The sequence below is a fragment of the Paenibacillus sp. 1_12 genome, from assembly GCF_900114475.1.
Taxonomy (GTDB): Bacteria; Bacillota; Bacilli; order Paenibacillales; family NBRC-103111; genus Paenibacillus_S.
Map to the genome: position 1 here is coordinate 346,029 of NZ_FOTE01000003.1, position 57,671 is coordinate 403,699.

Here is a 57,671-nt window from a genome sequence, read left to right on the forward strand (position 1 = left end):
TTGCGATCCGGTAATTTCTAATGGTATATGCGGAACGATGGCATGCAGCTATAAACATGTTAAGGATTTGTTCATCAGTGTAGGTTTCGTTGTGCTCCCCTTGAGTTGTAACTACTGGTAAAACTGTTTGTGGGTGCATATGGTGCCTCCTTAATTATTCGAACAACGCAAATTGTACGAACCTAAGTTTAGCATGTAGAACTGAAAGGAGAAATGCAAAATCAAGATATAATTGTAAATTTAGGATATCTATTGATGGAAGTTCATTCTCTTGAGAAGAGCCTCTATTTTTAAAACGAAGGGAGGGAGCATCAATTGCGGGATCATTTTATGATGGAATTATTAACATATCTAAAGAAAAAGGATTTGGATACCTACGAGCACAGTATACGTGTGGGGAGAATGGCCGAAAGCATCGCTTTCTATTTTGGTTTTAATGAAGCCAAAACGAATCATCTCGTTAAAGGCTGCTATCTGCATGATATAGGAAAGATAGGGATACCCCAGAACATTTTGAGCAAATCGACAGGTCTTGATCCAGATGAATGGGAAACGATGAAGAAGCACCCCTCTCTGGGTGCGGAGATGCTGCAGGCTTATGCATCTGTAGATCAGGAAATTATTGATATCATTACTTATCATCATGAACGCTTAAACGGAGAAGGTTATCCATACGGACTTGTGGGTGAACAAATTCCGGAACTGGCAAGGTGGTGTTCTATTATCGATTCCTTTGATTGCATGCTCTCGGATCGTCCATATCGCAAGCGCTTGTCCTTGCAGGAGGCCCAAAATGAGCTTTTACTTCAAAGTGATAAACAATTCGACAAATATATGGTTAATATGCTGTTAAACCTGCCTGACATAGCATTAAATATGTACTGATAATCACTAGTGCTGATGTTGAGCTTGTTCCCCTTGAGCAGCTCGTTATGTGAACATCTTCGCACCCATGGGGGAAATCCATTTACCAAATGAAGGAAATAGGATGTTTTTATCCATCCGCCGATCCTTTTCTGTGGACTATGGACAGGTACTGCCTGACCAATCCATTTGTAAAGGTTTTTTTTGTGCGTCTGAGCTTTTAGTAGACAGATAATTATGAACTTTCAGAGAAAGTGAATGGATCGCTACTATTTGCAAAAATCAAAATAGAGGTGACTGAATATGAAATGGATTTATAATTTGAAAACATCGGTAAAATTGATCTCTTCTTTTTGTATCGTTTCAATCATATTAGCTTTTGTGGGCATATACGGAATGAATAATATGAGTAAGTTGAATGATAGTTTGTCGGAAATGTATAAAAATAATTTATTACCTGCTACTTTGCTGACTGACACACAAATTTTATATCAAAGGCTGAGGATCAACCTTCGTGACATTAACGATACGAATAATAGTACCGAAAGGAATCAACTTACGGAAAAAGGAAAAGATTTTCGAAAAGACATTGAAAAGAAAATGAATGCATATAGTAAAACTTCTTTAGCACCGGAAGAGATGGAGCGATTCATTAAATTTACTCCTACCTGGCAGGACTATCTTAAAGCGGTAGATCAGGGGCTTCTGATGATTGCTGCGGGAAATGACATCGATTTTACAACCTCGCTGAAAACGGGGGATCTAAGAAAAACAGGCGATGAATTAAACAATTTATTGCAGGATTTAATCGATGTTAATGTTACCTATGCGGAAAAGGCAAATAAAGACGGAGATAACCTTTATAAGTCATCTCGCTCGGTTACCACAACGATCATCATAATCTCGGTATTAATTAGCATCGGCTTCGGTTACTTCATTTCCCAAATTATTTCCCGTCCCTTGAACAGGATCGTTGGATTGGTGGCTAAAGTGGCTGAAGGTGATTTAAGGCAAATGTCGGATATTGACACAAAGGATGAAGTCGGGCAGTTAGGTAATTCGATCAACGAAATGATATTGAATTTGCGTAGGATCATCGGATCAGTCTTGTCCTCCGCAGAAAATGTCTCGGCGTCAGCTCAGCAAATATCCGCCACAACGGAGGAGATTGCCAGCGGCAGCGCAAGTCAAGCCGATGCTGCTCAAACCATGAACGAACTATTCAGGGAATTATCTACAGCTATCAGCTCGGTAGCCAGAAGTGCGGAGCAAGCTTCTGAATTAGCCAACAATACGATGCATACCGCTCGGGACGGCGGTACCGTAGTACAAGCCTCTATTAAGGGTATGAGTCAGGTTAACGATCAGATGACCCGTTTGGAAGAAGACTCCAATAAAATTGGTGAAATTATTGAAGTCATTGATGATATCGCCGATCAAACGAACCTACTTGCCTTAAATGCGGCGATAGAAGCAGCCAGAGCGGGGGACCAGGGCAGAGGATTCGCCGTTGTGGCGGATGAAGTGCGTAAGTTAGCTGAGCGAAGCAGTGAAGCAACCAAACAAATTACGGCGATTATTAAAGGCATGCAGCGGAATACTCAGCAAAGCGTAATATTTGTGAGTGAAGGAGTAATTTCATCGCAAAAAACAGGCGATTCCTTCAAAAATATTGTTGAGATGGTGAATCAAACGGCGAGCACTGTAGCGGAAATCGCAGCAGCGAGCGAGGAGCAAGCTGCTCAAACGACAGAAGTTTTGCTTTCCATTGAAAGTATCTCTGCAGCTACTGAAGAAGCGGCAGCGAGCAGCGAGGAAACAGCTTCTACAGCCCAGTCCCTTGCCCAGTTGGCAGAAGAGTTAAATAACAATGTTGCGATTTTTAAAATATAAGTAGGTGACTAGATGGAACTAGCCAAGCAGGAACAATACATTGAGGTTGGAATCGGAAAAGAAAAATATGCAGTACAAATTCAGGATATTCATGAAATCATTAAACTGCAAGATATTACAACGATCCCGAACAGCAAGACCTATGTCAAAGGGGTTATTAATTTAAGGGGCAAGATTGTGCCAGTGATCAGTTTGTGCAGTCGATTTGGTCTAATGGAGGAGTCTTATACGAAGTCAACCCGTATTATCGTCATCAACCATGTGGATGAGATGGTGGGTATGATCGTGGATCGAGTCAACCAGGTAACGACCATTTCGGACATTCAGCCTCCTTTGCTGAATGCTGGAGATACAGAAAGTGCAGGCATAATCGGTTTCGGACAGACGGAGAGCGGATTAGTCGGTATATTGAAACTGGAGCAGGTTCTCTAAAGGAATAGGGGCTGATGGACGATGGAATCATCGTATTTGGCTGAATTAACAGCCGTTTTTTTAGATGAAGCGGAAGAACAGCTCTTGATTATGGAGCAGGAAATATTAAAGCTGGAACAAATCGGTGGATCAGAGGATACAATCCAAACCCTGTTTCGAGCCGCCCATACGCTGAAAGGTTCTTCGGCTGCGATGGGATTAGAAGAAATAAAACAATTGACGCATGAAATGGAGCATATATTGGATCAGGTGCGCAATCTGCGTTTGCGTGTTACAAACGAAATGATTAATTTGTTGTTTCAATGCTTGGATCTTTTAAGAAGCTTAAAGGATGAGTTTATGGAAGGGAAAAGCAGCTTCACGGATATCACTTTGCTGCTCAACAAGGTGAAACAATTTACAGCAGAGCAGGAGAATTATTTAGTAAATGACTGTGAAGCAATCCCCGCCTCTAGTTGGCAGATCCTCGATCCTGAATTGCAATTGAAAGTGCAGGAAATGATGGCACGAGGCTTACATGTGCATGATGTTCTCATCGGTCTGGAGCAAGACAGCATCATGAAATCGGCGCGGGCCCTGATCATAATAAATCAGATTCAATCGGTTGGAGAGGTGTTGACATCTCAGTATTCTCTTCAAGATCTTGAAGGAGAAGACACCGATGCTATTTCAGAAATCCGATTATTATTGGCTACACCAAAGGAAAATACGGAGTTTGAATCAGAAATTCTCTCCATGATGGACGTTTCTTATGTAAAGCTCTCCCGGTTCACCCCGGATCATGAGGAGGAGGGCATGCCTGCCATGGCGACGGCAATTCCTATAGCATCGGAATGGGGCGGTACCAAGGAAGCCTTCGTGGCCACGGAAGGAAGGAAAAATAAACAAACGATTCGGGTTGATGTAGAGCGATTGGAGCATCTAATGAACTTGGTGGGGGAGCTCGTCATTGACCAAATGCGAATTTCCCAAGTTGGGAATATTTTAGATCACCGTTATTCTTCAGACGAGACCGTGGACGAGCTTGGACAAATTTCTGATCATGTATCCCGAGTGGTTGGAGAACTGCAGGAAAGTGTAATGAAGGCTCGTATGCTTCAGATCGACCAATTGTTTCAACGTTTTCCCAGAATGATTCGCGATCTTGCTTTAAGACTTAACAAAGAAGTAACTCTCATTATTGAAGGGAATGAAACCGAGCTGGATCGGACGGTCATCGAGGAAATTGCGGATCCTCTTATCCATTTGATCCGTAACGCAATTGACCACGGTTTAGAATCAACAGAGGTACGTAAGAGCAGTGGTAAATCTGCCCAGGGACGAATACGTCTCGCTGCTGCACATGAAGAGAACCAACTGGTTATCTCAGTTGAAGATGATGGCGATGGCATTGATCCAAACAAGATTCGTAATCAGGCTGTTCGTAAAGGGATCATCTCCCAAGAGGAAGCCAACAAGTTGACAGATTTCGAATCGGTTTATTTAATCTTCCGACCGGGCTTTTCCACTGCAAGCGAAGTGAGTGATGTCTCAGGACGTGGTGTCGGAATGGATATTGTCCGTAATCAAATCGAAAAATTGAATGGTGTTATTGACATTGAAACTCGATTAGGAGAAGGGACGCGTTTCAAGATCAAACTTCCTTTGACGTTGGCGATTATTACCGGTCTCTTAATTAAGTTGAACGGAACTACGTTTATTCTTCCCATGAACAGTGTGATAGAAATTGTTCGAATACCACTTGATTTCATCCATTCGATTACAGGGGAGCCGGTGGTCCTTATCCGAGAAAAGGTAATGCCGGTCGTTTGGATGCATGATTATTTCCAAATCCCCCGGATGGAACAAACAGGGAAACACCAGTCACTCATCGTTGTAGGAAGCGCAGACAAGAGAATTGCATTAGTGGTGGATGATTTACTGGGCAATCAGCAAATTGTAGTGAAGTCTCTTGGTATTTATGTCGGAAAAATCGATTGTATATCAGGAGCTACAATTCTAGGCGACGGCCGGGTGGCACTCATACTAGAAACAGCGGGCATTATTAGGCGGGTATCTTGATCTGCTGAACTACTTATTTATCTATTATTCAAATTTAGAGGAAATTTAATGAAACGCTAGTGACAAACAATATATAGATGACAACTTGGGAGAGTGACTTTACATGAAAATGACAGTCTCTAAAAAACTATATAGTGGTTTCTTTGCAGTTTTGCTTCTGTTGGTTGCAGTAGCTAGTATCAGCTATTATCAAATGAGCTCAATTGATAAATCCTATGGGGATTTAATCGATAATCGCGCAGCCAAGGTTAATTTAACCAAGGATTTGCTGCTTGCCGTAAGAGAAGAACAAGTCATGATCCGCACCTATCTATTGATCGGTGATGATAAGTATATTCAGAATTGGGAAACCGCTAAAGATCAGTACAAAAAGCACAGTGCTAAATTCAATAAAATTTTGGATACGCCCAAGGGCGCAGAGTATTTGTCACAGCTGGATCAGTTGGAAGCACAATACAACCAAATCAGCAGTCAGTCTATTCAGTTAAAGAAACAAAACAACATGGACGAAGTAATGAAAATATCCGAAACCCAAGCAGGGCCAGTTGTTGATAAAATAACCCAGGTTGGCAAAGATATGATTCAGCTTCAGCAGGATTTATTGGATAAAGGAAATGCTGATAACTCCGTAAGAGTGGCATCTACGCTATTGTGGCTGTTGATTCTAAGTATTGCAGCTGTTATCGGAGGGCTTATTATTGCATATTACATCAGTCGTCAAATTTCGCTGCCTATCATAGAAGTAGCTTTATCCGCTGAAAGGATTGCCAATGGTGATTTGACAGGGGATCTACTTTCGATTAAAAACCGTGATGAAATCGGTGATATGGCGATTGCCTTTAATAAAATGTCAGCAAGTATAAGTACAATTATTAGCACCGTATTAATATCCTCACAAAATCTTTCAGCAGCTGCACAGCAGATCTCGGCCAGCACTGAGGAAATTGCCAGCGGTAGTGCCAATCAGGCCAGTTCTGCACAAACAATCAATGAATTGTTCAGAGAGCTGTCTTACGCGATTACTTCTGTAGCTAATGGAGCTGAGCAAGCATCTGAATTATCAAATAATACGATGGAGCTTGCCAAGGAAGGCGGTAAAGTGCTTCGCTCTACCATCGATGGGATGAACTTGGCTAATGAGCAAATGTCGAGGTTAGAGGAAGATTCGAATAAAATAGGGGAAATCATCGAAGTCATCGACGACATTGCCGATCAGACGAATTTGCTGGCCTTGAATGCGGCGATTGAAGCGGCAAGAGCGGGAGATCAGGGTAGGGGCTTTGCCGTGGTGGCTGACGAGGTTCGCAAGCTTGCGGAGCGCAGCAGTGAAGCGACCAAGCAAATAACCACTATTATTAAAGGCATGCAAAAAAACACCTTGTTAAGCATCTCGGCAGTTAATCAAGGTGTAGTATCGTCACAAAAAACCGGAGAATCATTTGAAAGCATTGTGTACATGGTCAACGACTCAGCGAATAAAGTGTCGGAAATTGCCGCTGCAAGCGAGCAGCAGGCTGCTCAAACCTCTGAGGTTCTGCTTTCAATAGAAAGTATCTCCGCCGCTACTGAGGAAGCGGCAGCTAGCAGTGAGGAAACCGCCTCTGCAGCTCAATCATTGGCTATGCTGGCAGAGGAACTGAATATGGCAGTCGAAATGTTTAAAATTAAGTAGGTAAGAAGGTGAATATAATGATAACCACCCATCAGAATCAGTACATCGAGGTTGGAATTGGCAGTGAACAATATGCGCTAAGAATCGATGAGATTCATGAGATCATCAAGATGCAAGTTATTACTTGCATCCCTAATACGAGGTCTTATATCAAAGGTGTTATCAATTTGAGAGGCAAGATCATTTCGATTATCAGCTTGCGGGCTCGTTTCGATCTAATGGAGGAGGACTATAACAAGCAGACACGAATCGTTGTAGTCAATTTCATGGGTGAAATGGTTGGAATTATTGTAGACAGGGTCAATCAGGTAACGTCCTTCTCTAATATTCAAGAGCCTCCTGATCATTCAGGTAATAAGCAAAACGCTTATTTTTCCGGTGTCGGTCACACGGAAGTTGGGTTGGTGTTTATTTTAAATCTTACAAATATATTACAGGAGTAATTCCGCCAAGCCTATATAAGATGAATAAAAGAAACACACAGCCTGAGCGGAGAAAGCGGACCCTTCTGGAGAAACGAAGTGTTCGCCTTTGCAGACGGATTCTTACCCCTATGGGGCTAAGAATAAAAAGAATCTGGCTGCAACAACGATTGGAAGAGGGGTCTGCTTTCGCAGCGACTCTTTGCTGTCATGATGTTTAGTTCATCTTATATAGGTTCAAATTTCAGTGGTATTGGATAAGCCCGATCAGTATTTGATTAATCAAAAAAAAGCCCCGACACCTACCAAGATGGTGTCGAGACCCAAGTAAACTAAATATCGATCCCAGAAAGCACATGTGTACTGACTTGATCCAACTGTCTCAGCTCATCGACTGTTAGATTCACGTCAATAGCACGTGTGTTTTCTGCCAAATGCTTCTCATTTTGCGTACCGACAATGGCGGAAGTTAGTGCAGGTTGGTGCAGCAGCCAGCTAATGGCTATTTCCGACAAGGTAACCTGCTTAGCTTCGGCGATTTGTGTTAATAGATCAATCAAAGGCTGTTCCTTCTCTAGATGCTCTGGCAGAAACAATCTTCTATTATTACGGAAATCGTTTTCTTTGATTGTGGCCTTGCCATTATGAAATGCCCCGGTCAGGATGCCTTTAGCAATGGAGCTATAGCTCATGATGCCGATATTATTTTCCTGGCAATAAGGGATAATCTCGGGCTCAATCCCACGATGAAGTAGGCTGTACTCGGGCTGAATGACATCAATACGTGCATAGTTGCTTGCTTCTTTGAGCAGGTCAATGGAAAAATTGGACGCCCCAATGGCGCGAATCAGACCTTCATCTTTAAGTTTGTTCAATTCGGATAACGTATCTGCCAGCGGGATATCCTTATTAGGCCAATGGATATAATAAATATCAACATAATCGACACGTAAGCGCTTTAAGCTGGTTTCTGCTGAAGAGCGCACATCTGCAGGCTTTAGGTGACCTGGAGACACCTTGGTTGCGATAATGCAGTCTTTTCGTTTGCCCTCGAGTGCCTGTCCGACAATTTCCTCGGAATGTCCTTGTCCGTAGCCTTCGGCAGTATCAAACGTGTGGATGCCCAGATCAAAAGCTTTTTGTATCGCACTAATGTTGATTTCATCGCTTTGCTTATCCCATTGCCCACCACCCAGCTCCCAACAACCAAACGTAACTTCGGAAACTTGAATATCTGTATTTCCTAATTTTCTGTATTTCATGAGTAAGTAATTCCTCCTAAAAATTTTCGTGGAAAATTCACTTCGTAAGCGTGAACCTTAGAGTTTTCGTAGAAAACTAGCGTCGTAAGCTTTATTGCGCAGCAATGGCACGGATTTCGACCAAGGTAGCTTCATCTAGGGCAACATCTACCGCCGGCAGTACACTTAAGATATGGCTTGGCTTGCGTACCCCTACAATAGCGCTGGTAAGTGCCGGATGAGCCAATACATAAGCAATGGCCAATTGTGGAAGGGTAAGATCATAGCGGGATGCCACTACCTTCAATTTTTCAGCTCTGTCTACGTTCTTTCTCAGGTTTTCACCTGTATGGGCTGCATTGCGCGAGCGCCAGTCGTTCGCTTCGAATTTAGTATCATACGTATAATTGCCTGACAGAAGTCCTGAGGTCAACGAGCTGTATCCAACAACGCCAATACCCTTCTCCTGACAAAAAGGAAGCAGCTCCTGCTCGGCCTTTGGTCTTAGTATGGAATATGGCGGCTGCAGCGAATCCACGTGCCTGACAGCTAGCGATTGCTCCAGTAATGGCACATCATAGTTGCTTACTCCGGCATAGCGGACTTTACCGTCTTGAATTAGCTTGTCCATTGCCCGCATGGTTTCCTCAGCTGGAGCTTTCGTATCCGTGTCCGGCCAATGCATTTGATATAAGTCGATATAGTCAGTACCTAGTCTTTTAAGAGAGGCTTCGGCTTCCCGAATGACTGAATCGTAGGTGCCATTCTTGGAAACATTTCTTTGCTCATCCCATACAAGGCCGCATTTCGTTGCGAGTACGATCTTATCGCGATCACCCTTGAGGGCTTTACCAATGATCTCTTCGGAGTAACCAAGACCATATACAGCCGCTGTATCATAAAAGGTAATTCCTGCGTCAAGTGCCGCGCGTACGCTGTCGTAAGATAGCTGATCGTCTTGATCACCCCATCCGCTAGCCCAGCCTGCGCCTCCAATTGCCCAGGATCCGAAGCCGATAACGGATATTTCTGGACCATTTTTTCCAAGCTTACGATATTTCATAGTTGAATCTCTCCTTCGATTTGGCTTATGTTCATTATAATGAAAGCGACTCGATTTAGGAAGAACTGTGCTTGACATCAGCTAGTTACCTTTAGGTTATCTAGGTTACAAAGAATTTGGTACAAATTATCATATCGTAATCGGCTGAAATCTGATAAAATTATGGGTTGTATAAGGTTTTATGCATATCACATCATGAGAAGAGGAAAATTGAATTTTATGTCGAATCTTTACGAATTAGCTTGTTTGATCTTGAGAGGAGAAACGGAGAGCCCATGATCCAATTTCAAAATGTTTCCAAAGTGTATAACAATGGCACCGTCGGCTTGAATAACATTAATTTAACTATTCATCCAGGAGAATTCGTTGTTATCGTAGGCTTGTCAGGGGCGGGCAAGTCAACGCTTCTGCGTTCCGTGAATCGCCTTCATGAAATAACCGATGGTCAGATATTGATCGATGGAAATTCGATTACGGCAGCACGTGGTGTACAGCTTCGACGTATGCGTCGAAACATCGGAATGATCTTTCAAAGCTTTAATTTGGTGAAGCGTGTCTCCGTTTTACGGAATGTGCTATCAGGTCGTGTAGGTTATCATTCTACACTCCGCACTATGCTTGGGTTGTTTCCGCAAGCCGATATTGAGCTGTCTCTAAAGGCATTGGAACGTGTAAATATTCGGGAAAAAGCTTATGCACGTGCCGATGAGCTGTCTGGTGGTCAGCAGCAGCGTGTATCAATTGCCCGTGCTCTGGCGCAGGAGGCCAAGATTATTTTGGCAGATGAGCCAGTAGCTTCATTGGATCCTTTAACAACACGCCAAGTTATGGATGATCTAAAACGGATTAATCAGGATTTGGGGATTACTACGATAGTGAATCTTCACTTTATTGATCTTGCCAGGGAGTACGCGACTCGTATTATTGGCTTACGTGCAGGCTCTGTCGTTTTTGATGGACCGGTTGCCGAAGCAACGGACGAGCGTTTTTCCGAGATTTATGGACGAGAAATCAAAAAGGATGAGCTGCTGGGGGGAGAAGCCTGATGTCGCCATCCAAGGGGAAGCACGCTGCTCTACAGAAGCCATCGTCATTAAAAAGGAATCTCTCCATCATCATGATTCTTATTCTCCTGGCTGCCAGTGCGTATAAGACGAATGTTTCGATACCCGAGCTTATAGAAGGTATTCCGGAGATGGGCAAGCTTTTCGTCGAGATGTATCCTCCGAATTGGAGTTACTTTAGTACGAGTTGGGAACCCATGCTGGAAACGATTAGAATGGCGATTGTAGGTACAGTTGTAGGCTCACTGATTGCGATCCCAATTTCTTTTCTGGCGGCCCGCAATGTGACGCGTGTGCCTGTATTAAGCGCTGCTGCCCGTTTTATATTGAATTTTGTCCGTACGATTCCTGACCTGATGTATGCAGGCGTATTCGCCGCAATTGTCGGATACGGCGCATTGGCGGGAACGATAGCACTTGCCTTTTTCTCGTTTGGGCTTGTCTCCAAGCTTACTTATGAGTCTATCGAGTCTATTGATCCAGGGCCTCCAGAAGCGATGACAGCGGTCGGTGCGAATAAGCTGCAGTGGATTCGCTTCGGTGTATTGCCTCAGGTTACCGCTCAATTCGCTGGATTTGTGCTCTATACTTTTGAAGTCAACGTGCGTGCTGCTACCATTCTGGGTTTTGTAGGAGCCGGAGGCATTGGATTGCTGTTACAACGCGCCTTGGATCGTTTGAGATATGATCAGGCCTCTACGGTTATATTACTTATATTTGTGGTTGTGCTGATCATTGATTATGTGAGTACGAAGTTACGGGAGAAGCTGCTATGAAGCCAGAGACGATGAAAGTAAGTGTTGGCCGTCGCATTCGCTACTGGGCGATTTGGTTAGTTACGATTATATTAATCGTGTGGGGATTTTCCGGGCTTGAGTTCAGCGGAATTAAAGCGACAGCAAGCCAGGTATCGATGGCCATTCTGCGCGGTTTGCTGCATCCGGATTGGAATTTTGTTTATTTGCCTGAGGGCGAGGATTTGCTGCGCGGGCTGTTGGAAACCGCTGCGATAGCTGTTCTGGGGACAGTGATTTCAGCAGTTCTATGTATACCGTTTGCTTTCTGGGCTGCTAGTGCGAAGGGGAAGGCAAAATGGGCTACGAGCAGCGGGAAGTTTATGCTGAGTGCGATCCGTACATTTCCAGAGGTCGTGATGGCGATTATATTTATTAAAGCCGTTGGACCTGGTTCTTATGCGGGGTCATTAGCATTGGGTGTACATTCCATCGGTATGCTCGGTAAGCTGTACGCCGAAGCGATTGAAAATTTGGATCATGGCCCTACAGAGGCGTTAACAGCTTGTGGTGCTAACAAGATGCAAACGTTATGGTTTGCTGTTATTCCTCAGGTGATGCCCGATTTTCTATCGTTTGCCTTATATCGTTTTGAAATCAACATCCGTTCTGCAGCGATCCTCGGCGTGATTGGGGCTGGGGGAATCGGGACTCCGCTTATATTTGCGCTGGAAGCTCGTAGTTGGTCTCGTGTCGGCATTATTCTACTCGGTGTTATTGTGATGGTTACGGTCATTGATTTGATATCGGGTTACATTCGTAAACGTATTATTTAATGGAGGAAGCGCAGTAATCATTTCTTACTGCGCTGTCTCTTGGCTCATGTACTTAATAAATGGTCAACAAAAAACCGTATCGCGCAGGAAAGTCCTGTGGATACGGTTTTTTTGTTGTGATTACTTGCCGCCCATTTGCTTGTTAGCATCACGAACAACATTGAACTTGCTGTCATCAGATGTTGTGTAGCCGCGGTGGGAGTATACTTCATAAATGATTTCTTGACCTTTTGGATCTTGACCGATAGCAATGAAAGCATCGGAAATTTTCTTGCGCCATTCATCGCTCATGTCAGTACGAACAGCGATCGTATCATTAGGAATCGGAGCGGTGAAGAACAGAACGCGTGTTTTGGAGAATACATCTGGAATATCCTTAACAACGTTCAAGCGAGCATCTTGGAACACTGCCGCTGCATCAACTTCATCATTTAATACGGCTAACACGCCTTTATCGTGACCTTTAACGACGATGCCTTTAACGTCTTTATCAGGATCAATGTTTTTCTTTTTCAGTTCAAGACCTGGATAGATGTAACCGGCGGAGGATGTTACATCCTGCCAAGCTATTTTCTTACCCTTTAGATCTTCAATCGTCTTGATTGGGGAATCTTTTTTGACGATAATCATCGATTTGTAGGAATCAACAAGCTTTGTTTTATCTTCTTGTCCGGTTTCATCATTAACGCCATAACGTTGAGCTTGAAGCAATAAATCAACTGCTTTTTTATCGTCATGAGCCAATACATAGCCTGTTGGAGGCAAGAAACCGATATCTACTTTTTTGGAAGCCATAGCTTCAATGATCGTGTTATAGTTAGTGGAGATCGTTACTTTGACTGGAATACCAAGCTTATCGCCAAGCAGCTTTTCAAGTGGCTTTGCTTTGGCTTCCAAGGTTTCAGCGCTTTGGGAAGGTACGAATTGTACATTTAATTCTTTAGGTGCATACCCTTTTGCGGCTGGTGCTGGAGTTGGAGCAGGTGTTGCTGCTGGTGCTGGTGTCGGTGCTGCTGTCTGCCCACAAGCTGCTGCGATTCCCGCGGTAAGAACCAGCGTCAGGCTTAAGGATGCAAATTTTTTAAACATGTCTTTTTGACCTCCTGTTAATTGTAAAATACAAGCTGCCTCTACTATAGCATAATATATCCAAGAGGGCAGTAAATAATTTATGAATTTATGATTAACACGTTATATTTGCGTTAGTTATTCCATGAACTGAATATTTTATATATTACATATGATGATAGGGAAATCGGAGACAATAAAATGAAGAGCTGCCTTACCTTGAAGCATCTTGGAATTGTTTGTTATAGTATGTAGAAAGATTATTTCTTACAATATCCCATAATCGACAGGAGCCATCCATTTAATGAATACATCCGTACAGAAGACTTTAACCATCCTGCAAACAAGTGACCTGCACGGCTTTATGCTGCCCATTCAATATGCAAATAATGAGTCTGCCGAAATTGGATTTGCCCGAATCGCAACTTTAATTGAAAAAGAAAAGGCCAATCAGGAGGCAGTCCTTGTAATCGATAACGGGGATTTGATCCAAGGTACGCCTCTTGCTTATCATCATGCCCGACTGGATGCAGAAGCTTCTAATCCAATGATCAGTTGTCTAAACAAGCTGCATTATGACGCTGCTGTCATTGGCAATCATGAGTTCAATTACGGGCTACCCCTATTGAATAAAGCAGTAAAGGAATCGGCATTCCCGTGGCTTTGTGCGAATATTGTTGATAACGAGAGCGGAGAGCCATACTTTGGACAGCCCTACATACTCACAACCTTCGACAACAGCCTAACTGTTGCCGTTCTTGGATTAACGACCCCTTATATTCCGAATTGGGAAAAAGCTGAGCATATCGCGGGCCTGCGATTCGACAATGCTGTCGAGTCCGCGCAGAAGTGGGTTGCTTATTTACGAAACGAGAAGAAGGCGGATGTCGTTGTCGTGTCCTATCATGGCGGATTTGAGCGTGATCTGGATACAGGAGAACCGACGGAGCCGTTAACAGGAGAAAATCAAGGATATATGCTGTGTCAGGAGGTGAAGGGTATTGATGTGCTGCTTACCGGCCATCAGCACCGGTCGATTGCAGGCAAAAGCCTCAATGGAGTCACGATCATGCAACCAGGAAGTCAGGGAGCATTTCTTGGGAAGGTGCAGCTTCATATGGAGCATACAGAGAACGGTTGGCGTGTTCTGGAGTCCACCTCCGAGCTGTTATCTCCTGCTGGCGTTCAGCCGAAAGCAGAGATTGTAGACCTTCTGCAGCCGCATGAAGCCCTAACGCAAAAGTGGCTGGATCAGCCGATCGGCAAGCTGCTGGGCGATATGCGGGTTACTGACCCCATGGCACTGCGGTTAAAGGAGCATCCATTGATCGAGTTTATTAACAGGGTACAGATGGAGCTTTCAGGGGCACCGATATCCAATACAGCTTTGTTCGATAACATCTCTCCAGGGTTCCCAACTGATATTACAATGAGAGATATTGTATCGAACTATATATATCCGAATACTTTGCAGGTGCTGAGAGTGAGCGGACAGGACATTAAGGATGCGCTGGAGCATTCTGCATCCTATTTTGCCCAATACGAGGGTGGTCCCGTCCAAGTAAGTACAGCCTTTAGCGAGCCTAAGCCGCAGCATTACAATTATGATATGTGGGAAGGGATAACTTACAAGCTTAACATATCGCGGCCGGAAGGCGAGCGTGTGCTCGATTTGGGCTACCAGGGGCATCCCTTGGATATGAACAGTCATTATGACGTGGTGATGAACAATTACAGGGCTGGCGGGGGCGGAAACTATACGATGTTTCATGGCAAGCCCATTGTTAAGGATATTCCGACGGACATGGCTGAGCTGCTGGCATCCTACATTATGGAAAAAGGCACTATCGAAGCAGCCTTAAACAGCAATTGGGAAGTGGTTTGGGATTAATTTGGAGTATAGGCAAGTTATAGCAGGGAACTTGTGGGATTTACTCGAATAAGTATGGATACTGAGTACCTTAAAGGGAGATAAACCATGCCTGCATATACGAGAAAAGCAAGACGGATTTCGAGGAGCGCTTCTTCATTCGGACAACCGCAGCAGCAGCTTGAGGAGCGGCGGCAGCACAACGGTTCCATGACTTCTATGCATGAGCCCGTATCTCCGGCGGAGGTTATGCAGCTCCAACAAACGATAGGCAATAAGGCTGTTGCCCAGTTGATGCGTTCGAGAGCTGCAATTCAACGCAGAATGGAACCTCTGGAAAAAGAGGCCGACAAGGAAAAGCACGGAATGCCGAGCCAGTTAAAGGAAGGTGTAGAAAGCTTATCTGGAATGGGAATGGACGATGTGAAAGTTCATTACAATTCCTCGAAGCCGCAAGAGCTTAATGCATTGGCCTATGCGCAGGGCGCTGACATTCATTTGGGTCCGGGTCAGGAAAAACATCTGCCGCATGAAGCCTGGCATGTTGTTCAACAAAAGCAGGGGCGGGTTAACCCGACGATGCAGGCGAAGAGCGGAGTCTCCATTAATGACGATGCTGCTTTGGAATCAGAAGCTGACCGGATGGGCCAGCAAGCGGTCCAGATGAAAACTGAAGGTGGTGTCATTCAGCTTCAGCAGACCGAAATTTACGTAAAAAATATTACCGGATCATATACAGACACTGGTGGCGTCGTGCACGAGTTTCAGTATGATGGTGAGGAGCATGTGGCTACGACCAAATCTCACCCCAGAGGCAGGGTTGACTATGATACGCAGGTCAAAAAGCTGTTGAAGAAAAACAATATTGTACCCAGAACGATTGCCGATGCCCATATTACAGTTTCTTATGAAAGCTTCGGACGAAAGCTATAGAGCATCTCTTGTGGTGCGTGCTAATAGTAAAAGGAGTCTCCACTGGTGGAGGCTCTTTTTAAGTTGCCGTTAAGATATTAAATTACTGTAAAAAATACTTTACTATAGTAACGCATTAATGTATTATCTAAGTGTAGTGATAAAGCATGAGGAGCTGGTCATATGTCAGACAGAACACAGGTTGAGCCGCGTCAAGCGCTGCAAAGCATCAAGCCTTATACCCCAGGTAAACCGATTTGGGAGGTTCAGCGGGAGCTGGGATTAACGAAGGTGGTGAAGCTTGCTTCCAACGAAAATCCATTGGGGGCTTCACCCAAAGGCATACAGGCTGTACAGCAATTTTTGGCTGAAATTCATCGTTATCCGGACGCCGATGCCAAAGATGTGAATGCTGCTATTGCCGCAAAATTAAATTTGCAATCAGGGCAAATTATTGTCACTAATGGTGGGGATGAGTTAATTTCGTTGATTTCGGAAGCTTTTTTGGAGCCAGAGGATGAGATCATCGTACCGAGCCCATCATTTACTGAATACGAGTTTGGCGCACGTTTGATGAATGCAGGTGTTGTAGCTGTACCGCTTGATCAGAACTACGACTATGACATCGATTTGATGCTGTCGGCAGTAACGGAGCGTACGAAGATTCTCTACATATGTACCCCAAACAATCCGACAGGCACCTATTTATCGAAGCAGGATATGGACAAGCTGCTTTCAGCCCTGCCCCCAAGAATACTAGTCGTGATCGATGCAGCGTACAGCCACTTTGCAACAGCAGATGACTATGCAGACGGCTTGGATTATGTGCGTAAAGGTTATCCAGTGGTTGTCCTGCAATCCTTTTCGAAAATTTACGGTTTGGCAGGTCTTCGTATCGGCTTTGGCGCTGCACCGGAGTCCATCATAAGTCATATTCTCAAGGTGAAGGAACCCTTCAACGTCAATGCTTTGGCACAAGCAGCCGCTTCTGCTGCGATTACGGATGATTTACATGTGCAGGCATCGCAGCAGGTCAATAGCGCCGGACGTGAGCAGCTCTACGAAGCTTTCTCAGCAATGGGGCTGCCATTTATCAAGAGCATGAGCAATTTCGTGCTTGTAGAGCTCGGTTCGGAGAGCAAACGATATTATGAGCTGCTTTTAACCAAGGGCGTGGTTGTGCGCTATGGAGTGATATGGGGCCTTCCGCAGCATGTGAGGATCACTGTTGGGACGAAGGAGGACAATGAGTTTTTGATTAAGGCGCTGCAGGAGACGATTTTGCAAATAAGTAAAAAGTAGTGTAAACGTTCTCCATACTATAGTATGATCGAAGCGTAGCTTGATCATGGGATCACATGAGATTGGAACCGTTTTTCAGTGCAGCTGAATCGTTCCGCAGCATCAAGAAGTCCCAACCTTAAAACGCTTATAAGTCTATAAGAGGTTGTTCAAAAAGTAGCCTTTTTGAATACACACAATTAGGGAGGATATGTAAATGAGTCTTTTGCTTTGGCCGATGGGTACACCGAATGCATTGGGTAAGGAGTCGGAAGATACGCCGACGCTTGTGCCTTACTTGGTGGAGGGGGGAGTACCAACGGCTGCTGTCGTCGTATGTCCTGGCGGCGGTTATGCCCGCAGAGCGGATCATGAGGGAGAACCGATTGCCTTGTGGTTGAATTCATTAGGTATTTCCGCATTTGTTGTCCATTATCGAGTAGCTCCTTACCAGCATCCGAACCCGCTTTCAGATGCACAACGCGCAATTCGAATCGTTCGCAGCAAGGCGAAGGAATGGAATATTGATCCCACTCGCGTCGGTATTCTCGGATTTTCGGCGGGTGGGCATCTGGCTTCTGCCAGCGGAACGCATTATGACAGTGGACGCCCCAATGCTGAAGACCCTATTGAACGGGAAGGCTGCCGTCCAGATCTGCTCGTATTGTGCTATCCAGTCATCAGCTTTACCTCCTTCGTACATATGGGCTCCCGCACAAATCTATTAGGTGATCCAGCAGATCCACAGCTGGTGGATCTGCTGTCGAGCGAAAATCAGGTGACAGCACAGACGCCCCCAACCTTCTTATGGCATACGGCTGATGACGCAGCTGTTCCTGTAGAAAACAGTCTGATGTTTGCCTCGGCGCTTAGTCACCACAAAGTGCCGTTTGAGCTGCATGTTTATGAGAGTGGGCGTCATGGGTTAGGCTTGGCAGAAGAGCAGGTGGGTGTACGTGCTTGGACGGATGCTTGCGCGATCTGGTTGGCTAAGCAAGGGTTTTAACTGCAGTTGTGCTACTGGTCAATTAGGAACAAATAGTTATAATTGTTCTTTAACTTGAGCAAAACATGATGATATGAGTTAATAGATATTGTAGCGGGCCCGCTAACGTACCAAGGAAAGGAGTGATCATGAACAATGATTCTACAACCTGAGGTGATCTCTGCGTAAGCAGGGATTCCATAATGGCGGGGAGGCTTTAGAGCCTCCCTTTATATGTTTCCGATCGATACGGTAGTGGACATTTCAACCGTACATAATGTATAATTTTGTTTGTATTAGGTTGTTATTACATGCGAATAAACGTTTCATGAAACCAAGACGAAGGGAGTGGCATTCAATGTTTGAGGGCACAGCATTTAAAGGGGTTTGGCTGAACTGAATAAGCATTTTTTCCACCACCGTTACCTGACGTCGTTGACATGGAACATGACATAGTTGGACTCTCAGGCACGATACGGCGATCGTGTTTTTTTTTTCTAATTTTAGGAGGTGTGAAGATGAAAATGCTTATCTCTTTCTCGGCGGCGCTTGCAATGAAAGCACGGAAGGAGGATTTCATCTATGGGTTACAAGAACGGAAGGGATTTTCTTCCCCCTAGTCTGCTGAAGCAGCTTCAGGACTATATTCAGGGCGAGATTATCTACATTCCAAAAAAAGAACAGACACGCGCTGGCTGGGGTGAGAATAACGGCACCCGCCAAACGATTCAGCGGCGCAATCATGAGATATATAGATTGTATGAGAACGGATCGACTGTTCTGGAGCTCATTCAAACTTACCACTTATCCGAAGATAGCATACGTAAAATTATCGTCAAAACGCGCTGTGCCACTGCCCGTCAGCACTAGCATAATAGCAGGCTGATGCGGCTGCTTCACAGCCGGTCTGGATATAAGCAATTGAAAAGACTACTATGAAAAAAGCCGGAGGGCTTTTTTTCATTTTACAAACAATCGCTGCATCTCTCGGTTAAGGAAACTGCGTACAAGAAAGGAAGAGTTGAATGCTAAGTGTGGATTTGAACTGTGATATGGGGGAAAGCTTTGGCTCTTACCAAGTGGATTGCGATGAATTGATGATGAAGCATATTACATCGGCCAATATTGCCTGCGGCTTTCATGCCGGTGATCCTGCGATTATGCAGCGGACGGTACGGATGTGTCTCAAGCATGGAGTTGCGATTGGCGCACATCCTGGACTTCCAGATCTTATTGGCTTTGGAAGGCGTAAGCTGCAGATTACAGCAGACGAAGCCTATGAGATGGTGATTTACCAAGTCGGAGCCTTATTGGGATTTGTACTCGCGGAGGGTGCTGTTCTGCAGCATGTGAAGCCTCATGGCGCCTTGTACAACATGGCGGCCGTAGACACGGAATTGGCCACAGCCATTGCCGAAGCGGTTTATCGTATCGATTCCAGCTTGATTTTATTTGGTCTTGCAGGCAGTGAGCTAATCCGTGCAGGCAGGCAGAGGGGGTTGCATGTTGCAGAGGAAGTTTTTGCCGATCGAACGTACCGAGCTGATGGAACACTGACGCCTCGCTCTGAGCCGAACGCAGTGCTGATAGAGGCAGAGCAAGCGGTTACTCAGGCGATTGGTATGATTAAGGAAGGTAAAGTCGTGACTGACACGGGCAGTATATGCGTAAGGGCAGATACCATCTGTATACATGGGGATACACCAAATGCCCCGATGTTTGCGGAGCTGATTTCGGGTCGCTTGGTGCAGGAGGGTGTTACACTTCAAGCCGCTGCTGGAATGCGCGGATAAGTGCAACAGCTCTTGCATGAATGAGGTTGAAGCCATGTTTCCAGCTTAACTCCTTCTAGATTGAGGACGCCAGTCCTCCCGTTCCGATTTTTTGATAATCTCGGTCATTCGCAATATGACGGAGTTAGCTTCTTCTTCACCATAAAGTTCCTTTAACTGTTCGAAGGTAAGGTTGTCATGAAGAAGCTTGCGTGATACACTGGAGTCTTTATACCATGCCTCGGTTATGGCGAAGAGTCCTTCCTTTTTTAACCAAACTTCATGGTAATAATGCTCCATTTCATTTATCGTTTTCATAGACATATAATAGGCTGAAATGGGGATACGGGGATCTGATAAACGTTGGCTCATTACTGAGCCTGATGAGACAGGTTGGCCAAATGTGATACAGGTAGATACTTTTTTAATAACGTAGTTAATATTATCCATATGCTCAACTCCTCTAGATAGTTCAAACGATCTAACTAAATTATTTTAATAATGATTAACATCAATATTCTAATATTAACATAGTTCTTAAGGCGTAAAAATAAGCACTATTACCTATAAATTTATAGTATAAAAATTTTACATATAAATGTAAAACAATGCTATAATACAGCTTATTATAAGTGAATTTAAACTTAGATAGGGAGAATCAAGTTAATGTCCAATTATAACATTTTATTAGCCGATGATGAAATGTCACTGCGCTTTTTATTAACTGAAACTCTCGCGGACGAAGGTTATCATATTACAGAAGCAGCGGATGGTAAAGAAGCCTTGGACCATATAAAAAGCAACAAATATGATTTAATCATTCTCGATTATATGATGCCGGAGCTGACGGGTGTAGAGGTTTGTGAGTGGCTTCGCAACAATGAAAATCCCAATCAGCATTCACCGGTTATTTTATTAACTGCTAAGGCGCTGGACAAGGACCGTGATCGGGCTCGTACTGCTGGGGTGAGCACTTATATCGTGAAGCCTTTCAGCCCACTGCAGCTGGTAGATACGGTACAACAATTAATAGAAAGCTAATTCAAGAATAATAAAGTGACTGGATGTGAAAGGTCTTGCGGCAAACGACACCTGAGGAACGTATTCGTAGAGAAGAAAAGCTGATGAAGGAAGGCCGGAAAAAATATATAGGAGAACTACGCAAGCAGCTGGTTCAACTCAGTGAACTGAGTATGATACAGGAAGCGGATATGAACCTGGATATTGCTCTTAGGCTTTATCGGCTTGTCCATACGCTTAAGGGAAGTGCACCGATGTTTGGCTTTATTCGCATTGGGTCAATTGCCGAAAAGCTCGTGCGTCGTTGGGAGTGGGCCCAGGACTTGGAACGTTCAGTCAATCAGGAAGGTTTAATTAAGAATGAGTTTCAAACATCGCTTGCTGGGAGTACAGACTTGATGCAGCAGTTGTCGATGGAGCTTGATATTTATGAGCAGGAGCTAGACTTGGATGAGCAGCAGGAGCAGATGAGCAAACGCGTACCTATGATGGCTTTGGGAAGCAGATTGCTTGTCATCGATGATGACGATGTGCTGTGCTCCTATTTGGTTCGCCGCTTTAAGCTGGAAGGTTATGAGGTTGACGAGGCCAGAGATGTAGCTGAAGCTCAAAAATTACTTAGGGAATTTACCTATGATCTGATTTTACTGGATTTGATGATGCACCCGCAATCTGGTTATGAGCTATTCGAATTTGTAAAAGAAGATCCTACACTAAAATGGATTTCGCTTGTCGTTCTTTCAGGGCGTAATCATATTCATGATAAAGTTCGCTGCTTCTATTTAGGTGCGGATGATTTTATAACAAAACCGTTTCAATATGAGGAATTAAGTGCCCGTGTGTACAGCTTGCTGAAGCGAACCAAGGACTTTGAACAGATGGCTTTTCGTGATCCATTGACAGGTGTATATAACCGGCGTTATTTTGACCATCAGGTACAAGTTGAGCTTCAGCGCATTGAACGTTATCCATCACCGATGTCTCTTGTATTTATCGATATTGATCGCTTCAAGTCAATCAATGATACCTATGGGCATCATATTGGCGATCTCGTTCTACAAGGCTTGGCACATTTATTGCAAAACCACTTAAGGTCTACCGATGTATTGGCGAGGTTCGGAGGAGAAGAGTTCGTCATTGTTTTACCGGGGATGTCAGGGGAACATGCGTTAAAAGCAATTGAATCCATATTGGAGCATGCCAGGAGTGGACCAGTAGCCCAGAATGAAGGGCAAGGCTTTCACATTACCTTTTCAGCAGGTGTTTGCGAATGGTCAAATGGGATGACGGTAGAAGAATGGATCAAAAATTCCGATGATGCGATGTATACAGCTAAGCAAAATGGGCGGAACGGAGTCCTGCTTTATGCAAATGGGATGTCTGCTGCTGCGGGTGTGGGAGAGGCTCCTCTGAAGGAACGCAAAAAGAAGATATTAATTGCCGACGACGATCGGATTCTCCGTTCCATACTTGTATCCAAGCTGCAGCATCTTCCTGTTGATTTTATGGAGGCGGTCGATGGAGAAGAGGCCTATTTGATTTTGAAAAGTCAGCCGGTTGACTTGTGTATACTGGATGGCTTGATGCCAAGGCTGGACGGCTTTGAGATGTTGGAAAGAATGAAGGAAGAATCAAGCAAAAAGGATGATTTGCGGATATTGATGCTATCCGGACGCAGCCGCGAGGAGGACTTGACCAGAGGGCTTCAGCTGGGCGTTGACACGTATATGCATAAGCCATTTTCCATGGTTGAGCTGGAAGTCAAAGTTAAGCAGCTGCTGGAGCTTGTGTAGAGAGCAGTGGAATCCAAAACCAGCAGACTTGACTTGATTAACCAACAAAATATTCGAGATAGTAACAAGCCGCGTTCACTATGCTTCAAGTGATAAATCGGGGCTTGTTGCTTTTTGGTAATATGGGGAAAGATTCTTGGGATAAATGCTGCGAACTCCGTTAGACCTACACTCATACAAATAAGACCCATGTCAGCCATCGTCGGCCGCACGGGTCTTATTTGTATGCTGTCCTGCATAGAACTGAATACAGCAGGCCTTATAGATCATCCCAGTTCAAGCTGGAGGATTTGCTGTAGTTGGTTACTTTTTGTTCGAAGAAGTCGGTCTTCATGCTGTTCATATTGCTGAAGTTTTCGACCCATTTCATCGGATGCTCAACGACCTCAGGGTAGAGGATTTCCAGACCGAGCATCTTCAGGCGCTCGTTGGATAAATATTTGATATATTGATCGATGATCTCATTGCTCAGACCGTTCATCATATCATTCGTAATATATTGGCCCCATTCGATTTCGTGCTCAACGGCGGTTTTCATCATTTGGCGCAAATCCTCGATGAGCTCGTTCGTAAAGATTTCGGGATTTTCCTTACGAATTTCCCGGAAAATGTTCTGGAACAATGCCAAATGGGTTAGCTCGTCACGTTGAATATATTTGATTTCGGATACGGTACCCAGCATTTTACCTTGACGGCCGAGCGAATAGAAGAAGCTAAAGCCGCTGTAAAAGTAAATGCCCTCCAAAATATAGTTGGCCATGATCGCACGCAGCAAGTTAACTGTTGAAGAATCGTCGATAAATTTCTCATACAGGTCGGTGATGAAGCGATTGCGGCGCAGCAGATGTTTATCTTCCCGCCATTGATTGTAAATATCGTCACGAACTTCTGCTGAGCATACACTGTCCAAGATGTAGGAATAGCTCTGGCTATGTACAGCCTCTTGAAAGGTTTGGACGGTCAGGCACAAATTAACTTCAGGCGCGGTGATGTACTCATTGATGTTAGGTAAATTGGACGTTTGCAGGGAGTCCAGGAAAATCAGGAAGCTGATAATCTTATCATACCCTTGGCGCTCATGCGGTGAAAGAAATTTATAGTCCTTAGCGTCCTGTGCCAAAGGAATTTCCTCGGGAATCCAAAAGTTATTCATCATGTTGCGGTACATTTTCGTGGCCCAATCGTATTTAACATTATTGAGCTCAATCAGGTTCGTGGTATTGCCGCCAATCATTCGGCGTTTGCCCCAATCACGGTCACCGTGTTCGTTGAACAGTTTCTTTTTTTTGAGATCCAAAGTGGATGCCTACCCCCTAAATCCCCCTGAGAGGGGGACCCCAAGGGGCGCTGCCCCCTGGACCCCCTCTGACGGGAGAGTTGCTATGTGTGTTGGTACTCGCGTTCGTGACCCGCAGTTGGGACTTGGACTCTGTCTGACGCCAGAGTCCAAATCCCAACTGCGGGCCACACGCTTAACTGTAGTGCTGTGATGGTTGGAGCGGTAAGGTTGGTGGTATCCTCGCTTTCGTACCCCTACGGGGATACACGCTCAACGGTTGGTGCAGGTCAAGAGAGTGTAGTTCAAGTGACTAAGGTCAAGAGCGGAGCAGTACGCTACGCTGCTGCAAGACCCAGACCCAGTGCAAGAACCAGACAAGAACTAGAGGCAGAACCACAGTCAAGATAAGAGCGGAGCAGTACGCTACGCTGCTGCAAGACCCAGTTCAGGATCAAGTGCTAGAACTGCCTGGAGTTATTGGTTCCCAATTGTTGCTTTTACTATTATTCTTAAGCGGAGCAGCTCACGCAATCTTCGACTTCCAAGCTTTTGTTGCGGACATAGTAGACGGTTTTCAGGCCGTTTTCCCAGGCAGCCATATACAGCTCCAGGAATTCCTTTGCGGACAGCTCAGGTGTGATATAAAGATTGAACGATTGAGCCTGATCGATATGGCGTTGACGAACGCCTGCGGCTTTGATGCTCCACAGCTGATCGATCAAGTGGGCTTCTTTATAGTACCACATCGTTTCAGCATTAAGATTAGGTGCTGTTTGCGGGATAACGGCGTTTTTCTTCTCTTCGACGAAAAATTTGTTGAAGATAGGATCGATGCCTGCTGTGGAGCCGGCAATCAATGATGTAGACGCTGTTGGTGCGATAGCAAACATCCAGCCGTTACGGACGCCGTATTTAGCGACCTGTTCCTTCAGCTCCAGCCATTCAGGGCTGTTGTAGCCGCGGGACTCGAAGTAAGCGCCGGTTTGCCATTCGCTGCCCTCGAATGCACGGAAGGCGCCTTTTTCCTTGGCGATTTCCATGGAGGCTTTAACGGCGTAATAGTTCATCCATTCATAAACCTCGTCAGCTTTGGCGACGTGATCATCGGTCTCCCACAGGATTTTGAGCTGTGCAAGCATTTGGTGATAGCCGCTTGAGCCGAGACCGACAGCACGGTATTTTTTGTTCGTAATTTCAGCTTGCGGGACTGGATAGTAATTCAAGTCGATTACGTTGTCCATCATCCGCATTTGGGTGGTTACGACACGCTCGATATCTTCCTTTGTGTACGCGCGGCCCAGGTTAAGTGAAGACAGGTTGCAGACGACGAAATCGCCGCTTTTGACTTGATTGGTAATGATGCCGTCCTCGTGCTGGGTTTGCAGCAGCTCGGTTGGGCTCATGTTCTGGCAAATTTCGGTGCATAGGTTGGAGCAGTAAATCATGCCGGCATGTTTGTTTGGGTTGGCACGGTTAACCGTATCACGGAAGAACAGGAACGGTGTGCCGGTTTCGAATGCGCTGGTCATAATACGCTTCATGATATCAATTGCCGGAATTTCGTCTTTGGAAATTTTGTCATCGTTGACGCACTCCAGGTAACGACGTTCCCATTCTTCACCCCAGCTGTCTTCAATGGAATAACCCTTGACCTTGCGAACCTCGTGTGGATCGAGCAAGTACCAACTGCCACGTTCCTGAACGGTTTTCATGAACAGATCGGGAATGCAAATGCCCGGGAAAATATCATGAGCCTTCATCCGATCGTCGCCGTTATTTGTTTTCAGGTTCAGGAAGTCAAGTACGTCCTTATGCCAAACGTCGAGATAAACCGCGACAGCACCGGAGCGGACACCTAATTGGTCAACCGCAATAGCGGTGTTATTGTAGTTTTTGATCCAAGGAATAACGCCGCCTGCGACGCCTTTGTAGCCGCGGATATTGGAGCCTTTGCTGCGTACTTTACCCACATAGATACCCATACCGCCGCCATGCTTGGAAACCTGCGCGAAGCTTTGATCCACATTGTATATGCCCCACAGATTGTCCGGAACGGTGTCAATAAAGCAGCTGGACAGCTGATGCAGCGGTTTGCGCGCATTAGCCAATGTTGGCGTAGCCACGGTCATTTCCAAATTGCTCAACACATCGTAGAACTGCTTCGCCCATTTGAGCTTGTCCGTTTCCTTCATGGCCAAATGCATGGCAACACCCATGAATAGCTCTTGAGGCAGCTCAAGTACTTCCTTGTCAAGGCCGCGAATGAGGTAGCGGTCTGCCAATGTCTTGAGTCCAATGTAATTTAATAAATAATCACGTTCAGGCTTGATGTAAGTACCGAGCTCCTGAATTTCCTCGCGGGAATAATGCTCAACAATATATTTCCCGTATAAGCCCATATCGGTTAAATATGTAATCAGCGAGTACAAATCGCCATAGCCGAAATGTCCATATTTGCGGTTCAGGCGAGCTTCTTTATATAAATCATACGCAAGCAGCTTGGCAGCAACATATTGCCAGGTGGGCTGCTCCACGCTTGTTTTTTCCACAGCAACTTGTATGAGCAGTCGTTGAATTTCTTGGGTGGTAATTCCATTGCGAAATAAAGGCAGCAAGGCGGTTTCCAGTTCAAGCGGATCGCATTCCGGATAGGTTTCACTGGCGAAATCGATAACCTTTTTCATTTTGGAAAATACTAGCTCTTCTTTAGTGCCATCTCTTTTGACAATAATCATCGTGCTATCTACTCCTTCATTGAACAAAAATAAGATGAATTTTGGTACGGTGTCTGTTCCCAGACAAGGAAAAAGCATGTTGTCCTGTTAACGAAACAGGAACATGCCAGTCATCAGCTGCATGCATGGAGTTAAAAAGTTTGTGCAAAACACATTGACAAAACAAATGACATATGATAGTGATTCACACAAGATCTAGTTGCTTTTGAAGCTGTAAAATGAATTTACCTCAATATATGGTGTCGTGTCAATGTCTTAATTTTCCCTTGAAATAGTCCTGAAATTGTTTACTTTATAATAAATGGCTGTATTTCGTCATAATCGGTCATTTACGGATAAAAAAGCGATATGTTGTAAATACACCCGAAAATCGACTAAATAAAAAATAGTCGGTTAGACCTACTGCATAGGATCATTCAATAGATTTAATTCCCTGGCTTGCGAGACAGCTTTCGTTCTTTTGTTTACGTCCAGCTTACCATATATATTTTGGATGTGGTTTTTGACGGTCCCAATAACTACACCCAATTGGTCACCTATTTCCAGGTTGGACATTCCTTTAGCAACTAAATTTAATACTTCCAACTCCCTTGCCGTCAGTGGTTCAACAAGAGAGGCACGTATTTTAGGTGAAGTGGTCGCTATTGGAATCGTAGTTTTTCCAAATGATTGCAGCAAAGTAAACACGAAATAAACTTGAAATGAGAGCATTTGTAATACATCGATCCTATCCGCCGTAAATGCATGAGTCGTTAGATTATTTTCCAGATACAGAATCAAGGTGGGATGGCCCGGCTTGACAATGGGAAGACATAGGATTGATCTGGGCTGCTGCTTGACGATATAGATATCATCCGAGAATTGAACATCCATGCGTGCATCATCTAGGGTAATGACTTGTAAAGTTTGGTTTACGTAGCTTATTACAGCTGTTGGCAAATACTCACAACGATCCAAGGGAGTTGATTCCAAAGACGTGTGGAAGCTGTCTCCTGCCTGTACGTAAACCTTGGTGAGCAGGGAGGTTCCTTCTGAGACGAGTAGACAACCTCTTTGTGCCCCGGCATTTTCGATAAGTATACCCATCAGCTTAAATAGCAGCTGCTCCAGATCGATTTCATTGGAAAAGGATTGAGCAGCCTTTAAGATGCTGGCTAAATCGATAGAGTCGGAGGATTCTTTGGTTTCAAGTGTCATATTCATCACAAACTCAGGTTGAATCGTCTCCTTCGCAGACACAAGGTCCGGATATTTGCTTAATAAATCACGGGCTTTTACCAGTGCGCCCCAATTGATATAGCCTTCATACGCATCGGTCATGTAAACCCGGGCTACTTTAACGATTCCTTTAGCCAAATACAGCTTTGCAAAAAGCTCATTTGCTATAGCTTCGTTCTGGATATAGCCGCCATCACGGGCCGCCACGATCGATTCATGATACATCGTTATCGATGTTGATTCATCTCCGGATAGTCGTGCCATCTCGGCAGTAATTAGCTTATACTTATGCATGTAGTAGGAAGGATTAACTTCTGCCCATTGTTTCATTTTTGATTGGTAATGCTCAAGCTTGATCCAATGCTGCTGCTTCTCCACAGTCGTAAACGTGTCCCAAGCCGCGCTTATAGCCAGAGAATAATAATAATGATGCTCTGGCAGATGCGCGAGGAACGAGGCATATTCGATGAAAGCAACAGCACATTCAGCTGCTTGAACAGCTTGTGAGTAGTTTCCGAGTAAATAATGGATTTGAGTTTTATACGTGTAGTTTCTGAATGATTGAAGCGCTGTAAATTCCGTTCCACCAGACTCATTAATAACGGAGCTATGCTCATTCAATTGGTTAATATCCAAAGTGATCATGTCGTTGGTTAGACCTTGAAGATCGGAAATCAGCTGCAAGTAATTATAAAAGGTGACAATGCGTAAAAGATTCCCCGTTTGGGCGATCGTTGATAAGTAGGACTGAACAAGATCGTACAGCTCACCCAGCTTCTTGCGTGTATACGTATAATTCACATGGTCGGCCATTGCCAGGCGGGCATATATAAAATCTCCATAGTTCATACTCAATTGGATCGCTTGCATCCAATAAGCTTGGTTATGTCCTTCATTGTCTTCCCATTGGTTAAGCACCTTGCCTACCATAAAATGAATTTTACCTTGGTAAGATGGGATCTGATATTTCTCTGAAAGCCGATAGGCCGCTTTAGCTAGCTGTAGTCCGGTATTACATTTTCCCAGAACAAAGCTTGTATGAATCCCATATGACCCATAGGCCAAAGGAGCAGCGGGGCAGCTGCCATGCTCAAAGGAAAGTTCCATATATTTGGAAATAAGCAGGGTGTATACATCCTTGTCGGAAACCAATGTAGGGAGTACTAAGGTGAGCATCAAATTCATTGCAGCCAAAATGTCCGGTTGGGTCACCTCTGGCAAATCGGATAGCATGTGGATATTTTGGTCGATCAGCTCTTGGGCAGCCTCTCTTTCCTGAATAACGGCTTCAGTACTTGGATAGCGAGGAATAACTATTCCATACTCCTGCAAGCTTTCCAAACCAATAGTGATTGCATTGGCGTTTCTCCCAATATTGACGTAATGCGTAAGCTGGATGAGACGAACCTGGGTGCGTTCACTTCGGCAGCGGGCCCTCTCCAGCATTGCCTCAACAAGCAGTTCCGCAGCGGCAGAGCTGCCGCCGAGATAAAGACACTCGAGGTGCTCCAAAAAAATCTCAAAACAAAATTCGAACTTAATACTCCAGGCGTCCTCCTGAATGAAGTGAACGGCCATTTGAAAATAACGGGAAGCTGCTTCAAAGGCAGATGAAGCCTTTGCTTTACGTCCTGCAAGGATATTAAGTTCAAGAAGGAGCTCACGAGGCGGCACATAAACGACACTATGGATGGTTTGATTATAATGATTGGCTATTTCTAACGAACTTGTGTCACTGTCCATAAAATCAGCATGCTCACGCATGTAGGTGCCTGCTTTGAGATGAGCCTGCATTCTCTGCTCCTCATCCATAATCGAATAAGCTGCTTGCTGAATCCGATCATGCATAAATTGATACATCAAGGGTTGGTCTAGAAAATACCCGGATGCCTTCATCCCGATAGAGCTTTCTAATAAGCGGCTTGCTGGTTCACTGAGAGGTAGAATCAGTCCTTCCATGACAGCAGACTTCAAGTCTGCGGCAGCCTGGAAGTAGTCTTGTTCATTCATGGCAGCGACTATGTTTAAATCAAACTGGTTGCCCAAGCAGGCTGCAAGACTCAACACGATTTGGGTGCTGCTCGGCAGTCTGCCAATTTTGTCTATGATAAATTCCAGCATTTCATCGGAATGCTCGATAGTTTCTATGCGTTCCATATTCCATTTCCATAGATGATCGCAAGCGTCAAAGGTTAGAAATTGCTCCTTATAAGTAGATTCGAACAGCAACTTGAAGAAGAACGGATTCCCGGAGGATTTGCGAAACAGGGCGGCTGCCAGGTCCCACGATTCCTGAACTTCGCAATACAGTGTATCTGCAACCATCCTGTTCAGCTCAGCCAAGGGTACTGGACTCAATTGAATGGTATGAACGGACAAACCGGACTTTAGCAGCTTGTCCATTTGTATGGCGGTCGGATGGGAATTACTAACCTCATGATCCCGATAGGCGCCAATAAAAAACAAATATTCAATTTGCGGGTCCGTCATGATAACTTCCAGCAGTTGTAAAGACGCTGGATCAGCCCATTGGATATCATCTAGAAAAATAACAAGCGGATGTTCTTTGCTTGCAACAACTTGAACAAATTGGCGAAATGCAAGCTGTAAACGATTTTGCGATTCGATAGGCAGCAAAACTTCTGCTGGAGGTATCATTCCGATAATTTGTCTAAGCTCCGGAATAACGTCGGCAATGACAGCTCCATTCGTTCCCAGTGCTTGAATAAGCTGCTCTTTCCAAAGAACAAGCTTGTCGCTATGCTCTGACAAAATCCCTCCAATTAAGCCGCGGAAAGCTTGGATGATCGGTTCATACGGAATGTTCCGATTCAATTGAACGAATTTCCCGGAAATGAAATACCCTTTTTGTTCAACGATCGGTTTATATATTTCTTTGATTAACGATGTTTTACCAATGCCCGCGTGTCCCGTAATGAGCACTGCTGCTTTATTACCGAGATTTATGAATCTCTCAAAGCATTCCAACAGTTGAGAAGTCTCCAGTTCGCGTCCGTACACCTTTTGGGGAATATCAAAATTACCGATCAGACCGGCATGATCAAGCGCAAAGCTGGCGATGCTTCCTGTTTCGGACCATTGTTTATAGCAAGCTTCCAGATCAACTAATAGGCCATATGCACTTTGATACCGCTCTTCCATGTTTTTGGCGATCAGCTTCATAATGATCTTGGAAACGAGTGGGGGGATTTTTTCATTATATATGTCAATCGGGATGGGTTCTTTTGCAATATGAACGTGAATCCATTCAATCGGGTCTTGAGCTTGAAAAGGAACACGGCCTGACAGCATCTCATATAAAGTAATTCCCAGAGAATAAAGATCAGATCGATAATCTACCGTACGGTTCATTCTTCCTGTTTGTTCCGGCGACATATAAGCTGGTGTTCCTTCATATGCCTGATGAGCCAAGACTAGACTGGTGGTAAGACCCAATCCGCATAGCTTCACTTTTAGAGTATCAGGATTTATCAGGATGTTACCGGGATGAATATCTTTGTGAATAAGTTGATGATGATGAAGCTCGCTAAGAGCTCTGCTAAGCTGAATCGCTATAGGAAAAAACACTAGAGTGGATACTGGTTTCGATTGAAGGTAGGCTGTGAGGGGGATGCCGTCGAAATCCTCCATAATGAGAGCAAGCTGGGCTCCTTGTTTCTCTAAACCAACTGATTGGAGGATACCGTCCAGTACCAAACCCTTGGAAATTTCGTATTCGTGAATCAGCTTTGTAATGTCATCAATATGAGGAGATACTGATGTAAGAGCTTTGATTAAGACATAGGGACCCTCAGTATGGGCATAACCTCGATAAAGGATATACTTTTCGTGCTGGGCAACTAATTTCGCGCAAGTATATCCATTAAAAGTAAGCATATGAGTATCACCTAATTATTCATGTAGTTAGTTACTCTATAGTAGCACATGAGAGTAGACAAGAAAATAAAATCGTTATGTGCCGATTTATCTTCTTATGGTTCTTGGCGGTTCCAAATCTTTGAAAATCTTGTTATCGGTGATCACTTTTTGGACGAGCGCAAACTGCTTTCGGATATTTATTGGCTGCGGGACCAAGCTAGGAAATTGAAGTGTGACATTAACGTGAAAAATTGGTTTGTGGCTCGTGTATGTGCTACATTTAAAGGAATAAGCTCGGTATTTGGGTAATATTATGCGTAGTCATTGTTCATGAACAACTGCAATCGGAATCATACTTTGACCGTGTAGCGGCACGAATTTACCATACTCTAAGGAGACAAAGATATGAACGAGAAGGAAGCGCTCGTCAGATTTGGCATTTCAATGCCGCAGTCGTTGATCGAACAATTCGATGCCATGCTGGTCAGCCAAGGATACGATAACCGTTCGGAAGCTGTTCGTGATTTGGTTCGCAGAGCGCTGTTGGCTCCGGGTCATATTCAGACTGAACAGATGGCTGCGGGAACGATTGTCTTGGTATACGACCATCATGTCAGCGATCTGCCTATGGTTTTAACCGATCTTCAGCATCAATATCACCAAGAAATAAATTCAAACTTGCACATTCATCTGAATCATAATCAGTGCCTTGAGGTAATTGTAGTTAGAGGAATTGTCAGTCGGCTCCGTGATTTGCAGCAGCGTATCCAAGTGTTAAAGGGTGTAAGCTATGCTGAGCTATCAGTAACTCATGTCGATGAGTCGGATACCGCTGTACATGGACATCATCATCATGATCATGATCATGATGGACATCATCACAATTAATTGTAAAGGGGATGAACCTGTGACCACTTTATTTACACTAGCAGAAGCTAATGCATTGATTCCTTTTGTGAAACTGGAAATCGAAACTTTGCAAGGCATTAAACAGAAATATCGTGAAAAAAACGATGAGCTCCAGTTATTGAAGGCTTACTTTCGCAAGCATCAGCCACCTGCGGGCAGAGATCCATTTTTCACACTGGAATGCGAAATGGACTTTTTACAGATGGAAGGCAATACCATATTGAAAAGCTTTGAATTAAAGGGTGCGCAATTAAAGGACATTGACAGTGGACTGGTTGATTTCCCTGCCATATTGAACGGACATGAGGTATTGCTGTGTTGGAAGCAGGGAGAGGACTGCATTACGCATTATCACGGTAGGGATGATGGATTTGCAGGCAGAAAAAAGCTTGCCGAAGATTAACCGGGGATTGCACGAGGAGGATTTGGAAGCATGCTAAGCGTATGGATAAAGGATCTGGGAAAGCAAGCGGTGTATGTTCAAAGATGGAAAGGACTGCTTCTTATCAGCTTGTTTGTGTTTACCCTGCTGTTAGGAATACCTCAAAACGTAGGAGCCCATGCCGGCTTGCTGGAGTCCGTCCCACCAGCCAATGCGGAGCTAGATCAATCACCTGCCCAAATCGCATTAATCTTTAACGAACGTCTGGAAGAAGGCGTGTTCTGGATTAGAGTTATGGATACCAATAAAAAACAGGTTACCGCCAACAAGGCGCAAATCAATCTGGAACGCACAAAGCTGACGTTGGATCTGCCCAAGCTAGGGCAAGGCAATTACTTGGTTAGCTACCATGTAATTTCTTCGGATGGTCATCCTGTAGATTCGACTTATTTGTTCGCTGTCGGGCAAACTCTAAGCAATGTACAAGCGGGTACAACGGATGAACATTTACATAATCAAGGTCTTTCCACTGGAGTTAAATTTACAGATATTATTCATTTTGTCTCGAGAGTCATTTATTATGCTTTTATGCTGGCTTTTACCGGTTGGGTACTGTGGCTGCGTTTTAGCGGAATAAAAGGTGAAAATACAAGTTCGGCGCTTCAAGGCTGGACACTTCAGCTGCAAAGAGGTTTTGTCGTTGCTTTTATTTTTATGATGTTCACACACTTGTTTGCGATGGTAGGTGATGGAGGCTCAGAGGCTCTGGCTATGCTGTTCACCCATACGAGTATCGGATATGTATGGATGGCCTCGTTAGTGCTGTCACTCCTCGGGTTTGTCGTGTTATTCCGCAGCTTATTGGTCGATCTGTTGTGGGTTGTTTTCATTTGGTTTTTCAAAAGCTTGAACGGCCACGCGGCTGCCTTTGAGCCTGTGAATCAAACCATTTTGCTGGATGTCGTTCATCTGGCTGCTGCATCGCTATGGATAGCGGGATTGCTGATGCTTCTGGTGTTGTGGAAACGGAGCAGAGACGAAGCGATTGCCCTATTCCCACGCGTTTCAGGGGTCGCACTTGCAAGTCTCGCTATACTTGTCATATCCGGTGTATTTTCGGTATTTATTATGCTGCCGGATGTATTCTATGTGGTTGAAACGCAATGGGGTAAGCTGCTGCTGTTCAAAAGCGCGCTTGTACTGCTTGTTATTGTTACCGGCTCGCTGCTTCGCTTTTACCATAGACGCAACGGTTATTCAAAGATTGGCTCCTTACTTAAAATAGATGCCGTCTTGGCGATGCTGATCGTTGCGATTGTCGGTATATTCACCTATTTAACGCCGTTGCCAACAAACGAGCCTCTAAGCTGGCATGTGATGGGTGAAAAGATTCATATGACAGCACAAATCTCGCCGAATAATCCTGGAGTGAACGATTTTACGGTGAAGATATGGCTACCGGAAGAGCTTGGCAAGCCAAAGCAGGTTTTGTTGAAATTGCAGGATATGCGTTCACCTGAGATCGCACCACTTGAGGTACCTTTAAAGCTGAGCGAAAATAATAATGGGTTGGAAGAAACCTATGGAATGAAGCAATATACGTATAAGTCACGTGGAGCTTATTTACCGTATGCAGGTTATTGGAAACTCGAAGTGCGCGCTATGAACAGTAACGATGATGAGACGGTATATGAAAAAGAAATACGTGTATTTTAGTCATCAGGAAGTAATATTAAAGGCCTACTATCTTGAAGATCGATAATAGGCCTTTTGGTCTATCTTCCTATTGTCGAATTTAATCGAAAAAGGTAGAATGAGGATATAGACGGAGTGAGGATATTCCTTTAAGGAAGCTGAGGCACATCATGAACAATAAAAGGATTACATCCAATGAAGCCGAAAAGATAAATATGTGGACAAGCCGAAGGATGGGATTTATCTTCTTGCTGTGCTTATGGTTGGTTGCTGTCTGTACGAATACTGTGATCATCTCATCCAGCTATTTACTTGGAATGGAATTGGATTTGTTGGATTATTTGCTGACAGGCTTTGTTCTGCTCATAGTGGCTCCATTCGTTTATGTGATTGCCAGACGAAGGGAAATGGAACCCGTTTATTTCATTCTTATGCTGATCCTGCTTTATGCTGCTGCAGAGTTGATGGAGGAAGGTTTCGAACATATAACTCCGTTTGCGGACAAACATAAGGGTGCATTATATGGTATTTCAGGACTGCTCTTAATCATGCTGCCGCTGCTTGTATTTGCTCTTATCGATATGAGGCATCGGAAAAAGATAGAATCAAAGCTGTTTTACCTCGCTTATCACGACATGCTTACAGGCTTGCCCAATAGAAAAATGTTTGAGAAGCACATAGAAAGTACGATTGTACGTCACAAACAAAACAATCAATTATTGGCTGTTCTGTTCATTGATCTGGTCCGTTTTAAAAATATAAATAATACTTTCGGGCATGTCTTTGGGGATCTGCTTCTTATTGAAGCGGCAGATCGTCTACGCAGCAGCTTGCGCTCGGTCGATCAGATTTCACGGCCAGGTGGCGACGAATTTTGTGTGCTCATCGAAGAATTAACAAATGTGGAGGATGCACACAAAATCGCTCAAAAGCTGCTAACCCAGTTAACACTGCCTTTTAAGCTGCAAGGGCATGAACTGCGAATTGGCTGCAGCATCGGCATCGCGTTATATCCTGATGACGGGGGTGATCCTGTCACGTTGATGAAGAATGCGGATACGGCGATGTGTCGGGTCAAAGAGCTTGGAAAGACCGGATTTCAACGTTATACGGCAGAGATGAACGATACGGTCATTCAAACCTTGATCATGGAGGAATGGTTGAATAAAGCGTTCGAGGAAGAACAATTTGCCCTGTTCTATCAGCCCCAGATTAACATTGATAATAACCGAATCATAGGAATGGAGGCTCTGCTGCGCTGGAAGCACCCCAATCTTGGCTTAATACCTCCTAGTGATTTCATACCGTTAGCAGAGGAAACTGGACTCATTATTCAAATCGGAGAATGGGTGTTGCGTACGGCTTGCAAGCAAAATGTGGCTTGGCAGCAGGCAGGCTATGAACCGATGAGGATGGCTGTGAACATTTCACCTATCCAGTTTCATCAAACCAGCTTTGTCGATGTTGTGCTGGAAGCTTTGGAGAACAGTGGTTTGGACCCGCAGTATTTGGAGCTTGAGATTACGGAAGGCATTGCAATGTTCCAAGTCGATCAAGTCATACATAAGCTGCAGACATTGCGCAGCCATGGTGTTCAGATTTCGATAGATGACTTTGGAACAGGTTATTCTTCATTAACGTATTTAAAGAAGTTCCCGATACATAAGCTGAAAATTGCTCAGGAGTTTGTGAGGGATCTCACCTTTGATCCGGATAATGCGGCTATTGTTCAGGCAATCATCGCTATGGCCCACAGCCTGAAGCTGGACGTTATCGCAGAAGGCGTAGAAACACATGAACAGCTTGAATTCCTGACGAGTGTCCAGTGCAGAGAAATTCAGGGATACATTTATAGCAGGCCCTTGCCTGCGCATGAGCTTACTCAGATGATGCCGACGATTTCTACACCAAGTCTTGTGTAAGAGAAATTAAAAAACACTTCAAACTCACTAGTGACGTGGAGTTGAAGTGTTTTTATATCCATATCTAAGTCTACATGTAACATTCTCCCTACAGCTTGGCTGATGCGTTAGGCAGCGCAAGCTGCTCATTTACCTCACTTGTCTGTGTAGAACGATAAGTCAGATAGAAAAGCATCCGTATAATCGCTATGCTTATAAAGCAGCCCCAGATCGGTAAAAAGGCGATTAGAACACCAGCCATCAAAGCCCCAATTCCATTTCCCAAATTCATGACTAATTGAAAGTCGGAGAAATAAGCCATCTCCTTGTCGTGCCGTGCAGCTTCATTCATCATCATGGTCTGTGAAGAGACTTCATGAACAGCCAAACAAACACCTACCCAGCCCTGAATAATGAGCAGCAGCCAGAACGATTGAATAAATCCATAAGGTACTATTGCAAGTGCCATGCCAATAACGGCAACGCCATATACCTTAAGAATTCCGTAGCGATCCATCAAACGTCGTGCAACGGGAAGCAGCAAGGTGGAGACGACCCCCGCCGTTACAACGAAATAAGCGATTTGTGCGTTGCTGAGCTTGAGCACATTGACATGGTAAATAACGAATAAAGGTGCTACCATGGCGACTCCCGTATTATTAAGACCCATCCACAAGGTTCTACGGTCGCACTCTCGAAAAGGATGAACCTTGGACAATTTGATTTTCATTTTTTCTCGAGGGGCGAGCTCGGCAATAAGCGACATTCCGGCAAAAGTGGCAAAGCAGCCGATCAGCATGGAAATGACATAGTTTTTGGGGAACATCCAGTTGAAAATATCAAGGAAATGCCCAACGGTGAAGCTGCCTATAGTCACAATAATAATTCCGATAATTTTATTGTTGCTAAAAATTCGTGGAAATTCCGACGGTGCCACCCATTTTCGTAAAATGGCTGGCTGCTGAGCACTGCTAATCATGACGGAAACCGCATTGATTGACCAAAAAATCATCAAATAAGGAATCGGATTTGGGAGCAGTACAGAAAAAGCCATGCACAAAAATGCACCCTGACGCACATATCCACTTGCCAAAAAAATACCTCTGGTTAATGGGAGCTGTCGCGTAAGAAAAGCTAGCGAAAGCGCGCAAAACAGAGGTGGAAGCGAATTCGACAATGAAATTTGAAAATTAGTAGCTCCCAGACGGGCGATAAGCACCCCAAGAAAGGTGAAGAAAAATACGCTTTTCATGTTTTGCAATCCGGCATCCAAATAAATGCGAGTCGATACTTTCATCTGCTTCAAAACCTTTCGTGTTCAGGGCGGCAGAGGCAGAAGTTGGCCCTATAAGTATGTTCACGGATTAGCATACCTTGATCAGCGCTTCTTTTACATGGACGGTGCTATTCAATAACATGGATTATCTGACTCTGTCTTTACGATGTTACAATCAGGCTTTCCAGCTTTGCGGGTGATTGTCGGATAGGTACTGGGCAGCTGCGGCATTGGAGATCACCTGCTCCGCGTTTTTGCAGCCAGGTATGACAGCAGTAACAGCAGGATGCTTCAGGCACCAAGCCAAAGCCCAAGTAGCCATATTCATGCCTTCTGGCACTTCGTGCTGTCTGATTCGCTCGGCTTCCTCCAGCTTGCTTATCGTTAGATCCCGATCATGAGCGTTGCGTACGTCATTGTCGGCAAATACCGCACCTGGCTTGTATTTTCCACTCAAATAACCGCTGGCAAGCGGAACACGAGCCAAGACTCCAAGATTTTGCTCAACACAAGAAGGGAACACACGCTCTTCAGGTTTGCGGTCCAGCCGATTATAAATGACCTGAATCACCTCGGAGCCGACCTTATTTGACCGTTCTGTCTGGTATACATTATCATTGCTGCCGATGGAGGTACCCAAATGACGAATTTTACCTGCATCTACCTGCTTGTGGAGCAAGGACCATAGCTCGTCTTGATCGAAGGCTTCATCTGTACCTGAATGGAATTGATATATATCGATATAATCTGTACGCAGCGCTCGAAGCGACGCGTCCAATTGGGAGATAACCTCCTGCGGGGACCAATGCTGGGAACGGTTCATATGCTCATGAAATTGGTGGCCAAACTTCGTTGCAATCACCCAGTCCTCGCGGCGTCCGCGTTCCACATAGCTCCCGATAAGTGATTCCGAGGTATGGTCACCGTAGCACTCTGCCGTATCGATCAAATTAATGCCCGATTCCTTGGCCTGATCTAGAATAGCATCAGCTTCCTGCTGCGTATAATTTTTACCCCATTCCCCTCCAAGCTGCCAGGTGCCAACCCCTATTACAGATACTTTCAACTTTGTTGAACCCAATTGACGATATTTCATTATGTATCCCTCCACGAATTATGGTAATGCTTTAATTAAACGATATTTGCATAAAGGATGTCAAAAGCAGATAATAAAACAAAAAGCACACAAGGAGAAGATTAGAGAAATGCGCATCCGTTTATTAGTACCCGTTATAGTCCTATCCCTTGCAGCTGCCATGTTCACAGCTTGCACCTCCAACTCCAAGACACCAGCACCCAATGCTCCGCTGGAGCCTGCTACTTTGCAAGGGCAATCAGAGCATTGGAAGGTAAACGTGAATTACTTGGTTAAAGAAAATGCGTTGGAGGAAGTGTCTTCGATCCAATACTTAGCCACAGATGAAATTAGTGAAGCAACGGTAACGATCACCCATAAGGATCAATCTCCCTTAACATACCATGTGGATTATCCTGAACTGCTAAAAGGAGGACAGGCTATTACCCTTGGTGAAAGAGCGAAGGTAGCTTCATGGAAAGATACGGAGAAAATTACTGTTGATTGGAAAGTGGGGTCTTACAAGTTTACTGAGTACGTCACCCCAACCCAAAAGACTGCAGCGCCATGACCCAATTATGCATCATACCGTGTGGGTCCAGGAAAATTTGGGACATTCGCACAGATGCTGGGCCGACTCAAGCCAAGCATGCCTACGTAGGTGCATTTCATAAGGCTTGCCAGCGCTACGCAGTGTCCTTCTATACCGATTGGGTCATTCTTTCTGCCAAACATGGTTTTCTGCTGCCAGAAGATATCGTACCGTCCAATTACGATCTGGCCTTCAATCACAAAAGCACAGACGTAATAAGTATTGCTTCACTACGGCAGCAGCTTGTAGATAAAAGGCTTGACCACATCAAAGATATCGTCATGCTCGGCGGTAAAAAACACGCTCGCGTCATGAGTCAGCTCTACGATCCAAGCTGCAGCGTCACTTATCCGTTGAGTGACTGTAAGGGGATAGGCTATATGCTGCAAAAGCTGAACAACGAGCTGTTAGCGGCGTCTTCATCACAAAAATACGTTTGACTTTAAGAAGCTCGTCTACCATGAACCCCATTTGGGATCAGTGTAGACGAGCTTTTTTGGTGCATCTCAATGCTCCTGTCGCAGTCAATCCCTTCTGGACAATCGCGATAAAACGCTTTATAATCAATGAGCAGGTAACGCGACACTTTGATGTGCGGATACCGTTCATGCGGGTGTAGTTCAATGGCAGAACTTCAGCTTCCCAAGCTGGTGGCGAGGGTTCGATTCCCTTCACCCGCTTACACGAAAAACTTACTCAATTTTGTTAAGTGGTCACATTAAAACCGGATTTCATCGAATAAGCACACTAACTGATTGTTCACTATACAATTGGGAGGTGTGCTTTTTCTTATGCTTATTAAATTTGCTACAAAGGATTTTATCGCTGATAAACAATACAAGAATTTATCTTTAAAAACCATTGAAGGTTACGAATCTGTGCTATCTATGTTTCATGATTTTGCCTTTAAACATGAAATCTTGAATGTAGAAGATATCAGTCAGATGACCGTTAAAAATTTCTCATGGAACTTCAAAAAGAAAAGGGCAATAACGCAACGAGTCGTAATAACAAGCTTCGTATATTAAAGAACTTTTTTAACTGGTGTCAAGAGAATGAGGTCATTACTGAAAAACAAAATATCTGCAAGAAAGTGAACTATGCAAAAGAAGATATTGTGTTGCATCCATTCAGCGATCATCACATTGAACAAATGCTTGGTTACTTACGTAGAAACAAGCAAAGGGAAAGAACTTTCTACTCCTATCGAGACTATTTGATTATTGTGTTTCTGCTTGGTACAGGCGTTCGCTTGGGTGAAATGGTTACCCTTAAATGGAATGATCTTGATTTGAAAAATGGATCGGCTTCTATTATTGGGAAAAAGAGGGAACTTTCATCTGTTCCACTAACAGAAAAATTGTACAAAGAACTTGCTGAGTTTAGAGTGTATTGTGAACAGCATTTTGGTGAACTTTCTACATATGTTTTCCCGACTCATACGAACACTCAGCTTGGAACAGAATCTGCCAAAACCATGTTTAAGCGGCTCAAATCGATATTAAATTTCAAAGATGTGAGATTATCAGCGCATATTTTTATAACATCATTTGCTGTGAAATGTATACAGAATGGGATGGATGCTTTCACTCTGCAAAGGTTATTGCGTCATTCGGATATTTCTATGACGAACCGCTATGTTCGTATGTTTGGTACTGCATTAAAATCTCAAAATGATAAGTTCAATCCGTTGAACGATATCAAGTTGTAGGATGGATGCGAATATGACGAATGAAATTTTGGATAATGCCATTTCTCTCAATCGCTTATTGTGGATATTGGACGATGAGTCATTTAACAAACTCTTAGCCATCACACAAGCCCATTTACGGCTTGTTAAAGAACATAGTGAGATTGTATTACCAGAACGCAGACAAGCTATCAGAGCCGAAATTGAGCGTCTGAGAGTGAAGAGGGATTCTATACTGGTATCCTTTGAACAGGAAGACATGGCATGAGGGAATCAAATGGAGAAATATGAATAGCTTGTTTGCGAAGAAGAAGATTTAGTTTTCAAAATAAGACCTATCTGCAAGTAGTTTCTGCCTTAATGATGTTGATTCATCAGCGCGGCACAGCCGATCTTCATCTGCTGACCATTGAGGATATCATAACTACAATGCATTCAGTCGAAATCATTTATCTCGCTGAATTACTACATCTTAGTAAATATCCATCAATAATCCAAGCCGACTATTAAAGATTCTATTCTTACCTTCCATCAGTCACCCATTCTCTATAAATATATAGTAGCGTATGGGTGACTATTACAAGATACATATATAGGCTCATTATTTTACCTGTTGAACTGGAATTGCCGATTACACATAAGCATGTTTAGCTATAGATTCCTAATATATGGTATCATTATCTTTGATTATGTTGAGACTTATCATTTACATGTGCTGTTAAATGTGTGCGAAATGAGGAGAGATTACATGCAAATAACAATTGAAGATAATAGTCTGATGTACATCTATTTGAAATCCAAAGATAATCATGAAAAGCTTGGGAAGTGTGTATCTGATGTAAAGTGTTTTCTACTGTATGATATACAAGAAAATATTGTTGGGTTCAAATTGATCAACACGCGCGACAATACTGACATTAGCTTAAATGGAATACCACTAATAGAGACAATCAAGCTACCTACCGTTGGTTATATAGATACTCCTCAACATAATGCTTCTATAACAGAATCCGAGAATGAGATCCTTATAATGTTTGATGAAAAAGCTGTTATTTATCAAGTTAGGGAAGATGAATGTAACATTGATTTATGTAAAGAAGGCATACTTGGTATAGAGCCAACACCGTTTACTTATATAGGGGGGAAAGAAATCATAAAGCCCTTTATAATAGAAGATATACCATTGACATTAACTAAGCTAGAGTAGCCGAGCTAGATTCTTCTTATCAACTGTACGATGCCAGACAACGTAAAATTGAGCCTATCAGATTAGAACCACAGATAAGGCTCTTAATTATGTAGCACTTTGAATGGGTTAATCAAAGCACGTTATAGTCGTATAAAAAGATACCCCCAGAAGGGTAATATCAATCATCTGGGAGTTATCTAATGTTAAATTAAAAACTTACTTGAAATCTGTATCGTCTTACAGTTTTCACAGAGTATTTTCCTGACTTATTCGTCGAGTAACATTTCTTGCGATATAAGGTGGTTTTTTGCGTTTTTATTCAAAATGCTACTATGAAATAATCAGTTTCCTCACTTTCTTGATGGCATACACTTACCTCAATAGAATATTTGTCCTCCCGTAAAAATTCAAATTAATCCATAATATAACAACAATATGATATAATTATTAATTATTACAAGCTAAATTAAGAGAGAATCGTTTTCATATAAAAGAAAACATTTTTAAATATAAAATCAAAAAGTGGTGCAAATCTATGGAATTTAACTACGACAAAAGCAATTTTCTACTTAATATTTTCTTTATCATGTTCCCATTAATATTTTATCAATTTTCAGTCCATGAAAAGATGAGTGAGAGGAAAATTTCAAAAAATGTCGTCATTTTTTCTTTATTTGCCACCCCAATGATTTTATGTATGTTCTTTCCTCCTGTAGAAGTAAACGACTTAATATTTGATCTAAGAATTATTCCCTTGATATTAGGGTGTTTTTATGGTAACTCCATAACTTCTGTCTTGTTATTTTTCTCGCTTATTGGTGTTCGTTTTATGATTGGCGGTACTGGCGCATATTTAAATTTAGTCTCCTCCACTTTATCTTTCATTGTAATTATTGCTTTATCAAAAAAGTACCATTCGTTTCGATTAATTCATAAAATTCTCCTATCCTCCATACTATCTTTTGTTTGTAAAATAATTGGCATATCCAGTATTCTGATGATTAATTCTGATTACAGACTACGATCTGCTTTTATATTTTATATTGTTCAAAGCTTATTCATGGGCTTAGTTGTATACATTATTGAGTCAATTAGAAGAAACGCTGAACTAAAAAAAGAATTATTATTTTCAGAAAAAATGAACATTGCCAGTGTTATTTCTGCATCTGTTGCACATGAAATTAGGAATCCGCTTACATCAGTAAGAGGATTTATTCAACTACTGACTCAAACCGAATTAAATCCTGAAAAAAAACAGATGTACGGTGAAATTTGTTTAGAAGAAATTGATCGTGCTGAGCAAATTATTAATGAATACCTATCATTAGCAAAGCCGCAACCCCAAGTTGAAGAAAAGTTGGATATCGGTACGGAAATTCAACACGTTTGCAATATTTTAACATCCCTTGCAAACCTTACAGGAGTAGAAATAGAGGTAAAACATGATTTTAATTTATTTGTATTAGGTGATCGACAAAAGCTAAGGCAAAGCATTATTAACATTGCTAAAAATGGTATAGAAGCGATGGCAGGTAAGAGCGGAGTGCTTAAAATTGAAGCCTATAGGAGAAACAATGAGGTGATTCTCTCCATTAGCGATACTGGAATTGGTATGACAATTGACCAAATTAATCGTCTGGGGGTCCCATATTTTTCCAACAAAGATAAAGGTACTGGTCTTGGAATGATGGTGTCATTTAGCTTTATAAAAGGTATGTTGGGAAAAATCAATGTGAAAAGCGAATTGGGAAAAGGAACAGTATTTGATATTTCCTTTCCCTTAAAAATATAACCAAGTGAGGATTATCTATCTATTAGCGAAAGAACGCTTGCAGGGTTTGAAGCCGCTAGAGCCAGAGGACGTAATGGTGGAAGACCTGTCAGCGATCAGAAGAAGATGGAACAGGCATTAAAGTTGTATAATGCTGAAAAACATACTGTGAAAGAGATAGAGGAGTTAACAGGAGTTAGACGGGCGACTTTATACAGGGCAATAACAAAGAGTTAGCACGATAATCTAATTGGCTCTCAGTGATTTGAAACCACTATAGTTCGAGAATATCACAGTTTATTGGAGGAAGATTTTTGTGGAATACACTCACACAGCCCAACCAATGCTATACTTTACGATAAAGATAACTGAAATATATAAGCAAACAAAGTAATACACCACCAAAGATAGTAAAATAAAGTAAATGAAGTGGTATCAAGAGTATGTAGCTGATTTCCTTGACTATTTAATGAAGCAAATATTAAATTGCCAACATACAAACTCACTGCTAGAATGCAAATAACTACATTTTGAATATTAAGGGAGATAAGAACATACATATGTTAAAGAAAATTGGGAAAATCGCCTACAATGTAAGTAAATATTCATCAGTTCAAGGTATTATAGCGCATACAATATATGAAAAAGTTAAGGAAAATTCAGAAGAAAAGAAAAAGATGAATGAGATAAAAAGAAAACAAGAAGATGCTATTGCGGATAGGATTCGCACATCTAGAAAAGTCGAGATGTATGAAACAAGTGACACGGAAGGTGAAATTAGCGGAGGATTCAAAGGTGAGTCCGAAATCAATGGCAAGGTATTTGGCAAGAATGGGAAATCACGCAAGATAATATTTGAAGATTAAAGTCCAAATACGCTGACAGTCCTAAAAGTGGCTTTAGCGTTTTTTTAACAATATGATAATTTATTTTGGAAGGTCTATAACATTTTTGAATTGCATTGAGCTGTTCTTGGTATACAGCAATACTTGTTGCTTTGCCAAATGAGATAAGCGGAAATGAAAATTAATAAATAGGCGGCTTTTCAAGTGAGGACATTAGTGTCATTCAAAGTTTAAGCGGTCACAGTTAGCGGATATGATTCTACGCTACAGTATGCCTAGTGAGGAAGATAAGCAGAGAGCGGTTGAACGTATATTTAAGGATTAGTCACCTTTGAAGGGTGGCTTTTTTTGTTTATTTTGAATGGGGGGGTAGATTACATCAAAATGAAGATGCCTGAATGGTGACAGTGGTAAAGCACTTCCAGCGACCGACTATGAGCAAAATTTGAAATGATACGAGTAACAAATAAATTCCAACATATAGTATAATGGGATAACGGACATTGATGGAAAGATATGATTTTATTATTTGAAAATTCCGTTGTTCGGACAGATTTACAGGATTTCTTTTCTTACAGATCGCCCTAGAAATAGACAATTGTAAAAAGTGTTATTATTGAATGGATATTACTGCATAATGGAATAAAATATACTAATGTATAGAGGAGATACTAATGGCTCGACCTAGAGTATTTGTGAGTTCCACTTTTTATGATCTAAAGTATGTACGAGCAGATTTAGAAAGATTTATTAAAGAATTTGGTTACGACGCTGTACTGAATGAAAAAGGAAAACAGCACTCCATAGATTACAGTTGCAGCAACTAACAATAACAGTTTATGTCTAAGTGAAACACATGGTTAGTGTTCAATTCTTGAAACCGTTGAAAGATATGACTACTCAGGTATTAACAATATAGTAAGCTTCCCAAGCTGGTGGCGAGGGTTCGATTCCCTTCACCCGCTTACACGAAAAACCCTTGATCATAAGGGTTTTTTGTTTGTTTATTTTTCGACAAAAAGGGGGTGTATTTAGGCGTTGGTGTCCGAGGCTGATGAAGGGGCTAATTGGTCGAACCGGTCTGCGAAGCTACGACTTATTAATTTGGATTTGCTCATTTAGATGTCGGTTGTTGTGGATAGCTTGGCATGCCGGAAGGATGTCTTTTGTGGCTTCACCTATTCAATCGGTAACACGGCTTGCTCGAATTCTGCCAGAGCCCAGCTCAAGTTCCCCTTTGCCAATTGCTGGACAACTACAATTGGGCGGAACAGGGCTTCTAAACGTAAGATCAATGCTGCGGATGCTCTGCTGATTATTGCTACAATATTGGCGCGGAAAAATGGTGTAAAGCTTGAGCATCCTGAAAAATAGAATAGACCACCTCCTGAATCAACCTGGAGGTGGTTAACAAACATTTTAAATGATAAAAGCTGTGCTTATAATAACCAACAAAATGAATAGTACAAGAATGGCACCTGTACTAGTTCCTAATCCGTAGCCTCCACAGCTTCCACCAATTCCACCAATTCCACCAACTCCGAGTGCACCCATGTTCATCCCTCCTTCCGCCTTGCATAGAGTATGTTATGAATGTCAGCGGTAGCGTGATTGGACAGATGCCAAAATGGGTGATTAAATGAAGGAGCAACAGGTTCCCTACTCGGAAGATTTTCATATGCTGTGGTGTGGGATCGTTCCTCCGACTGCTCCTATGTTTCCTCCTTTCCTAGCAAGGGATCACTATAAAGACGGTTGCATTCATTGCGCCGTCTATTTCTCATTTATCCATACTATGGGACAGGAGGCAGAAGATCGTAGACAAGACGATCACAGCTTCAGACTTGGTGTTTTTGAATACGGTGCTAGATGTATAGTATTTTTAAATATAAAGATTCCCTCGTTATTATACAAATGAGGGAACCTTTCAAACTATGTCACCATTCTGCTGTTTCTTTTTATTTTCATTTCAACAATATTTGTGTTAGTTGGAGTTTCGAGAAGAAAATTGCGCAATAAGCACATGACTAAAACCCTCTATTACTAGATTGAGGGTTATATATTTCATGGAATCATGAATCAATCCATTCAATCTATCTTCATTAAGTTATAGTTCGCCGTTAACTTAATAAACTGTTGTTTTTTTGTATCCACAAAATATGGTTTTTCCAGACTTTCCACTGCAAGCCCCTCATAACCTCATGAAAACCGCATTTCGCTAAATATTTTGGCTGGGTAAATATCACACAATTCTCCCAGCGGTAGTATCGAACACAGACGGTTCATTTGTATTCGTGCTTTCGTTCGTATGAAATGTTGGGCTAAGGATGGTATCTCCCGGCGAAAACGAGGCCGAACCCGCATTTACCTTTGCACTGCTGGATAGTATGATAATAGCGCCATCTCCATTTTGGACATTAGAACTGGGACCAATGTTATTGATTTTAAATCTTCCCACAAACGAAGGCAATCTTTTCCACTCCTCTCCTATACTCAAAGTCATTATATGAAGATATACGTCTAAGCGTCACGCCTATTGGAACATTCTTTAGGCCCGTCTGATGCTTCTCCGGTAACGGTCTTAATGAATACATTTGATTACCAATACTTATGAGGTTTACTGCGGTCATCACCCTGAGGGCGAATCGCTTTCTATAATATTGAGCTAAATGAAGTTAATGAGTATACGCCGGCTCCATAACGTAAAGCAAAGCCCTTTTTCCTTCGGGATCGAGGGCTGTTTGTGTTATTTAGAAAATTCCTTTTCCGTGTATTAATCCATAAAGTATCTTATCTATTAGTATTTAGCCCTCAGGCAGGACATACTTCACTGCAAAGTTTGTTCGATAAGATCTGTACTTTCTGAAAAGAACCCTATGGGTTGTCTAGGAGATTCCTCTACCGTCTTAGGATTCGCAACTAATATAAGGCTGAAACTATTTGCGTTTTGTATTAGTTCTAAGTGTTTACCGTCCAAATTTCCGCCTAATCTTACGAACGATGGTGCTAACCATGTAACTCGTTCAAGTTTTACCATCATACCGTTAATTACAATTAGAGTTTCGTGGCTTTCCCCTAATTTATTGTCAAAATCATTAATAGCAGCGGCTAAATTTTGAAAACTTATGTAAGAATCATTCTGCGGGAGTCGCACTACCGATGGGCTCTGCGCAAATTCCACGAAAGAATCAAGGTTTTTTAGTGGGTTATTCAACACTCTTCTCATTAGCTTCTCCTGCGCAATTGCTTTATCAAAAGGCTTATTAACTTTATTCATATTCTTACACCTCATAAGAGTATTTGTCTTGAGAGATATTATGTCCGAAATCCTATCATGATATAATTGGAAAGCAATTGTATTTGTACAGGTAGATCACGCAGCGGCTGATCGAAGTCAGATCCATCGATAAAGGAAACGTAAGAGCCATTTGTCTCCAGCGTAAACGGCAAGGAATTCGAGCTATCCACCAACATGTTGCGCAAGTACTAGATAGCAACACAGATCCTAATGAATCGTATCCATGCTGAAATGGTCAAAAATAAAATTGAGCTCAAGGCTAGACAAATCAGGTTTTTGAAGATAACCGCATAGATGATGACTTGCACTATAAATATATTTGCCGCGGCTATGAGCGACAGCAGTAAGTTTGTAATCATTAGCCGGGAGGTTCATTCTTTTCGATATGCCCAGCATAGGAAAAGCTTCCATAGTCCATTCTAAAGATAATACTTGAACGATTCCAACAAAGGAGATGTCAATATGGCCAGACGACGAGGACGTAATTTGATCGTACCCCAGGCTTCACAAGCTGTTGAACGATTCAAGGGCGAGGTTATGCAGCGAAAGGGGTATTCGGTTAATATGAACGAACCTGGGAACGTTAAGTACGAGGTTGCCCAATCTTTGGGAATCCCGCTCACAACAGGACGTAATGGACATTTATCTACGGAACAGGCAGGTAAAATTGGGGGGCAAATAGGGGGATCCATGGTTCGAGAAATGATTAAGATGGCTCAACAGCAGCTGATGAACAATCCTAACAAGTAAAGCTTCAATATTTCGTATAAAAAAGAGGATCGGAGCTCGTCGCGATCCTCTTTCTGTCTGAAATGATACGATTATTACTGATTTTCTTTTTCTTCAACGTTACAATCTTGTGCTGAGTTGAGGTCAACAGCTGAACGAAACTCGTCCTCGTTCTCGGAGGAAAGCTTATCTCCAAACTGGTCCAGCCGGCTAGGATTGCTTACAGATCCGTCGTTATCCGGTTTATTGTTTCTGCCCGTCATATGATGTCACCCCCATAGTGCTAGGGTTTCCTAAACAAGATGCTCCATCCGTAGCTCTTGCAGTTATTTTTCACTATATTATTTCTCGGGTGATCGCAAGGGTATATCCAAAACTCTGATTTGATATCGGTGAGGATGTAATCCTAATCAAACCTGATTATGAGGGAACTTTATTTAGCATTTTCGTCTTTCTTGCGGAAAGCCATATAACTAATGAAGAAAGCAAAGGCAAGGGCACAAATAACCGGCATGTAGATATACAAATCATTCATGATGGAACCCCATTTCCTAAGATTATTGGACTCATCTGCTACTTATAATTACCCTAATAATCCAAATATAACGCAGTGACCAAGAGTCACTAGGATATGTGTTCTCAATTATTCTTTCTATTCCGATCCGTTATTAGCAGGAATGGCAAAGCAATATATCGAATTTATGGTAGCTGACTCCAACATCACGGATTGTACACTATGCTTAGGAACAAGCAGAATGCAAATCATAAGGAGGCTCAATAATGAAGATTAAACAATGGCTCACTGCTACAGCAGTGACTACAAGTAGTCTGATCTTACTATCGTCTATTACGTTTGCTGCAGATCCGATGAAATCCGACATGGTGCTCAAGCTGAATGGGAAGGATGCCAGTTTTACGGCCCAAACGTTTTTGGTGGAAAGCAACCTGTACGGACCTGCTGATGAGGTTGCACGCCAATTGGGTGCTGAAGTAACTTGGAATGCGGCTGCTAAGACACTTACTTTACGTAAATCTGGAAGTACAATTGAATTTACGGCCAATATGAAAACGGTTAAGGTAAACGGGGTTGAGCTGGCTTTGACAGCACCTTTACAAGTCATCGGAGAAAAGGCTTATGTTCCAGTTCGCTTCATCTATGAAATCCTCGGTTATGCGATAGCCTATGATTCCAAAACTCGTGCCGTCAGCGTGAGCTCGGATACGTTGCCAAGCATGCGAGTATTGGGCATTAGCGAAGGGCAATATCTTACGAGCAGTGAATTGAAAATCGCTGTATGGGTAGAGAATGTAACGTTAACCGATTTTAAAATAAATAAAGCAGCAAAGTCAGGGGAAGGCCACCTACTGGTGTGGTTGGATACAGAACTCGATCCGAAGCTGGCTATAACATCGTACAAAGGTGAACCCATCGAATTTAATCATATAAAGCCCGGAGAGCATACGCTGACAGTTCAGCTGGTAGGTAATGACTCGCTGCCGCTTCAACCAGAAGTGAAGCAAACCATCAAATTTAACACAGCACAAATATCGATTCTGGCTGATTTGGACCCTCAACAAGCAACTGGTATGCGAACTGAAGGTGTTATTGCCGATAACAAGGGTCATGTATTTACAGTAGACTCCGATTCGAAGAAGCTGTTCCGTATTAAGGCGGATAGCGGCAAGGTGGATGTATTAACCGAGCTCCCGCGTGCAGCAACAGGGCTGGGATTAGACGCTTCGGGTAATCTGTATATGGCGAGCGGTGGTCAGGAGGGTGTCATCCTGCGGGTGCTGGCTAAGGATCTGGAAGGCGAAATGTTCGATACATCAAAGGTAGAAACCTATGTCAGCGGTGTAGCTGGTGCAAACGGTTTGGCTTTCGATAAAAAAGGCAATCTGTATGTGACCGGCGGTGCCAATGGAAATATTTACATGGTAACACCTGACGGTAAATTGAATACGTTTAAAAGCGGTCTACAGCCAGAGCGTACAGAGCAGCTTATTGTCGTTAACGGAATCGCCTTCGGTCAGGATGGCAAACTATATGTATCCAATACGAGCAGTGGAGAAATCAATCGCTTTACCGTGAACGCTGACGGTTCTCTTGGCAGTTCAGAATTGGTGGCCAAAAGCCCACTGCTTTATGGTGCTGACGGTATTAACTTCGGCCCGGACAATGCCTTGTACGTTTGTGCCAATGAGCGTAATTCGATCGTTAAGGTGACGATAGACGGCAAAGTAACCGAGGTTGCACATAACGATAACAAAGGTCCGCTGGAATTCCCGGCAAGTCCCTATTTTATAGGCAGCACCCTTTATATTAGTAACTTCGACCAGCCGCGCGGTGATAATAAGCCAAACGAGCCGGGAATAGGCGCTTCTATAGTCCAAATTCAATTAGGTCCTGTTAACAAATAACGGAATATGAAAAAAGCTTACAGGAGTCCTTCCCTGTAAGCTTTTTGCGTTTTAGACGTTCATGCCATTTAATAGCATTAGGAATAAGCTAATAAAGCTGGTTACCAATCAACCCTATTGAAGCTGAAGCGGTGAAGGTTGACAAGGACGAATGAATCTTTGAGCGAATTTGTCCCGTTCCTTTGTAGTGAAAAGTTTCTTGAGCAGTTCTTTCCAATGCTTTTGACCAGGCTCATCATGCATTTTTTTAAAGCTTGCTTTCAGGTACATTTCGATTGACCGTTTATTGGCGTCAATACCATATAACTGGTTTTTGAAAGGAACGGCTAGTGTGATTTTACGAATGGCAGGGATTTCGTGCAGCAGCCGAACGGATATATCCATGATCGTCTTATGAACAGCATCGATTGCAGGGAAATAGCTATTGAACTCCGTTTCGCTTATAGGAGTGTCGGGATTAGCTTCTTTGAGCTCGTTATAGTTTGTATAAAATTGGATATAGGCTTCATTCTGATTGCGAATTTCGGCCAACTTAATCAATGAGGCTCCCCTGAGAGAAGGAATATACTCATTGAAGTGCTTGAGCTCCTCATCGCTTAATCTCGGTGGGGGCACTGGCGCATCCGCTGGCTCGACCCGTGCTGGTTCATCTGTTGGAGCAGAAACAGCGGTTGATTGCGGCACACAAGCCCCGAGTGTAGCTATAATGATCCCTATGATTCCTATAAGCCTTAGTTGTTTAAACATGCAGCTATCCCCCCAGCATCGCTTGTAGATTGCATTTCTTAGGTGTCAATTAAATCGTTAGTTAAGGCTTGATGCTAAGGGTGACACTGGCGGTTTTACCATTCTGTGTTTTGGCGCTGATAGCAGCTTTGCCAGCGGAAAGAATGTGCACGACACCGACATCATCCACCGTAGCAACCAACGTGTTGCTGCTTGACCAGGTAATAGCCTTATTCGTCGCATTGGACGGAGCTATTGTAGGGTTCAGCGTGAAGTCCGGGTCTCCGATTTTGAGGTTCAATGATGTTTTACCCAACGAAATGCGGGTTACTGGTTGTGACACATCAACCTCAGCAGAAGCGATGAGACCACCATCCAAGGTAGTAGCCGTAATGGTAGTCGTTCCTATCGACTTGCCAGTGACAAGGCCTTTGTTGCTCACCGTCGCAATGGAGCTGTTGGCAGAGGACCAGGTAATGCCTTTATTAGACACGTTCACTGGCTGAATTGTAGCAATCAGCGGAGCCGTACCGCCGATATTCACCGCAATATTGCTGTCATTTAATGTTATGCCCGCAGCTGCAACAGGATTACCATAAGTTAGATGAACGGTTAACAAAACATCAGTGGATAATGACGTTCTCAAAAAATCGGGAGAGCTGTAGCTATATGTCGAGATGTTGCCAAAGCCGCTAACGGCTGATTTAAGGTCATTGGCAACGCTTTTCTTGGCAGTATAGCGAATGGTAAAGGAAGGCTGATTAGCAGCCATTGTTTCTTTGACTTTGGCAGCCAGCTGCGCAGGGGTAGAAGCAGTAAATTCATCCTTTAAATAATCAAGATCAAGCACTTGCTGGAAATTGTTATAAAAAAGGGCTCTTGCCGTATCCGTGCTTCCTTTGCTCAGCAGTTGGTCCGTAAAATCTACCGCCGCTGCTGGATATTTCTTTTTCCAGTTATGATTGGTTTTAATTTGGGCATCGGTGAGATTATAGTAGCTGTATACGGTTTTGCCAGACGTATCGGCTACAGGATCATCCCATGTCGTGTCGAGGTGATACCAATTGCCTTCCAGCTTGACCAGATTCCATGTATGGAGCTGTCCGCCAGATGTACCTTCTATAATCTTATTCTCCAATCCTGCATCCGTGAGCATGCGATAGGCTAGTAAGGCATAGCCTTGACATACCGTTTTTTTGCCGCCAAAAAGTCCAGCGTAAGCAGAATGCTGCACCATTGTTGTATCATAAGAGAGGTTAGAAACAATCCAGTCGTGAATTGCCTTTTCCTTTTGAAAATCGTTCATGTCGGGTGTGATGATTTCAGCTAAGATATCGCTTACTTTTGCAGCAACATTTCTGGATTGATCGGCAGTTTCCCAGTAAGTAAACGTTAAATTAATTGTCGAATATTCCTTGTCGGATGCCAGTGTGTATCCGTAGGACTTTGTACTGTATAGCAGATAATCATCGGCTTCGTAGATGGCTGCCAACATATTGTTCACGTTTGTTTTGGTTAAGGCGCCACCTGTGTAAGTGACACTGTAGGAAGCCGATTTACTTTGTATGGCAGTGTCAAGCTTAGCCTGCAAATCTTTTAAATCGGTAGCATGTTCAACAGCGGCATAGACAGGAGCTGCCCCCCATGGGGTAGTGACTAGACTAGAGCTTAAAAGGAAAGCAGACAGCAGTAATGTCTGAGGAATACGAAAATTCATGTATGATAGGTCTCCTTCTATTCTCTTGGATGATACGGATATAAACCTATTATTTTTATCGACATTTGAACACAAAAAGTAAAGCTTTATCTACAAAATAAGTTGGTGAATATTCGTGTTGAACGGTCTAAATAGATACAGGAGCAAGCGGAGTGAAAATCCGGTGTCAGGAGCTGTGTTGCTGATTGTCCCCTATGATGGAAAAGGATAAAGCATTAAAGCTGGGAGCGCAATGGAATTGCAAAAAAAAACATGATTTATCCCTAATGACTCGATATTTAAGCCATTGGAGCAGTGGCTGCCGAACACATAGGATTGAATGGAGAAAAGTGGGATCATTTACAGATGAAATAATGAAGTGAGGAACTGTCGGTGGAAGTCAAGCGGTGGCAGCTTCTTTACCCTGTTACCAACCTTCTCAGACAAACAATTGTGATGTAAGATTAGACTATAAGTGATGATGCCGAAGCAAAACTTTGGAGTCTCGGCACGGATGTAGACGATTTTAAAAAGACAGGTGATCTATATGTTGGATCTTGACCTCAATATAGCTCAAATGCAAAATTTGAAATTGAACACGAAGCTGATGCAAAGCATGCATATGCTGCAAATGTCTTCTACGGAATTATTGGACTATTTGGAGGAGCAGTCTGTACAAAATCCTTTGATGGAATTTGCATATCGTCCTGATTTGCCTCAGTTAAAAAGAAAAACCGTTTCAAAATCGTATGATGTGAGCGCTTACGATGACCTGCTGCTTAACATTGTCAGCAAACAGGACGAATCGCTTGAGATGACGCTGCTCAGCCAGCTTCGACAAAGTGATATTCCGCAAAAGTATGCCAGCATAGTGGAGTTTATTGCCGGAAGTCTGAATGATGACGGGTATTTAACGATAAGCGTGGAGGAGATGAGCGCCTACCTTGGGCAGCCTCTGAAGGAGATTGAAACCGCATTGAGCTATGTGCAGGCTATGGAACCTGCCGGGATTGGCGCAAGGTCTTTGCGGGAATGCTTGCTTATTCAGATTAACAGAGACTCTAATGCCAATGAATGGGCGGCCCGAATTACAAGTGAGTATTTGCAGGAGATTGCAGCAGGGAAGTATAAGACGGTGGCTGACCAAGTGGGGATAACTCTGGAGCATGTTAAAAAAACGATTCATTATATGAAAACACTGAACCCTCGCCCAGGCCTGGTTTATAACACTTTTACCGCGCCCCGTATCGAGCCGGATGCTGTAATCCATAAAAATGGGGACCAATACACCGTATTGATCAATGAGGCGTGTTATCCGCAGGTGTATATGAATGATTACTACAAGCAGCTTAAAAAGCAAAGTGGCTGTAAGCAAACGAAAATGTTCTTAGGTCAATATGCGCCGTCCATTCAATGGCTAATTCGAAGTCTTGAGCAAAGAAAAGCAACGATAAGCAGAGTAGTTCTGGCGATTATGGAAGAGCAACGGCTATTTTTGGAGAAAGGCCCGATGTATGTAAAGCCATTAATTTTGAAAGTGATCTCCGAACAATTGAACCTGGATATATCTACCGTCAGTCGGGCGGTTAAAAATAAATATGTACAAACTCCACGTGGTGTTTATCCCTTGAAATATTTTTTTTCCAGCAAAGTGGAATCAAGCAGTCAGGAACCCGTCTCCGCGCACAGCATTAAAGCTCAAATTATGCAGCTAGTGAAAGAGGAGGATAAGCATAATCCTTTATCCGACCAGCAAATTACCGACAAGCTGGTTCAGCAGGGCTTGCAGATCTCAAGAAGAACCGTGATGAAATACAGAGAAGCGCTGCATATTGCTTCATCACGATTAAGATCTTCATATGTGAACTAGTTTCTAAGATACGGTGATAGCATAGCCGGTATGTTAAGAGGGAAGGTGACGTACGTAGGAAACAAGGTAAGCCGGTCTTCCCATTAGGGATGGCCTTTTTTTGTTTATCTGATCCAAAATGATAAAAAAAGGAAAAAACCTGCTGACCTCGAATGTTATGTGTATATAAGCTTTGTCCATTCAAGCATACATAACGAGAAGAGGAAAATCGATATGTTCATACGTTTAGGTAAACGAAAAATAGGTGCACTGCTTATTGCCCTGCCCTTGGTATTAAACGGGTGTGAGGCTGTTGGCGGATTGGATGTAAACAAAGCAATTTTAGAGGCTACAACTGCGCAATCGTTGGAAGGAAAAGGGAGCATTATTTTTGATCTTGTTCCTGGAGATAAAGTACAGGCACGCACTTCCGCAGAAGGACAAACCATCATGAAGCTGTTAGAGCATATTGAGATTCATCATGACTCAATTAAAATTGACAATACTCAGAAAGCTTCTTATACGGGATATATAACCATCGCCAATCGTAAAATTGCTTTTCAGGCTTATATGACACAGGAACGGATCATTATCGCTCTGGAAGGCGGCAAAAAGCCCATCGTGATTGATCTGGCTTCCAACAGCAGTGGAGCCGTCCCTCCTATTTTTATTACCGAGCTGCAGGAGAGGCTGCAAAATGAACCTTTTATGAAAAGCCTAAGCTCTTTTCTCATTAAACAGCTCCCTAATCCGGGTCAATTAAGTATGGAAAATGTGAGGGAAGTGGTTAACGGTGAGACGCTTTCTCTCCACAAATTACATAGTGAGGTATCAGGCAAAGAGCTGATGCCGCTCGCAAAAACGTTCGTTACCAATTTGATGAAGGACGACAAGGCACTTAAACAATTGATTGGTGAGCTGTACGATTTGCTCTATCCGCTGCTCTCCCCTCAGCTCGAGCAAATGATCCAAGACATAAAAGACGGAAAAACCGTAACGAATCCTCTCGAAGGTTATCCAATACCTGAAACACCAGGAAGCAAAGCAGGGATGCAGGCTGTTATAGGAATGATGGACATTCTGAAAAACCGCGACATGACGATTGAAGTGATCCATACCGAGGTCAAGCAGCTGTCTGTTTTTGTGCTTCTTGGTCTACATGCTATGAATGAACAAGAATTGCAGGAGCAGCTGCCGTTTTTGAACGATACGACCCATGTCAAGGCAGATTTATATATGGACAACACATTGAAGCTGCGCAAATCCAACCTGCTTGTTGAAGCCTCATCATTGAACACAGTATCGAAGGGGAGTCTATCCTCAGCCAAATTATCCATATCGGGTGAATACTGGAACATCAACAATCCGGTCAAACCGACCCAGTTAACGGCAGATGAGGATGCTTTGGTGCTGGAAAAGGGATTGACTCCTATCGATGTGCTGCGCAATTTTACTCCTTCCTCGGAAGCGTATTTGCTGCTTAAAAACGATTTGGGCGTCTCGAAAAAATCAGTGATACTTCTTATGGATGGC

At 43.2% G+C, this 57,671-nt stretch carries 51 protein-coding genes and 1 tRNA gene (2 of these 52 cut by a window edge); 35 read left to right on the forward strand and 17 right to left on the reverse strand.

The window, feature by feature from the left end; translation table 11 throughout:
- Positions 1-139: the 5' portion of a tyrosine-type recombinase/integrase gene (locus BM210_RS09175; protein WP_091167261.1), read on the reverse strand. The gene continues 812 nt to the left of window position 1, outside the view; only the first 139 of its 951 coding nucleotides appear in the window; the start codon lies at positions 137-139; its stop codon lies beyond the left edge, outside the window.
- A gap of 176 nt (positions 140-315) precedes the next feature.
- Between BM210_RS09175 and BM210_RS09180 the strand changes: the two genes are divergently transcribed.
- The 6 genes from BM210_RS09180 to BM210_RS09205 all read left to right on the forward strand — a co-directional run bounded on the left by BM210_RS09180 (position 316) and on the right by BM210_RS09205 (position 7,365).
- The gene (locus BM210_RS09180; protein WP_256223415.1) at positions 316-885 is read left to right on the forward strand and encodes an HD-GYP domain-containing protein; all 570 of its coding nucleotides are present in this window, start codon (positions 316-318) and stop codon (positions 883-885) included.
- 282 nt (positions 886-1,167) lie between these two features.
- Positions 1,168-2,757 (forward strand): methyl-accepting chemotaxis protein, encoded by a 1,590-nt coding sequence (locus BM210_RS09185; protein WP_091167263.1) that lies wholly within the window; start codon positions 1,168-1,170, stop codon positions 2,755-2,757.
- A gap of 12 nt (positions 2,758-2,769) precedes the next feature.
- Positions 2,770-3,189, forward strand: coding sequence for a chemotaxis protein CheW (locus BM210_RS09190; protein ID WP_091167265.1), 420 nt, complete (start codon positions 2,770-2,772; stop codon positions 3,187-3,189).
- Positions 3,190-3,210: 21 nt separating this feature from the next.
- Positions 3,211-5,250: a chemotaxis protein CheA gene (locus BM210_RS09195; protein ID WP_091167266.1), complete on the forward strand. Its 2,040-nt coding sequence runs from the start codon at positions 3,211-3,213 to the stop codon at positions 5,248-5,250.
- A 103-nt stretch (positions 5,251-5,353) separates the two neighbouring features.
- A complete protein-coding gene (locus BM210_RS09200) occupies positions 5,354-6,922 on the forward strand; it encodes a methyl-accepting chemotaxis protein (protein WP_091167268.1) in 1,569 nt (522 codons plus the stop codon).
- 17 nt (positions 6,923-6,939) lie between these two features.
- On the forward strand, positions 6,940-7,365 hold the full coding sequence (locus BM210_RS09205; protein WP_091167269.1) for a chemotaxis protein CheW: 426 nt from the start codon (positions 6,940-6,942) through the stop codon (positions 7,363-7,365).
- Between the two features lie 311 nt (positions 7,366-7,676).
- Here BM210_RS09205 and BM210_RS09210 read toward each other — a convergent pair whose 3' ends face one another.
- Positions 7,677-8,606 (reverse strand): aldo/keto reductase, encoded by a 930-nt coding sequence (locus BM210_RS09210; RefSeq protein ID WP_091167271.1) that lies wholly within the window; start codon positions 8,604-8,606, stop codon positions 7,677-7,679.
- Between the two features lie 91 nt (positions 8,607-8,697).
- A complete protein-coding gene (locus tag BM210_RS09215; protein ID WP_091167272.1) occupies positions 8,698-9,648 on the reverse strand; it encodes an aldo/keto reductase in 951 nt (316 codons plus the stop codon).
- Between the two features lie 275 nt (positions 9,649-9,923).
- On the opposite strand from BM210_RS09215, the gene phnC reads away from it, so the two are divergent.
- Genes phnC through phnE (BM210_RS09230) form a run of 3 tightly spaced genes read left to right on the forward strand, consistent with a single transcriptional unit; the run spans position 9,924 to position 12,282 of the window.
- A complete protein-coding gene (gene phnC / locus BM210_RS09220) occupies positions 9,924-10,694 on the forward strand; it encodes a phosphonate ABC transporter ATP-binding protein (protein WP_091167273.1) in 771 nt (256 codons plus the stop codon).
- Positions 10,694-11,488, forward strand: coding sequence for a phosphonate ABC transporter, permease protein PhnE (phnE, locus tag BM210_RS09225; protein WP_091167275.1), 795 nt, complete (start codon positions 10,694-10,696; stop codon positions 11,486-11,488). The genes phnC and phnE (BM210_RS09225) overlap by 1 nt, the downstream gene beginning before the upstream one ends.
- Positions 11,485-12,282 carry a phosphonate ABC transporter, permease protein PhnE gene (gene phnE, locus BM210_RS09230; protein ID WP_091167276.1) on the forward strand — a complete coding sequence of 266 codons (798 nt, stop codon included), beginning with the start codon at positions 11,485-11,487 and terminating at the stop codon, positions 12,280-12,282. Before phnE (BM210_RS09225) ends, phnE (BM210_RS09230) begins: the two co-directional genes overlap by 4 nt.
- Before the next feature lie 120 nt (positions 12,283-12,402).
- On the opposite strand, the gene BM210_RS09235 is transcribed toward phnE (BM210_RS09230), so the two are convergent.
- Positions 12,403-13,371 carry a phosphate/phosphite/phosphonate ABC transporter substrate-binding protein gene (locus tag BM210_RS09235; protein ID WP_091167278.1) on the reverse strand — a complete coding sequence of 323 codons (969 nt, stop codon included), beginning with the start codon at positions 13,369-13,371 and terminating at the stop codon, positions 12,403-12,405.
- A gap of 283 nt (positions 13,372-13,654) precedes the next feature.
- Here BM210_RS09235 and BM210_RS09240 point away from each other — a divergent pair, with 283 nt between their 5' ends.
- The 6 genes from BM210_RS09240 to BM210_RS09265 all read left to right on the forward strand — a co-directional run bounded on the left by BM210_RS09240 (position 13,655) and on the right by BM210_RS09265 (position 20,191).
- A complete protein-coding gene (locus BM210_RS09240; RefSeq protein ID WP_091167279.1) occupies positions 13,655-15,241 on the forward strand; it encodes a bifunctional metallophosphatase/5'-nucleotidase in 1,587 nt (528 codons plus the stop codon).
- An 87-nt stretch (positions 15,242-15,328) separates the two neighbouring features.
- On the forward strand, positions 15,329-16,153 hold the full coding sequence (locus BM210_RS09245) for an eCIS core domain-containing protein (RefSeq protein WP_091167281.1): 825 nt from the start codon (positions 15,329-15,331) through the stop codon (positions 16,151-16,153).
- 162 nt (positions 16,154-16,315) lie between these two features.
- On the forward strand, positions 16,316-17,434 hold the full coding sequence (gene hisC / locus BM210_RS09250; RefSeq protein ID WP_091167283.1) for a histidinol-phosphate transaminase: 1,119 nt from the start codon (positions 16,316-16,318) through the stop codon (positions 17,432-17,434).
- 196 nt (positions 17,435-17,630) lie between these two features.
- Entirely contained in the window at positions 17,631-18,419 is a 789-nt protein-coding gene (locus tag BM210_RS09255) for an alpha/beta hydrolase (protein WP_091167285.1), read from the forward strand.
- A gap of 561 nt (positions 18,420-18,980) precedes the next feature.
- Positions 18,981-19,268 (forward strand): CD3324 family protein, encoded by a 288-nt coding sequence (locus BM210_RS09260; protein WP_076233392.1) that lies wholly within the window; start codon positions 18,981-18,983, stop codon positions 19,266-19,268.
- 155 nt (positions 19,269-19,423) lie between these two features.
- A complete protein-coding gene (locus BM210_RS09265; RefSeq protein WP_091167287.1) occupies positions 19,424-20,191 on the forward strand; it encodes a LamB/YcsF family protein in 768 nt (255 codons plus the stop codon).
- A gap of 45 nt (positions 20,192-20,236) precedes the next feature.
- Here BM210_RS09265 and BM210_RS09270 read toward each other — a convergent pair whose 3' ends face one another.
- Positions 20,237-20,620: a hypothetical protein gene (locus BM210_RS09270; protein WP_091167288.1), complete on the reverse strand. Its 384-nt coding sequence runs from the start codon at positions 20,618-20,620 to the stop codon at positions 20,237-20,239.
- A gap of 216 nt (positions 20,621-20,836) precedes the next feature.
- Between BM210_RS09270 and BM210_RS09275 the strand changes: the two genes are divergently transcribed.
- On the forward strand, positions 20,837-21,211 hold the full coding sequence (locus BM210_RS09275; protein ID WP_091167290.1) for a response regulator: 375 nt from the start codon (positions 20,837-20,839) through the stop codon (positions 21,209-21,211).
- Between the two features lie 35 nt (positions 21,212-21,246).
- A complete protein-coding gene (locus BM210_RS09280; RefSeq protein ID WP_256223419.1) occupies positions 21,247-22,983 on the forward strand; it encodes a diguanylate cyclase in 1,737 nt (578 codons plus the stop codon).
- A gap of 259 nt (positions 22,984-23,242) precedes the next feature.
- Here BM210_RS09280 and BM210_RS09285 read toward each other — a convergent pair whose 3' ends face one another.
- The 3 genes from BM210_RS09285 to BM210_RS09295 all read right to left on the reverse strand — a co-directional run bounded on the left by BM210_RS09285 (position 23,243) and on the right by BM210_RS09295 (position 32,112).
- Entirely contained in the window at positions 23,243-24,280 is a 1,038-nt protein-coding gene (locus tag BM210_RS09285; protein WP_076233401.1) for a ribonucleotide-diphosphate reductase subunit beta, read from the reverse strand.
- 491 nt (positions 24,281-24,771) lie between these two features.
- Positions 24,772-26,997, reverse strand: coding sequence for a ribonucleoside-diphosphate reductase subunit alpha (locus BM210_RS09290; protein ID WP_091167291.1), 2,226 nt, complete (start codon positions 26,995-26,997; stop codon positions 24,772-24,774).
- 399 nt (positions 26,998-27,396) lie between these two features.
- A complete protein-coding gene (locus tag BM210_RS09295) occupies positions 27,397-32,112 on the reverse strand; it encodes a helix-turn-helix transcriptional regulator (RefSeq protein ID WP_091167293.1) in 4,716 nt (1,571 codons plus the stop codon).
- A gap of 387 nt (positions 32,113-32,499) precedes the next feature.
- Here BM210_RS09295 and nikR point away from each other — a divergent pair, with 387 nt between their 5' ends.
- The 4 genes from nikR (at position 32,500) to BM210_RS09315 (ending at position 37,002) form a co-directional block, all read left to right on the forward strand.
- The gene (gene nikR / locus BM210_RS09300) at positions 32,500-32,982 is read left to right on the forward strand and encodes a nickel-responsive transcriptional regulator NikR (RefSeq protein ID WP_091167294.1); all 483 of its coding nucleotides are present in this window, start codon (positions 32,500-32,502) and stop codon (positions 32,980-32,982) included.
- Between the two features lie 19 nt (positions 32,983-33,001).
- Entirely contained in the window at positions 33,002-33,406 is a 405-nt protein-coding gene (locus BM210_RS09305) for a DUF2203 domain-containing protein (protein ID WP_091167296.1), read from the forward strand.
- A 30-nt stretch (positions 33,407-33,436) separates the two neighbouring features.
- Entirely contained in the window at positions 33,437-35,101 is a 1,665-nt protein-coding gene (locus BM210_RS09310) for a copper resistance CopC/CopD family protein (protein WP_091167297.1), read from the forward strand.
- 149 nt (positions 35,102-35,250) lie between these two features.
- A complete protein-coding gene (locus BM210_RS09315) occupies positions 35,251-37,002 on the forward strand; it encodes a putative bifunctional diguanylate cyclase/phosphodiesterase (RefSeq protein ID WP_091167299.1) in 1,752 nt (583 codons plus the stop codon).
- Positions 37,003-37,090: 88 nt separating this feature from the next.
- Here BM210_RS09315 and BM210_RS09320 read toward each other — a convergent pair whose 3' ends face one another.
- On the reverse strand, positions 37,091-38,278 hold the full coding sequence (locus tag BM210_RS09320) for an MFS transporter (RefSeq protein WP_091167300.1): 1,188 nt from the start codon (positions 38,276-38,278) through the stop codon (positions 37,091-37,093).
- A gap of 154 nt (positions 38,279-38,432) precedes the next feature.
- The gene (locus tag BM210_RS09325) at positions 38,433-39,353 is read right to left on the reverse strand and encodes an aldo/keto reductase (protein WP_091167302.1); all 921 of its coding nucleotides are present in this window, start codon (positions 39,351-39,353) and stop codon (positions 38,433-38,435) included.
- A gap of 109 nt (positions 39,354-39,462) precedes the next feature.
- On the opposite strand from BM210_RS09325, the gene BM210_RS09330 reads away from it, so the two are divergent.
- The 10 genes from BM210_RS09330 (at position 39,463) to BM210_RS09375 (ending at position 46,246) form a co-directional block, all read left to right on the forward strand.
- Positions 39,463-39,903, forward strand: a complete 441-nt coding sequence (locus BM210_RS09330; protein WP_091167304.1) for a hypothetical protein — start codon at positions 39,463-39,465, stop codon at positions 39,901-39,903.
- Entirely contained in the window at positions 39,900-40,364 is a 465-nt protein-coding gene (locus BM210_RS09335) for a DUF6884 domain-containing protein (protein WP_091167305.1), read from the forward strand. The genes BM210_RS09330 and BM210_RS09335 overlap by 4 nt, the downstream gene beginning before the upstream one ends.
- A 169-nt stretch (positions 40,365-40,533) precedes the next feature.
- Positions 40,534-40,604 (forward strand) — tRNA-Gly (locus BM210_RS09340).
- A gap of 284 nt (positions 40,605-40,888) precedes the next feature.
- Positions 40,889-41,635 (forward strand): tyrosine-type recombinase/integrase, encoded by a 747-nt coding sequence (locus BM210_RS09345; RefSeq protein ID WP_256223422.1) that lies wholly within the window; start codon positions 40,889-40,891, stop codon positions 41,633-41,635.
- Between the two features lie 13 nt (positions 41,636-41,648).
- Entirely contained in the window at positions 41,649-41,882 is a 234-nt protein-coding gene (locus BM210_RS09350) for a hypothetical protein (RefSeq protein ID WP_091167306.1), read from the forward strand.
- Positions 41,883-42,362: 480 nt separating this feature from the next.
- A complete protein-coding gene (locus tag BM210_RS09355) occupies positions 42,363-42,821 on the forward strand; it encodes a hypothetical protein (protein WP_091167308.1) in 459 nt (152 codons plus the stop codon).
- Between the two features lie 517 nt (positions 42,822-43,338).
- A complete protein-coding gene (locus tag BM210_RS09360; RefSeq protein WP_091167309.1) occupies positions 43,339-44,595 on the forward strand; it encodes a sensor histidine kinase in 1,257 nt (418 codons plus the stop codon).
- A gap of 21 nt (positions 44,596-44,616) precedes the next feature.
- On the forward strand, positions 44,617-44,811 hold the full coding sequence (locus BM210_RS09365) for a helix-turn-helix domain-containing protein (RefSeq protein ID WP_143101031.1): 195 nt from the start codon (positions 44,617-44,619) through the stop codon (positions 44,809-44,811).
- A gap of 323 nt (positions 44,812-45,134) precedes the next feature.
- Positions 45,135-45,440: a hypothetical protein gene (locus BM210_RS09370; RefSeq protein WP_091167311.1), complete on the forward strand. Its 306-nt coding sequence runs from the start codon at positions 45,135-45,137 to the stop codon at positions 45,438-45,440.
- 653 nt (positions 45,441-46,093) lie between these two features.
- Positions 46,094-46,246 carry a DUF4062 domain-containing protein gene (locus BM210_RS09375; protein ID WP_218184908.1) on the forward strand — a complete coding sequence of 51 codons (153 nt, stop codon included), beginning with the start codon at positions 46,094-46,096 and terminating at the stop codon, positions 46,244-46,246.
- Positions 46,247-46,838: 592 nt separating this feature from the next.
- Here BM210_RS09375 and BM210_RS35330 read toward each other — a convergent pair.
- The 4 genes from BM210_RS35330 to BM210_RS09400 all read right to left on the reverse strand — a co-directional run bounded on the left by BM210_RS35330 (position 46,839) and on the right by BM210_RS09400 (position 49,113).
- Positions 46,839-46,973: a YjcZ family sporulation protein gene (locus BM210_RS35330; protein WP_218184909.1), complete on the reverse strand. Its 135-nt coding sequence runs from the start codon at positions 46,971-46,973 to the stop codon at positions 46,839-46,841.
- Between the two features lie 688 nt (positions 46,974-47,661).
- Positions 47,662-47,889, reverse strand: a complete 228-nt coding sequence (locus BM210_RS09390) for a spore germination protein (protein WP_177237725.1) — start codon at positions 47,887-47,889, stop codon at positions 47,662-47,664.
- A gap of 357 nt (positions 47,890-48,246) precedes the next feature.
- Positions 48,247-48,696, reverse strand: a complete 450-nt coding sequence (locus BM210_RS09395; protein WP_091167318.1) for a hypothetical protein — start codon at positions 48,694-48,696, stop codon at positions 48,247-48,249.
- Positions 48,697-48,924: 228 nt separating this feature from the next.
- Entirely contained in the window at positions 48,925-49,113 is a 189-nt protein-coding gene (locus BM210_RS09400) for a hypothetical protein (RefSeq protein WP_091167320.1), read from the reverse strand.
- A gap of 66 nt (positions 49,114-49,179) precedes the next feature.
- On the opposite strand from BM210_RS09400, the gene BM210_RS09405 reads away from it, so the two are divergent.
- Positions 49,180-49,467 carry an alpha/beta-type small acid-soluble spore protein gene (locus BM210_RS09405; protein WP_091167322.1) on the forward strand — a complete coding sequence of 96 codons (288 nt, stop codon included), beginning with the start codon at positions 49,180-49,182 and terminating at the stop codon, positions 49,465-49,467.
- Positions 49,468-49,541: 74 nt separating this feature from the next.
- Here BM210_RS09405 and BM210_RS34725 read toward each other — a convergent pair whose 3' ends face one another.
- Complete coding sequence (locus tag BM210_RS34725; protein ID WP_177237727.1) at positions 49,542-49,709, reverse strand: hypothetical protein; 168 nt, start codon at positions 49,707-49,709, stop codon at positions 49,542-49,544.
- Between the two features lie 517 nt (positions 49,710-50,226).
- Between BM210_RS34725 and BM210_RS09410 the strand changes: the two genes are divergently transcribed.
- On the forward strand, positions 50,227-51,867 hold the full coding sequence (locus BM210_RS09410) for a stalk domain-containing protein (protein ID WP_091167324.1): 1,641 nt from the start codon (positions 50,227-50,229) through the stop codon (positions 51,865-51,867).
- Between the two features lie 114 nt (positions 51,868-51,981).
- Here the strand turns inward: BM210_RS09410 and BM210_RS09415 are convergent, their stop codons facing one another.
- Positions 51,982-52,614, reverse strand: a complete 633-nt coding sequence (locus BM210_RS09415; RefSeq protein WP_091167325.1) for a hypothetical protein — start codon at positions 52,612-52,614, stop codon at positions 51,982-51,984.
- 61 nt (positions 52,615-52,675) lie between these two features.
- Positions 52,676-54,310: an Ig-like domain-containing protein gene (locus BM210_RS09420; RefSeq protein ID WP_091167327.1), complete on the reverse strand. Its 1,635-nt coding sequence runs from the start codon at positions 54,308-54,310 to the stop codon at positions 52,676-52,678.
- A 526-nt stretch (positions 54,311-54,836) separates the two neighbouring features.
- Here BM210_RS09420 and rpoN point away from each other — a divergent pair.
- Together rpoN and BM210_RS09430 are read left to right on the forward strand one after the other, a co-directional pair.
- Positions 54,837-56,159 carry an RNA polymerase factor sigma-54 gene (gene rpoN, locus BM210_RS09425; RefSeq protein ID WP_091167328.1) on the forward strand — a complete coding sequence of 441 codons (1,323 nt, stop codon included), beginning with the start codon at positions 54,837-54,839 and terminating at the stop codon, positions 56,157-56,159.
- Positions 56,160-56,372: 213 nt separating this feature from the next.
- Positions 56,373-57,671: the 5' portion of a copper amine oxidase N-terminal domain-containing protein gene (locus tag BM210_RS09430; protein WP_091167330.1), read on the forward strand. It continues 330 nt past the right edge of the window; only the first 1,299 of its 1,629 coding nucleotides appear in the window; the start codon lies at positions 56,373-56,375; its stop codon lies beyond the right edge, outside the window.

What these genes read in the sequence shown, in the direction of transcription:
- BM210_RS09400 (WP_091167320.1), bottom strand. Translation starts at nt 49,113, where the DNA reads ATGCTGGGCATATCGAAAAGAATGAACCTCCCGGCTAATGATTACAAA.
- BM210_RS09270 (WP_091167288.1), bottom strand. Translation starts at nt 20,620, where the DNA reads ATGGATAATATTAACTACGTTATTAAAAAAGTATCTACCTGTATCACA.
- BM210_RS09375 (WP_218184908.1), top strand. Translation starts at nt 46,094, where the DNA reads ATGGCTCGACCTAGAGTATTTGTGAGTTCCACTTTTTATGATCTAAAG.
- BM210_RS09370 (WP_091167311.1), top strand. Translation starts at nt 45,135, where the DNA reads ATGTTAAAGAAAATTGGGAAAATCGCCTACAATGTAAGTAAATATTCA.
- BM210_RS09405 (WP_091167322.1), top strand. Translation starts at nt 49,180, where the DNA reads ATGGCCAGACGACGAGGACGTAATTTGATCGTACCCCAGGCTTCACAA.
- BM210_RS09275 (WP_091167290.1), top strand. Translation starts at nt 20,837, where the DNA reads ATGTCCAATTATAACATTTTATTAGCCGATGATGAAATGTCACTGCGC.
- BM210_RS09395 (WP_091167318.1), bottom strand. Translation starts at nt 48,696, where the DNA reads ATGAATAAAGTTAATAAGCCTTTTGATAAAGCAATTGCGCAGGAGAAG.
- BM210_RS09240 (WP_091167279.1), top strand. Translation starts at nt 13,655, where the DNA reads ATGAATACATCCGTACAGAAGACTTTAACCATCCTGCAAACAAGTGAC.
- BM210_RS09350 (WP_091167306.1), top strand. Translation starts at nt 41,649, where the DNA reads ATGACGAATGAAATTTTGGATAATGCCATTTCTCTCAATCGCTTATTG.
- nikR (WP_091167294.1), top strand. Translation starts at nt 32,500, where the DNA reads ATGAACGAGAAGGAAGCGCTCGTCAGATTTGGCATTTCAATGCCGCAG.
- BM210_RS09315 (WP_091167299.1), top strand. Translation starts at nt 35,251, where the DNA reads ATGAACAATAAAAGGATTACATCCAATGAAGCCGAAAAGATAAATATG.
- BM210_RS09415 (WP_091167325.1), bottom strand. Translation starts at nt 52,614, where the DNA reads ATGTTTAAACAACTAAGGCTTATAGGAATCATAGGGATCATTATAGCT.
- BM210_RS09345 (WP_256223422.1), top strand. Translation starts at nt 40,889, where the DNA reads ATGGAACTTCAAAAAGAAAAGGGCAATAACGCAACGAGTCGTAATAAC.
- BM210_RS09310 (WP_091167297.1), top strand. Translation starts at nt 33,437, where the DNA reads ATGCTAAGCGTATGGATAAAGGATCTGGGAAAGCAAGCGGTGTATGTT.
- BM210_RS09245 (WP_091167281.1), top strand. Translation starts at nt 15,329, where the DNA reads ATGCCTGCATATACGAGAAAAGCAAGACGGATTTCGAGGAGCGCTTCT.
- BM210_RS09295 (WP_091167293.1), bottom strand. Translation starts at nt 32,112, where the DNA reads ATGCTTACTTTTAATGGATATACTTGCGCGAAATTAGTTGCCCAGCAC.
- phnE (WP_091167276.1), top strand. Translation starts at nt 11,485, where the DNA reads ATGAAGCCAGAGACGATGAAAGTAAGTGTTGGCCGTCGCATTCGCTAC.
- BM210_RS09205 (WP_091167269.1), top strand. Translation starts at nt 6,940, where the DNA reads ATGATAACCACCCATCAGAATCAGTACATCGAGGTTGGAATTGGCAGT.
- BM210_RS09360 (WP_091167309.1), top strand. Translation starts at nt 43,339, where the DNA reads ATGGAATTTAACTACGACAAAAGCAATTTTCTACTTAATATTTTCTTT.
- BM210_RS09420 (WP_091167327.1), bottom strand. Translation starts at nt 54,310, where the DNA reads ATGAATTTTCGTATTCCTCAGACATTACTGCTGTCTGCTTTCCTTTTA.
- phnE (WP_091167275.1), top strand. Translation starts at nt 10,694, where the DNA reads ATGTCGCCATCCAAGGGGAAGCACGCTGCTCTACAGAAGCCATCGTCA.
- BM210_RS09215 (WP_091167272.1), bottom strand. Translation starts at nt 9,648, where the DNA reads ATGAAATATCGTAAGCTTGGAAAAAATGGTCCAGAAATATCCGTTATC.
- BM210_RS09265 (WP_091167287.1), top strand. Translation starts at nt 19,424, where the DNA reads ATGCTAAGTGTGGATTTGAACTGTGATATGGGGGAAAGCTTTGGCTCT.
- BM210_RS09185 (WP_091167263.1), top strand. Translation starts at nt 1,168, where the DNA reads ATGAAATGGATTTATAATTTGAAAACATCGGTAAAATTGATCTCTTCT.
- BM210_RS09200 (WP_091167268.1), top strand. Translation starts at nt 5,354, where the DNA reads ATGAAAATGACAGTCTCTAAAAAACTATATAGTGGTTTCTTTGCAGTT.
- hisC (WP_091167283.1), top strand. Translation starts at nt 16,316, where the DNA reads ATGTCAGACAGAACACAGGTTGAGCCGCGTCAAGCGCTGCAAAGCATC.
- BM210_RS09325 (WP_091167302.1), bottom strand. Translation starts at nt 39,353, where the DNA reads ATGAAATATCGTCAATTGGGTTCAACAAAGTTGAAAGTATCTGTAATA.
- BM210_RS09255 (WP_091167285.1), top strand. Translation starts at nt 17,631, where the DNA reads ATGAGTCTTTTGCTTTGGCCGATGGGTACACCGAATGCATTGGGTAAG.
- BM210_RS09410 (WP_091167324.1), top strand. Translation starts at nt 50,227, where the DNA reads ATGAAGATTAAACAATGGCTCACTGCTACAGCAGTGACTACAAGTAGT.
- BM210_RS09320 (WP_091167300.1), bottom strand. Translation starts at nt 38,278, where the DNA reads ATGAAAGTATCGACTCGCATTTATTTGGATGCCGGATTGCAAAACATG.
- BM210_RS09290 (WP_091167291.1), bottom strand. Translation starts at nt 26,997, where the DNA reads ATGATTATTGTCAAAAGAGATGGCACTAAAGAAGAGCTAGTATTTTCC.
- BM210_RS09355 (WP_091167308.1), top strand. Translation starts at nt 42,363, where the DNA reads ATGCAAATAACAATTGAAGATAATAGTCTGATGTACATCTATTTGAAA.
- BM210_RS34725 (WP_177237727.1), bottom strand. Translation starts at nt 49,709, where the DNA reads ATGACGGGCAGAAACAATAAACCGGATAACGACGGATCTGTAAGCAAT.
- BM210_RS09210 (WP_091167271.1), bottom strand. Translation starts at nt 8,606, where the DNA reads ATGAAATACAGAAAATTAGGAAATACAGATATTCAAGTTTCCGAAGTT.
- BM210_RS09195 (WP_091167266.1), top strand. Translation starts at nt 3,211, where the DNA reads ATGGAATCATCGTATTTGGCTGAATTAACAGCCGTTTTTTTAGATGAA.
- BM210_RS09260 (WP_076233392.1), top strand. Translation starts at nt 18,981, where the DNA reads ATGGGTTACAAGAACGGAAGGGATTTTCTTCCCCCTAGTCTGCTGAAG.
- BM210_RS35330 (WP_218184909.1), bottom strand. Translation starts at nt 46,973, where the DNA reads ATGGGTGCACTCGGAGTTGGTGGAATTGGTGGAATTGGTGGAAGCTGT.
- BM210_RS09190 (WP_091167265.1), top strand. Translation starts at nt 2,770, where the DNA reads ATGGAACTAGCCAAGCAGGAACAATACATTGAGGTTGGAATCGGAAAA.
- BM210_RS09330 (WP_091167304.1), top strand. Translation starts at nt 39,463, where the DNA reads ATGCGCATCCGTTTATTAGTACCCGTTATAGTCCTATCCCTTGCAGCT.
- phnC (WP_091167273.1), top strand. Translation starts at nt 9,924, where the DNA reads ATGATCCAATTTCAAAATGTTTCCAAAGTGTATAACAATGGCACCGTC.
- BM210_RS09335 (WP_091167305.1), top strand. Translation starts at nt 39,900, where the DNA reads ATGACCCAATTATGCATCATACCGTGTGGGTCCAGGAAAATTTGGGAC.
- BM210_RS09235 (WP_091167278.1), bottom strand. Translation starts at nt 13,371, where the DNA reads ATGTTTAAAAAATTTGCATCCTTAAGCCTGACGCTGGTTCTTACCGCG.
- rpoN (WP_091167328.1), top strand. Translation starts at nt 54,837, where the DNA reads ATGTTGGATCTTGACCTCAATATAGCTCAAATGCAAAATTTGAAATTG.